This window comes from Thalassoroseus pseudoceratinae (assembly GCF_011634775.1).
Classification (GTDB): domain Bacteria; phylum Planctomycetota; class Planctomycetia; order Planctomycetales; family Planctomycetaceae; genus Thalassoroseus; species Thalassoroseus pseudoceratinae.
In genome coordinates this window covers 1-57,671 of record NZ_JAALXT010000002.1, presented here as the reverse complement: position 1 = coordinate 57,671, position 57,671 = coordinate 1, and the positions used below count along the sequence as shown (strand labels likewise).

At 55.2% G+C, this 57,671-nt stretch carries 46 protein-coding genes (1 of these 46 running past the window's edge); 29 read left to right on the top strand and 17 right to left on the bottom strand.

The window, feature by feature from the left end; genetic code table 11:
- The 4 genes from G6R38_RS05835 to G6R38_RS05820 form a co-directional block, all read left to right on the top strand.
- Positions 1-632: the 3' end of a vWA domain-containing protein gene (locus G6R38_RS05835; protein WP_166821335.1), read on the top strand. 2,119 nt of this gene lie to the left of the window's left edge; only the last 632 of its 2,751 coding nucleotides appear in the window; its start codon lies beyond the left edge, outside the window; the stop codon is at positions 630-632.
- Between the two features lie 86 nt (positions 633-718).
- The gene (locus G6R38_RS05830; RefSeq protein WP_166821332.1) at positions 719-2,017 is read left to right on the top strand and encodes a YfaP family protein; all 1,299 of its coding nucleotides are present in this window, start codon (positions 719-721) and stop codon (positions 2,015-2,017) included.
- A 228-nt stretch (positions 2,018-2,245) separates the two neighbouring features.
- Positions 2,246-2,428, top strand: coding sequence for a YqaE/Pmp3 family membrane protein (locus G6R38_RS05825; protein WP_166821329.1), 183 nt, complete (start codon positions 2,246-2,248; stop codon positions 2,426-2,428).
- 68 nt (positions 2,429-2,496) lie between these two features.
- The gene (locus G6R38_RS05820) at positions 2,497-3,345 is read left to right on the top strand and encodes a DUF2188 domain-containing protein (protein WP_206028485.1); all 849 of its coding nucleotides are present in this window, start codon (positions 2,497-2,499) and stop codon (positions 3,343-3,345) included.
- Positions 3,346-3,370: 25 nt separating this feature from the next.
- Here G6R38_RS05820 and G6R38_RS05815 read toward each other — a convergent pair whose 3' ends face one another.
- The 3 genes from G6R38_RS05815 to G6R38_RS05805 all read right to left on the bottom strand — a co-directional run bounded on the left by G6R38_RS05815 (position 3,371) and on the right by G6R38_RS05805 (position 6,664).
- Positions 3,371-4,423, bottom strand: coding sequence for an AAA family ATPase (locus G6R38_RS05815; protein ID WP_166823940.1), 1,053 nt, complete (start codon positions 4,421-4,423; stop codon positions 3,371-3,373).
- Between the two features lie 37 nt (positions 4,424-4,460).
- Positions 4,461-4,715, bottom strand: coding sequence for a SlyX family protein (locus G6R38_RS05810; RefSeq protein ID WP_166821327.1), 255 nt, complete (start codon positions 4,713-4,715; stop codon positions 4,461-4,463).
- Between the two features lie 68 nt (positions 4,716-4,783).
- The gene (locus G6R38_RS05805) at positions 4,784-6,664 is read right to left on the bottom strand and encodes a carbon starvation CstA family protein (RefSeq protein WP_166821324.1); all 1,881 of its coding nucleotides are present in this window, start codon (positions 6,662-6,664) and stop codon (positions 4,784-4,786) included.
- A 507-nt stretch (positions 6,665-7,171) separates the two neighbouring features.
- Here G6R38_RS05805 and csrA point away from each other — a divergent pair.
- The 6 genes from csrA (at position 7,172) to G6R38_RS05775 (ending at position 16,587) form a co-directional block, all read left to right on the top strand.
- Positions 7,172-7,396, top strand: a complete 225-nt coding sequence (gene csrA, locus G6R38_RS05800; RefSeq protein WP_240928087.1) for a carbon storage regulator CsrA — start codon at positions 7,172-7,174, stop codon at positions 7,394-7,396.
- A gap of 670 nt (positions 7,397-8,066) precedes the next feature.
- The gene (locus G6R38_RS05795) at positions 8,067-11,591 is read left to right on the top strand and encodes a flagellin N-terminal helical domain-containing protein (protein WP_166821321.1); all 3,525 of its coding nucleotides are present in this window, start codon (positions 8,067-8,069) and stop codon (positions 11,589-11,591) included.
- Between the two features lie 224 nt (positions 11,592-11,815).
- The gene (locus G6R38_RS05790; RefSeq protein ID WP_166821318.1) at positions 11,816-12,322 is read left to right on the top strand and encodes an FHA domain-containing protein; all 507 of its coding nucleotides are present in this window, start codon (positions 11,816-11,818) and stop codon (positions 12,320-12,322) included.
- Positions 12,323-12,412: 90 nt separating this feature from the next.
- On the top strand, positions 12,413-13,573 hold the full coding sequence (rsgA, locus tag G6R38_RS05785; protein ID WP_240928086.1) for a ribosome small subunit-dependent GTPase A: 1,161 nt from the start codon (positions 12,413-12,415) through the stop codon (positions 13,571-13,573).
- A gap of 31 nt (positions 13,574-13,604) precedes the next feature.
- A complete protein-coding gene (locus G6R38_RS05780; RefSeq protein ID WP_166821312.1) occupies positions 13,605-15,032 on the top strand; it encodes a sulfatase-like hydrolase/transferase in 1,428 nt (475 codons plus the stop codon).
- Positions 15,033-15,162: 130 nt separating this feature from the next.
- The gene (locus tag G6R38_RS05775; protein ID WP_166821309.1) at positions 15,163-16,587 is read left to right on the top strand and encodes a DUF1501 domain-containing protein; all 1,425 of its coding nucleotides are present in this window, start codon (positions 15,163-15,165) and stop codon (positions 16,585-16,587) included.
- Between the two features lie 15 nt (positions 16,588-16,602).
- Here G6R38_RS05775 and G6R38_RS05770 read toward each other — a convergent pair whose 3' ends face one another.
- The 5 genes from G6R38_RS05770 to G6R38_RS05750 form a co-directional block, all read right to left on the bottom strand.
- The gene (locus tag G6R38_RS05770) at positions 16,603-16,905 is read right to left on the bottom strand and encodes a hypothetical protein (protein WP_166821306.1); all 303 of its coding nucleotides are present in this window, start codon (positions 16,903-16,905) and stop codon (positions 16,603-16,605) included.
- Positions 16,906-16,940: 35 nt separating this feature from the next.
- Positions 16,941-17,477, bottom strand: coding sequence for a TlpA family protein disulfide reductase (locus G6R38_RS05765; protein WP_166821303.1), 537 nt, complete (start codon positions 17,475-17,477; stop codon positions 16,941-16,943).
- 35 nt (positions 17,478-17,512) lie between these two features.
- On the bottom strand, positions 17,513-18,121 hold the full coding sequence (locus G6R38_RS05760; protein WP_166821300.1) for a thioredoxin family protein: 609 nt from the start codon (positions 18,119-18,121) through the stop codon (positions 17,513-17,515).
- A gap of 57 nt (positions 18,122-18,178) precedes the next feature.
- On the bottom strand, positions 18,179-19,813 hold the full coding sequence (locus G6R38_RS05755) for a GDSL-type esterase/lipase family protein (protein ID WP_166821297.1): 1,635 nt from the start codon (positions 19,811-19,813) through the stop codon (positions 18,179-18,181).
- Positions 19,814-20,020: 207 nt separating this feature from the next.
- Positions 20,021-21,289, bottom strand: coding sequence for a SpoIIE family protein phosphatase (locus G6R38_RS05750; protein WP_166821294.1), 1,269 nt, complete (start codon positions 21,287-21,289; stop codon positions 20,021-20,023).
- A gap of 275 nt (positions 21,290-21,564) precedes the next feature.
- Between G6R38_RS05750 and G6R38_RS05745 the strand changes: the two genes are divergently transcribed.
- Entirely contained in the window at positions 21,565-22,389 is an 825-nt protein-coding gene (locus tag G6R38_RS05745; protein ID WP_166821291.1) for a 3'-5' exonuclease, read from the top strand.
- Between the two features lie 43 nt (positions 22,390-22,432).
- On the opposite strand, the gene G6R38_RS05740 is transcribed toward G6R38_RS05745, so the two are convergent.
- Positions 22,433-23,041, bottom strand: coding sequence for a heme-binding protein (locus G6R38_RS05740; protein ID WP_166821286.1), 609 nt, complete (start codon positions 23,039-23,041; stop codon positions 22,433-22,435).
- Positions 23,042-23,601: 560 nt separating this feature from the next.
- Between G6R38_RS05740 and G6R38_RS05735 the strand changes: the two genes are divergently transcribed.
- The 5 genes from G6R38_RS05735 to G6R38_RS05715 all read left to right on the top strand — a co-directional run bounded on the left by G6R38_RS05735 (position 23,602) and on the right by G6R38_RS05715 (position 28,970).
- Entirely contained in the window at positions 23,602-24,012 is a 411-nt protein-coding gene (locus G6R38_RS05735; RefSeq protein WP_166821279.1) for a DoxX family protein, read from the top strand.
- 136 nt (positions 24,013-24,148) lie between these two features.
- Positions 24,149-25,327 carry an enolase C-terminal domain-like protein gene (locus G6R38_RS05730; protein ID WP_166821272.1) on the top strand — a complete coding sequence of 393 codons (1,179 nt, stop codon included), beginning with the start codon at positions 24,149-24,151 and terminating at the stop codon, positions 25,325-25,327.
- A gap of 63 nt (positions 25,328-25,390) precedes the next feature.
- The gene (locus tag G6R38_RS05725; RefSeq protein ID WP_166821266.1) at positions 25,391-26,782 is read left to right on the top strand and encodes an alkaline ceramidase; all 1,392 of its coding nucleotides are present in this window, start codon (positions 25,391-25,393) and stop codon (positions 26,780-26,782) included.
- Entirely contained in the window at positions 26,766-27,683 is a 918-nt protein-coding gene (locus tag G6R38_RS05720) for a dihydrodipicolinate synthase family protein (RefSeq protein WP_166821261.1), read from the top strand. The genes G6R38_RS05725 and G6R38_RS05720 overlap by 17 nt, the downstream gene beginning before the upstream one ends.
- Entirely contained in the window at positions 27,684-28,970 is a 1,287-nt protein-coding gene (locus G6R38_RS05715) for an MFS transporter (protein ID WP_166821256.1), read from the top strand.
- Positions 28,971-29,019: 49 nt separating this feature from the next.
- Here the strand turns inward: G6R38_RS05715 and G6R38_RS05710 are convergent, their stop codons facing one another.
- Genes G6R38_RS05710 through G6R38_RS05695 form a run of 4 tightly spaced genes read right to left on the bottom strand, consistent with a single transcriptional unit; the run spans position 29,020 to position 36,960 of the window.
- Positions 29,020-31,032 (bottom strand): SulP family inorganic anion transporter, encoded by a 2,013-nt coding sequence (locus G6R38_RS05710; RefSeq protein WP_240928085.1) that lies wholly within the window; start codon positions 31,030-31,032, stop codon positions 29,020-29,022.
- Positions 31,029-32,504 (bottom strand): proton-conducting transporter transmembrane domain-containing protein, encoded by a 1,476-nt coding sequence (locus G6R38_RS05705; RefSeq protein ID WP_166821242.1) that lies wholly within the window; start codon positions 32,502-32,504, stop codon positions 31,029-31,031. Before G6R38_RS05705 ends, G6R38_RS05710 begins: the two co-directional genes overlap by 4 nt.
- Positions 32,504-33,892 (bottom strand): proton-conducting transporter transmembrane domain-containing protein, encoded by a 1,389-nt coding sequence (locus G6R38_RS05700; protein WP_166821233.1) that lies wholly within the window; start codon positions 33,890-33,892, stop codon positions 32,504-32,506. Before G6R38_RS05700 ends, G6R38_RS05705 begins: the two co-directional genes overlap by 1 nt.
- Positions 33,889-36,960, bottom strand: coding sequence for a DUF2309 domain-containing protein (locus G6R38_RS05695; RefSeq protein WP_166821230.1), 3,072 nt, complete (start codon positions 36,958-36,960; stop codon positions 33,889-33,891). The genes G6R38_RS05700 and G6R38_RS05695 overlap by 4 nt, the downstream gene beginning before the upstream one ends.
- A gap of 440 nt (positions 36,961-37,400) precedes the next feature.
- Here G6R38_RS05695 and G6R38_RS05690 point away from each other — a divergent pair, with 440 nt between their 5' ends.
- From G6R38_RS05690 to G6R38_RS05655, 8 genes are all read left to right on the top strand, one after another.
- The gene (locus G6R38_RS05690) at positions 37,401-38,063 is read left to right on the top strand and encodes a carbonic anhydrase (RefSeq protein ID WP_166821227.1); all 663 of its coding nucleotides are present in this window, start codon (positions 37,401-37,403) and stop codon (positions 38,061-38,063) included.
- 130 nt (positions 38,064-38,193) lie between these two features.
- Positions 38,194-39,564 carry a two-component system sensor histidine kinase NtrB gene (locus tag G6R38_RS05685; RefSeq protein ID WP_166821224.1) on the top strand — a complete coding sequence of 457 codons (1,371 nt, stop codon included), beginning with the start codon at positions 38,194-38,196 and terminating at the stop codon, positions 39,562-39,564.
- A gap of 6 nt (positions 39,565-39,570) precedes the next feature.
- On the top strand, positions 39,571-40,941 hold the full coding sequence (locus G6R38_RS05680) for a sigma-54-dependent transcriptional regulator (protein WP_166821221.1): 1,371 nt from the start codon (positions 39,571-39,573) through the stop codon (positions 40,939-40,941).
- 100 nt (positions 40,942-41,041) lie between these two features.
- Complete coding sequence (locus G6R38_RS05675) at positions 41,042-41,365, top strand: ArsR/SmtB family transcription factor (protein ID WP_166821218.1); 324 nt, start codon at positions 41,042-41,044, stop codon at positions 41,363-41,365.
- A 103-nt stretch (positions 41,366-41,468) separates the two neighbouring features.
- Entirely contained in the window at positions 41,469-42,026 is a 558-nt protein-coding gene (locus G6R38_RS05670) for a rhodanese-like domain-containing protein (protein ID WP_166821215.1), read from the top strand.
- Between the two features lie 267 nt (positions 42,027-42,293).
- On the top strand, positions 42,294-42,776 hold the full coding sequence (locus G6R38_RS05665; RefSeq protein ID WP_166821212.1) for a bacterioferritin: 483 nt from the start codon (positions 42,294-42,296) through the stop codon (positions 42,774-42,776).
- 91 nt (positions 42,777-42,867) lie between these two features.
- Entirely contained in the window at positions 42,868-43,458 is a 591-nt protein-coding gene (locus tag G6R38_RS05660) for a DsrE family protein (protein WP_240928084.1), read from the top strand.
- A gap of 667 nt (positions 43,459-44,125) precedes the next feature.
- On the top strand, positions 44,126-46,855 hold the full coding sequence (locus G6R38_RS05655; protein WP_166821207.1) for a bifunctional acetate--CoA ligase family protein/GNAT family N-acetyltransferase: 2,730 nt from the start codon (positions 44,126-44,128) through the stop codon (positions 46,853-46,855).
- A gap of 118 nt (positions 46,856-46,973) precedes the next feature.
- Here G6R38_RS05655 and G6R38_RS05650 read toward each other — a convergent pair whose 3' ends face one another.
- Together G6R38_RS05650 and zigA are read right to left on the bottom strand one after the other, a co-directional pair.
- Positions 46,974-47,561 carry a hypothetical protein gene (locus tag G6R38_RS05650; protein WP_166821204.1) on the bottom strand — a complete coding sequence of 196 codons (588 nt, stop codon included), beginning with the start codon at positions 47,559-47,561 and terminating at the stop codon, positions 46,974-46,976.
- A 28-nt stretch (positions 47,562-47,589) separates the two neighbouring features.
- Positions 47,590-48,834, bottom strand: coding sequence for a zinc metallochaperone GTPase ZigA (gene zigA / locus G6R38_RS05645; RefSeq protein WP_166821201.1), 1,245 nt, complete (start codon positions 48,832-48,834; stop codon positions 47,590-47,592).
- A 524-nt stretch (positions 48,835-49,358) separates the two neighbouring features.
- On the opposite strand from zigA, the gene G6R38_RS05640 reads away from it, so the two are divergent.
- From G6R38_RS05640 to G6R38_RS05630, 3 genes are all read left to right on the top strand, one after another.
- The gene (locus tag G6R38_RS05640) at positions 49,359-50,339 is read left to right on the top strand and encodes a BPSS1187 family protein (protein ID WP_390881378.1); all 981 of its coding nucleotides are present in this window, start codon (positions 49,359-49,361) and stop codon (positions 50,337-50,339) included.
- 46 nt (positions 50,340-50,385) lie between these two features.
- The gene (locus tag G6R38_RS05635; RefSeq protein ID WP_166821195.1) at positions 50,386-51,090 is read left to right on the top strand and encodes a hypothetical protein; all 705 of its coding nucleotides are present in this window, start codon (positions 50,386-50,388) and stop codon (positions 51,088-51,090) included.
- Positions 51,091-51,169: 79 nt separating this feature from the next.
- Positions 51,170-52,546 (top strand): sulfatase, encoded by a 1,377-nt coding sequence (locus G6R38_RS05630; protein ID WP_206028484.1) that lies wholly within the window; start codon positions 51,170-51,172, stop codon positions 52,544-52,546.
- A gap of 15 nt (positions 52,547-52,561) precedes the next feature.
- On the opposite strand, the gene G6R38_RS05625 is transcribed toward G6R38_RS05630, so the two are convergent.
- Entirely contained in the window at positions 52,562-54,223 is a 1,662-nt protein-coding gene (locus tag G6R38_RS05625; protein ID WP_166821191.1) for a HEAT repeat domain-containing protein, read from the bottom strand.
- 591 nt (positions 54,224-54,814) lie between these two features.
- Between G6R38_RS05625 and G6R38_RS05620 the strand changes: the two genes are divergently transcribed.
- Entirely contained in the window at positions 54,815-55,756 is a 942-nt protein-coding gene (locus tag G6R38_RS05620; RefSeq protein WP_166821186.1) for a histone deacetylase family protein, read from the top strand.
- Between the two features lie 84 nt (positions 55,757-55,840).
- Here G6R38_RS05620 and G6R38_RS05615 read toward each other — a convergent pair whose 3' ends face one another.
- Positions 55,841-56,668, bottom strand: a complete 828-nt coding sequence (locus G6R38_RS05615) for a ParA family protein (RefSeq protein ID WP_166821183.1) — start codon at positions 56,666-56,668, stop codon at positions 55,841-55,843.
- An 804-nt stretch (positions 56,669-57,472) separates the two neighbouring features.
- Between G6R38_RS05615 and G6R38_RS05610 the strand changes: the two genes are divergently transcribed.
- The coding region (locus tag G6R38_RS05610) for a hypothetical protein (protein ID WP_166821180.1) at positions 57,473-57,671 on the top strand (199 nt) is incomplete at its 3' end.

Here is a 57,671-nt window from a genome sequence, read left to right as displayed (position 1 = left end):
TCCGCGAAGCATTGCAGTACTTGGCCGATGCGTTGGACATCACGATTCTGCCGGACCAACGTTCGCTCGACGAAGAGAACATCAGCCTCGACGACGAACGAATCACGTTGGAACTTGGTCAAATCACGCTGCGAAGTGCTCTCAAGATCATGCTGGAACCGTATGACTTGACGTACATCGTGGAAGACGAAGTCATGAAGATCGTCCCGATCTCCGTGGCCGACACGAAACTCAGCACGCGGGTTTACCCGGTGGCCGACTTGGTCATTCCCATCACGAACCAACTCGCCGCTGGTTTGGGGCAAGGGTTCGGGGGTGTCGGTGGTCTTCAAGGTGCCGGTGGCTTCGGGCAGGGTGGTCAATTCGGTCAGGGTGCTGCACCGTTCGGTGGTCCTGGCGGTGGTGGCGGTGGAGCGGGTCTGTTCAATGTCCCCGCAACACCAGTGCCTTGGCGTCCGATCGAAGTCGATCAGCAAGTCGAAGAAACCAACGAATTAGATGAGAACCTGACCAGCCAAGTGGCCGGACCGTTCGGCTTTGGCTTCGCACAGGTCCAAGACAGTGGATTTCGGCTCGACAACGGGGCGATTGAGTCCCGCAAAGACGCCGATCGCAAAAAAAAACAACGGTAACATCGAAAGATAGAGAAGCTGCGCAAGACGCAAAAACTCAAAAGCCGTCGAATCGAAGTTCTGCTTCCGATTCGACGGCTTCTTCTTTGGCCGATAAGTCTACAGCCGATCCGTTACCGCTGAAGGCGACCGGCGACCCGGAAGACATTTGGTTCGACTACTTCGAATCGAACCGCCCCGATCCCGATGCCATCCGTCGGGGAATTCTCCGGCTTCACGAACAGAAGAAACCGGAGGCCGTCATCGCGGCCATCCGAGCGGCATTGGTGAACGATCAATCGCAACCTTGGATGTACGATGTGTTGGCTTTGTCGATGCAAATTGCGGGGCGTCCGCAGGAGGACATTGAGCGAGCGGTTTACTCCGGTATCGACTTCGCCGGGGCGGACTTCCAAACCATGATGATCTCGGCGGCGTACCTCACACGGTTTCATCAAGCCGAGACGGCGCTGCGAATGTATCGTCAAGGCTCGAAGATTGCACCGACTCGCCCAGAACCATACGTGATGGCTCTACGGTTGGCCCGAACCGAACGCGATGAAGCCACAATCCGCTGGGCGGCTCAAGGCGTATTGGCGTACTATTGGGCGAGCGATTTCACCCGTCTTCACAAAGAAGCGGAAGCGGCTTTGCTCGACTCGGCCGAACGTCTCCGGAAAGCCGGGCAAATGGAAGCGGCCAAAAAAGTCGAGCAAACGCGAATCGAAGCGTTGCAGCGGGATTTGGTTGTGCGACTCACCTGGAATGGTGTGGGCGATTTGGATCTGCTTATTGAAGAACCGTCTGGTTCGGTGTGTTCCTTCGACAATCGGGTGACGACCGGTGGCGGCGTACTCGTGCATGACGGATACGGTCCCGATCAGGAAAACTGTTACGAACAGTATGTCTGTGCTTTCGGGATGCCTGGACGGTACAAAGTCCGAATTCATCACGCTTGGGGCAACGTCGTTGGCAAACGGGCTCGGCTTGAAGTGATTCGCTATCAGGGAACAAAGAATGAATCCTCCCGAACCTTTACAATTCCGCTGCAAGAAGACGACACCGTGATTCGACTGCAATTGGGGAATGGTCGTCGCGAAAACCTTGCCGAAATTCCCGTAGAGACTTCCGCACTTCCATTGCGTCCGGTTCGGAATGTGCGATTGGCCCGCGGTGGTTCCGCGTCATCTCGGGAAGCCGTCCGACGCTTCCAAGACTCGCGATTGCAGCACGCCGGTTTCGGGAATATCGGATTCTCGCAGGTGATCACGAATGTCCGTGAAGGCAGTACGCTCAGCGGATCGGCCGTGGTCTCGGCGGATCGGCGTTATGTTCGTCTGAGCCTAGCCCCGGTGTTCTCGAACCTGACCGACGTCTTCACCTTCAGTTATCAGAATGGTCGGTGATGCGTCTTTGAGCCACGATTCCACTGGTCGGTCAGCCACCAAGTTGGATTCATTGGATTCTCTTACGGCTAACCGACTCAATTAAGAACATGAGCAAGGCCCCCGATTTTCCGGAAAATCGGGGGCCTTTTTGCGTTTTGTACGGAATCGTGAGGTTTTGGCTCAGCGTGTGCTTATGACATCTGAAAACCAAATCGACTTGACGATTTTCAAATGAAGGATTCCTCCATGACCACTCTCCAAGCCACCAGCGGAGACATCGTTCGCGTTCTGTTTGCCATCTTGTTACCGCCCGTCGGTGTATTTCTGCAGGTCGGGCTGGGTCTACATTTCTGGCTGAGTATTGTCCTCACGCTTCTCGGATTTATCCCCGGCATCATTCATGCCTTGTGGATCATCCTGACGCGATAGGCAGCATTGTCGAACGTCGATTGCACTCGAATATCACCAGTGAAAACTATCATAAGGGAGAAGATATCGTGTCCGCCAACCTACACATCGTGACTCATGAAGACGGATGGGCTGTCAAAGAGGAGGGCAAATCCGACGCCGTTTCGACGCACTCGACTCAGAAGGAAGCGGTTGAACAAGCGGTTTCGAGTGCAAACGGTGATGCCAACATTGTGATTCACGGCCGCGATGGCCGAATTCGAGACGTTAAGTCGCCCGACAACGGAAATGGAAACGTACGGTCTCAGTCTGCAGCACGAACGGTGGCCACGGGTGTGTCTTCGTTAGGAACACGAATCCGTTGGGGGGCGGTCCTTGCCGGATTCTTCGTCACCGTGGCAGCGAGTATTACCCTGACCGTTCTCGGGTTCGCGTTGTCGTTGTGTTTGGCCAACGTGTTCGGAGCGGATGGCTTGCGAACGTTCGTTGGGGCTTGGGTTTCGATCACCACGCTCGCCTCGCTGTTTGTCGGCGGGTTGACGATTTCTCAATTGACGGTGGGAGAATCGGACTATCTCGAACCCAGTATTTACGGTGTCATACTCTGGGCGTTGACCATTGTCATGCTGCCGCTATTGCCGATGTCGGCGGTCAATATGGGTTTCGGGTCAGTTGCGACCACAAACAACTCGCCTGGAATCGAATTGGATGACGCCGCCCTATCCGAAGCGGGATTGAACGACGAACAAGCGGAAACCGTGCAAAAAATGGTGAGCCAATCGGACTCGCCTAGCACTTGGATCACGGGCAATGCCACCGAAATCGCCTGGCTGACATTCGCGGCCTTGGTCCTGTCACTTGGTGCGGCCATCTTCGGTTCGATTACCGGAGCCGGACTTTCCGAAGACTTCCACGACCGCCGAGTCGCCGCTGCGTAACGACTCGTCTCCGACGAAAATTCGACTATCGTGAGCCCGCCGAATCGTTCGTACGAACGTCGGCGGGTAATTCCCGCGCCACTTCCGGTACGGCATCTAACAACAGTTCGACAACTCGCGACGGTGTCCAACCTTCGAGTCGAGCACTGTAATCCAAAATGAGTCGATGACTCAGCACGCTCTTGGCAACCCGGCGGACTTCATCGAATCCGACGTTCGGTTTGCCCGCCAGAAGTGCCGCCGCACGCGAAGTCCCTGCCAATGCAATCGCGGCCCGTGGCGACGCACCGAACCGCACAAACCGCCGGACTTCCTCCGGTGCGGTTTCGTTCGCCGGGTTCGTCGCCGACACCAATCGGGCAATAAAACTGGCAACGGCTCGCGGCAAATGAATCTGATCGACCTGATCGAACAAGTGCGTGAAATCTTCGTGAGCCAACACCACATCAACCTTCGGTGGCCGACCGTGTCGACGTGTGTTGATGATTTCTTCCAACGTATCGCTGGAGACACCGTGCACATCCAGCTTGAATGTGAAACGGTCGAGTTGAGCCTCTGGCAACGGATACGTGCCTTCCAACTCGATCGGGTTTTGCGTGGCGAGCACGAAGAACGGCACCGGCAAAGGATGCGATTCGCCCATCACTGTCACACGACGTTCCTGCATGGCTTCGAGCAGGGCGGCTTGCGTCTTGGGAGTGGCTCGGTTGATTTCGTCGGCCAACAGCAAATTGGCAAAAATCGGCCCACGATGAAAGACAAACCTTCTGTGTCCATCACCGTCTTCCAAAATCGGTGCACCGATAATATCACTGGGCAGCAAGTCCGGTGTGAACTGGACACGACGAAAATCTAAGCCAAGAAGTGCTGAAAGCGTTTTGATCAATTCCGTTTTGCCAAGTCCCGGCAAACCTTCCAAGAGCATATGCCCCTGGGCGAGCAAACAGATCACGACCAATTCAAGCAACTCGCGCTGCCCGAGAATCACCTGCTCCAATCCATCGACCAATCGGAGCAGCGTCTGCTGAGCCTGCTCGACCTCCTCGGGTGAGAGCAACGCAATCGAGGCTTCCAGCATTTCTTGAGGTCGTTCGTCCACCGCGTTTCCGTTTCTGTCAGTGTCTATGATTGGGAGGAATCTCAAGGATCAGCATCTGATCAACGGTTTCGTCCGTCGTTTCGTCGCCTTCTGGCATCGCTCGCTGCAATACCTGCTGCAACTCCGCAATCACCGTACGTTGCCGATCCAACTCCGCCCGTTGTGCAAGCACGACGGAATTCAACTCATCGAAGTCTCGCTGCACCAACATCAGTGCTGACTCCAACTCCATCAATCGTTCATTCACAGCAGGCGAATTGGACGAACTCATTCGGGACTCGTCAAGAAAACTCGATTAGCAATGTTATCGTAACGGCCTCATCGTAACCCGCAACGCTCTTACGCTTGTGGCTGGGCTTGTGTTGTCGACGCGGGTTGCGGAAGCGGTGGCAATGTTTTCTCCAACACGCCTTTGGTTTTCGGCCACATCAGGACGGCTTCGACGATCATCCAGGCTTCAAGAGCCAAAGTGACAATCGCAATGCCAGCAAGCAAGGGACGTTCCTGCCCCGGTGTGAGCCAAACCGTGATTCGGTCAATCATGGCCCAGGCGGGCATCACGAGCATGAAGATCGCCGGAAGAACCGCAAACCACAGCGATTTTCCACGACGCCAAAGCCAGAAGGAGATCACCAAGAACGCCAAACCGGCGAGCAGTTGGTTGGTGGCACCAAACAATGGCCAGAGAATCAAACCGCCAGTCCCCGCGACCGACCACGACCATGTTACCCCTGGTTTTGCAAGTAAAGCCAATGCAAACGCCGTGAGGACTGCGAACATTGTCGCCCCATGCGGATTCTGAAATGGTCGCACCGCCGGATTGAGCATCGGAGCAGCCTCGCCAACAGCTCCGGCAAGTTCTTGAACGACGTACCGTTGCAAACGAGTCGCGGTATCGAGCGTTGTTGCGGCGAACGATGCCACCAACACTCCCATGATCGCAACGCCCATCGAATGATTGATACCGATGCCACCCAGGAAGTTCGCACTGCCCACCACGAACGCGCCGATTTTTTCCTGAAGACCGACTTTCGCCCAGTCACCATAGACACTCGACCACAAAGCGGTCCCCGTTTGTCCGGCGAACTTCTCTTCACCGGGCCATCCAAGACCAATCCCCGCCGCGACCGCCAAGATCACGATGGTGGCCAAGAAACCTTCGGTGAGCATTGAACCATAACCGACGAACTGAGCGTCTTTCTCGTTGCGAACCTGTTTGCTCGATGTCCCACTGGAGACCAGGCAATGAAACCCGCTAATCGCTCCACAGGCAATAGTGATGAATAACACGGGCATGATTGGTGGAGCATTCGTCGGGCTGAGTTCCACCGCCGGAGCTACCATTGTGATGGCTTGACCATCGACACCAATCAGACCGGTCACGACGACAGCAATCACGACCAAACCCAAGCTCGAAATCAATTGCAAGCTGTTGATGTAATCGCGGGGTTGCAGCAGCATCCACACGGGAAGCACGCTGGCAATGTAACAATACGTGAGCAGAATTCCGGTCCACACGTACAATGGCCAAGAGGCGAGTGTGCTATTGATGCTTTGAATGGCCGCCCCGAGAGCACCACCGTCACCGGCGATTCCCGGGCATCCCGCTCCGAGCCAAACCGTCAAATACATCACTGCCAACGCCAACAGCGACGGAATCAGCAAGTTCGCACCTTTGCGATGCAACCAAACGCCAATGGCCACCGCCACCGGAATCTGCAAGAACACCGGCAGAATCGACGCGGGGAACATTCGGAAGACTGACGCAATCACCAAACCAAAAATCGCCAGCACGATCCACAGCGAGAACAGCAGAATCAGCAAGAACAGAATCCGCACTCGTGGATTGAGCAATCGCCCCGCGATATCACCCACGGTTTGCCCGCGGTTTCGCATGCTGATGATCAACGAACCGAAGTCGTGAACGGCTCCGAAGAAAATCGACCCGACCAAAACCCAGACCAACGCCGGCACCCATCCCCACATAATTGCAATCGCTGGTCCCACGATCGGTCCGGTTCCCGCGATGCTGGTGAAGTGGTGGCCGAACACGATTCCCTTGGACGTGGGCACGTAGTCGCAATCGTCGTTGAGGGCCACGCTGGGAACGTTGGCATCGGAATCAAGTTGAAAGATCTTCCGGGCCAACCAGCGACCGTAAGTGTGGTACGCGATCAGATAGGCGACAATGGCACCGAGCACGATCAACAATGTCGTCATGAATGAATACTCTTTGAGAAACTAAGGGTCGAGGATGGATGATTGAGGCTGGCAATCCTTGCGACTTCTCGAATCCGTTCAAATTACCGCACCGGAGCGGCCATCGCAACACGCAGCCTAGGGGCATGAATGGAAAAGCCGTATGGTCGGCGATTCGACATCACGCACAGAACCGGTAAGGTTTCGCATCCGTTTTGCCTTGTGTTCAAAAAACGAGCAAGCAATGGCAGAATTTTTTGATCCGCTTGCCGATTCTGTAGGCATGTCGATGCAAGAATACGACCCGTTCACGGTTGATACGGGTTGCTGAAGGAGTCACCGCCGCCCCCGCGATCGGTAAGCATCGGCAAGTTGACAAGAGTGTTTGAAAGAGCCGTCGTTCCGTCGGTTCGTCCGCACCCTCGTGGGCGTTTTCCCGCGCTGGTCGGAACGTCGAAATTTCAAATGTGCCAAATCAAACTGTCGGCTTGCCGGTCCTGGTCGCCCGATTGAAAAGGAGTTCATCCCATGTTGGTTCTATCGAGACAGCGCGACGAGAGTATCATCATCGGGGACAATATCGTCATCACGATTGTCGATATCCGCGGCGACAAAGTCCGACTGGGCATTCAAGCCCCGGTCGAAATCCCCGTGCACCGCCAAGAAGTTTATGACGCCATCCAGCGAGATGGCGGTGCCAAGCGACCTGGCCGAAAAAATTCGTCCACGTCCAGCGAAGATCATCCGGAGTAAGATCGCGGCGATTTTACCGGACTTGAAGCTGTATCCGTCCTGAGATCCTCGTCCGGTCGATCGCCTCGTTTGTTACGCGACCAAAACGGTTGCGTTCCGTAAATCTCTTGACGCAAAAACCTTGCGACACGCTCTCCCCTCCATGCGCGTTCGCCCCAACCACTTCCGTCAGGTTCCACCTGCACCGAAAAACCTGCAATCTCCAAATCTCGGGAATTCGCAGGTTTGATGTCATTGGGCGATACTGCCGGCGCAAAAACCTACCTAAACCCACATTTCTATCTAATTCGCCCAGTTTTCATGGCCTGTTGCCATTTTGCAACCGATATTTAAAGAGAGACTGAGTTCTTACCGTCTTGATTTTCCGGAATCATCGGTTTCGACCGACCAGTTCCACGAACATCCGACTGTTGGCACTCTGTCGTTTCGCACTCCAAGAGGTAGGCCCAATTCTCTTGGCTCAGTGCTTTCGAGACTGTGACAACATGGATGCATTTTCACAACCGGATCTCGAACCCGGACCATTTCGACTGTGTTCGCCTAACGGATTATGGCCCTATGAATTCAATTCCCCTCCCCGCGACCACTGAGAAGTAGTCCGGTCATTCTCACACGTTCGATTCCGCCCGAGTTCAATCGGGAAGAGTGATAGTCAGAAAGGCTCAGGTACATGTCACGAATTAATACAAACGTCGCTTCACTCCGCGGGCTGCGGAACTACAACAAAGCCAACAAAATGCTCGACACCTCGCTGACGCGGTTGTCGACCGGTTTGCAGATCAACTCGGGGAAAGACAACCCGTCCGGTTTGATCGCCAGTGAAACCCTGCGATTGCAGGTGACCTCGATCGAGCAATCGATCAAGAACAGCAACCGCGCCAACAACGTGATCGCCACCGCCGACGGGGCTTTGGGCGAAATCGGCGGATTGCTCAACCAGATTCGTGGGCTGGTTCAAGAAGGCTTGAACGACGGGGCGTTGTCCCAAGCCGAGAAAGAAGCGAACCAACTCCAGATCGATACGGCTTTGTCCGCGATCAACCGAATTTCATCGAACACATCATTCGCCGGCGACCGATTGCTCGACGGTAGTAAAGCATTCAACACGTCGATCTCCACCGCCGACTCAGCGAAACTCTCGGACTTCAAAATCAACGAAGCCGTTCTGGGAACGAACGAGTCCATCGAGATTGATGCCACCGTGACCAGCCAGGCCGAAAAAGCCCAGTTGGCATATTTTGGTGGCGGATTGACTGAACGGTCCACCATCGAAGTCGGTGGAGCGAACGGCAACGAACTGCTGTTCCTTGGTGACTCCGCTTCCGTCGATGACATTGCCGCCGCGATCAACGGCGTGAGCGATTCAACCGGTGTGAACGCCGCCGTCAAGAATGCGTTGCAACTCGGAAGCGAAGAAGGCGTAGCCGCGGAACTGTCCGCCGCGATCGGTTCCGCAACGGCTGCGAGCTTCAGCTTCAACGCGATCGAAGGTACGGCGAGTTCGTTGGACTTCGAAGCCGTCACGGAAGCTGCGGCTCAACAGACCGTCGTCATCGGTGCTGCAGCACAAGCGACCTCGAACTCCATCGCGACGGCTGGTACCGGCAATGGTGCCATTACGGTCGCCGCCGTGGCTGGTGAGGCAGCCGATGGAATCGCCGGTAACGACATCAGCATCGTCTTTACCGACGCAGGTGCCGGGAACCCGCTAAGCGCATCCTTCGACACCGACAGTCGCGAAATTCGGATTGCTCTCGATACCGATACCCCCGCGAACAATACGGCCGCAGCGATCGAAACCGCTATCGAAGCCATCAACATTGACGGCGGCGGAACCGATTTCGCGGTGACCGTCGATAACGCCGGGACGTTTTCGTTCGCCGACGACGGCGGAACCTCAGTTGAGTTGGACAGCCTCACCGCTGGTGCGGATAACATTTTGACAGTTGACGCCAACACCGATGGTGCTGCCGGCAACAATATCCAAGTCACGTTCACTGCCGGTGCAACGTCCGCTGTCAGCGTAAGCGGTGCTGGAACCGAAGACGACCCAACGGTCATCGCTTTCACGGTTGCGGCCGCCGATGACGTCGACGACTTGCAAGCTTTGTTGGCCGCTGGGGCGACTCAAGACGCTGTGGATGCCAATAACTTGATTACCCTCTCCGCCACCGACGAAACGATTGCCGGTTTCGATTTGCCGTCCGGTAACGTCGCGCTCGAAGGTGGCTTGGATACGTCAGAAGTGACCTTCACCGCCAACGACGTCGGAACGGCCGGCGACGATTTGACCGTCACCGTCACCAGCGGTGCGACTGAAAACTCGGTTTCGGTTTCCGGTTCGGACGTGACCTTCAACTTGCGAAGCGACGCCACTGTCGCTGACTTGGTCAGTCTACTCGACGATCCCCAAACTGCCGACGAAGTTGCCGCCGCGGAATTGCTCAGCATTTCCTACAGTGGTAGTGGTTTGATTCCAACAGACACCATCGCCAATACCCAAGCCCAAACGAACTTGGCAGGCGGCGTGGACACCGAAACGGTGACCTTCACCGCTGATACCGCTGGGGTAGACGGGAACGATCTCGCCCTGAATGTCAGCACCGGAGCGGCTTCCACAAGCGTCTCGGTTGATGGTGACACCATCAACATCAGTCTCGCGACGGGTGCAACGATCGACGACTTGGCGACTCTGCTCGACAGCCCTTCGACCACCGGTGAAACCGCAGCTGCCGCGTTGATCGATATCAGCTACTCGGGAAGCAATGCCAGTTCCGCAGTGGCCAACACCGCGACCAGCGAAGCCCTCACCGGCGGAGCGGAAGCGGCTTCGATCGACATCACCGCAAAAGCCAACGGCGATGCCGGCAACAATATCCAAGTGCAATTCCAAGCCGCCGCCTTGGCCGATGCCGACCCATCCGTCGCCATCACCGGTGCGGGCACGGAATCTGACCCGACGGTCATTACCTTCACCTTGGGAACGGACAGCGACGGTGCGGTCGACTCGACCATCGCCGACATCCAAGCCCTGTTGACCAACGGAGCGGACGGCAGTGCTGCTGCCACGGCTAACGACTTGATCGACATCGCACCGGCTGACGGCACCGCCACCAGCACCGTGATTTCGGCCACCACGTTGAACACGGCCGAGTCACTCGCAAACGGAACGGATTCGACCACCACGTTGACAGTGATCGACAACCGAGCCGACGGCTCGACGGGAACGATCAGCGTCGAATTCGCGGTTGGCACCGGTGACGAAATCAGCGCTACGGTGGGTGCAGCCGACGAGGATGGTAATCAAACCATCACTTTCAATCTCGTCGACGACACGACTGGTGCAGTCACGAGCACCGTGGACGACCTGAAAGCCTTGATCGCGGAAGACGAAACGCTCCGTGACCTTGTTTCGATCGACGGGACCGCCGGCGGAACATTGTTCTCGCAATCTGCGACGGAACTCCAAGGTGGCGAAAACGCCGCTGTGGTGCTCTCCAGTGAAAACTACGGTAGCAGCGAGAGCGTTTCGCTGAACGTGCTCGGTGGATCGTTCGACACGGTCGACACGACGGGTGCGGTTTCCAGTCGGGATACCGGTTTGGATATCGGCGTGACGATCAACGGTCAAAACGCATCTTCAAGCGGCTTGGATGCCACCATCCGAACCAGCACGCTCGACGCGACGATTTCCTTCGAAGCGGCTAGCAACCAGGTCGATGAAACGACCAGCATCAGCGTGACCGGCGGCGGAAGCTTGTTCCAAATCGGCCAGGAAGTGAACCCGTCTGGTCAAATCGGGATTGGCTTGGAAGCCGTCAACACCGCTCGACTCGGTGGTATCACCGGGAAGCTGTTCGAACTCGGTACTGGCAACGGCAAGAGCCTCCTCGATGTGGGCTCGGGCGGGATTTCCGGTCAAGACTTGGTCGACATCATCGACCAATCACTCGATCGTGTGACCACGCTTCGTGGTCGACTCGGGGCGTTGCAGAAGAACGTGATCGAGACCAACATCTCGACACTCGGTGTGGCTTTGGAGAACATTTCCGAAGCTCGTAGCCAAATCACCGATACCGACTTTGCCATCGAAACCGCCGCGATGACGAAAGCTCAGATTCTGCAACAATCGGGCATCTCGGTGTTGTCGATCGCCAACCAGGCACCGCAGCAAGTCCTCAGTTTGTTGGGATAATTCTTGCAGCGATTGCGAACTTTTAAACAGACGGCGTGTCCATTTCGGTGGGCACGCTGTTTTTTGTGTTGCGAACGGGAGGCGTTTTGCGTTTGGGAAACTCCGGAATCTCTCCATTTGACGGACCGTCGCGGGAGTAGTAGAGTGACGTACAGTCGCTCGTAGGCAGTGGCAGCAAGCCGGGCCAACCTCATTTCCCAGGCTTTTCTCAATTTCGAAGCAAAATGACACAAAAACTTGGCGAACTCATCCCGTGCGGCGGGGGAAATCCGATACCGCTGTTGAAAACAACACTCCTCATCGGGCGGCGGAATCATTGCGACATCACGCTGCAATTTCCGAATGTCTCCTCGCAACACTGCGAACTGACGTTCGAAAATGGGTACTGGAAAATCCGCGATCTTGGAAGTGCAAACGGTATCAAAGTCAACAACAACCGTTGCGAATCCAAATGGTTGCAACCAGGTGATATTGTCACCGTTGCGAAACATCGCTATGAGATTCAATACGAGGCCAGCGGGCCAGCACCGGTTGAGGCCTCCGGCGAAGTCATGTCGATGAGTCTGCTGGAAAAAGCCGGCATCGAGAAACCGCTTCGACGCCCCAAACAGCGGAAATCCGATCGGGAGATCGACAGCAAGAAGACTCTCGAATCGCGAGAAAAGAAGCCCGTCGAATACGATTACGATTCCGGCGAAGACGAAGCCCTAAAATGGTTAATGGATGATTGAAAACGGAGTCAGGATGAGTCGAATCTCCACACGCGAACACCGTTGGGTCGGTCAAGACTCCCCGTCACGATTGCGATGGACGCATTTATCGTGAGCAAACGCAAGGACCGCAAGGGGGAAAAGCGGCGGGTTCAGTTTCGCAAGAATCGTGAAAAGAAAACCCGCCGAAACGATCTGACACGCGATGCGCTAAAAGCCGCCGACAACGAAGCGGGAGTTGACGACCTCGCTGCCGAGGAACGCCTAAGCGGCAAAGGTGACCTCACCAGACATCGCACGGTCATTGGGGTGGTCGAGGATGAAAACGGCCACCTGATTCGCGAAATCGACGAGTCCCAATGTCTTGATGGACGGGTCATCACCGCCGTTGGTCTGAACTCCATCGTCCAGTCGGATGATGGCACGCAGTATGAATGTACCGTGCGGCGTGTCGTACGAACCATCTCCCGCGATGCTCGCAACGCCGTCACGACTGGCGACCGTGTGAAATTCCAACCGACCGGGCAAACTCTGCCGAGCGGCATGGAACAAGGCGTGATTGAGCGGGTGGAACCGCGACACGGCGTACTCTCCCGCGAAAGCGGCAATCGTGAACACGTCATCATCGCCAACATCGACACCGCTGTCATCGTCGCCTCTGCCGCCGATCCGCCACTGAAACCGAATTTGATCGATCGGTTTCTCGTCTCGGCAGAGAAGGGGGGAGTCTCGGCGATTATTTGCATCAACAAAGCCGACCTCGCCGATCCGGTCGAGTTGCAACCGACAGTCGGGCTTTACGCCAGTTTGGGGTATGATGTCGTCCTCACGAGTGCGGAAACCGGCATGGGCGTTTCGCGACTGCAAGGGTTGCTCGCGGGCAAACAAAGTGTGTTTACCGGGCAAAGTGGTGTCGGCAAGAGTTCGCTGCTTAATCGTGTTGAGCCCAGTTGGGAACTGCAAACGGGAGCCGTCAGCGGTTGGTCGCAAAAAGGCACTCACACGACGCGACGGGCCACTCTTCTGGAGTTGAAATCCGGCGGTTGGGTCGCAGACACTCCCGGCATTCGTCAGTTCGATTTGTGGGATGTCGCGAAGGAAGAGGTGGAAGCCTACTTCATCGAATTCCGCCCATTCGTGACCCGGTGCCATTTCCCCGATTGCACACACACGCACGAAAACCGTTGCGGAATCAAACTCGGGGTGCAAGAACAATTGATCTCGTCTAGCCGCTACGAAAGCTATCTCCGCATTTTCCAAGGCGACGATTGAAAGACCCCGCCAGCCGATCGGAACCGAAACGATGAATCGATTCATGCGATACACCTTCATCGTTCTTGGCCTGTGTCTGGTGACGAATTCGCTCCCGGCAGCGGATCGTCCCAACATCGTGCTGATCATTTCCGATGACCAAACGTATTCCGATTTTGGTTTCATGGGTCATTCGCAAATCCGTACGCCGCATCTCGACGGGTTGGCAGTGCGTTCGGCGCGTTTCCCCAACGGATACGTACCCAGTAGCGTGTGTCGGCCTTCGTTGGTGACGATGCTCACGGGACTGTATCCCCACCAACACGGCGTGCATTTCAACCATCCGCCGCCGGGGTTCTCTCGGTTAACACGATCGAAAAACATCGGCAAATCGGAGTATGACCGACTCCGAAACCAAGCCACCCAGCTGATTCAGGCCGTTCCCACGTTGCCACGAATTCTTGCCCGGAACGGCTATCGTTGTTTTCAGACCGGCAAGTATTGGGAAGGCCATTGGCGAAACGCAGGGTTCACGGAGGGCATGACGATTGCCGAACCGTCGAAGCCAGCGAACGCACTCGGTAACAAGCGTCTGGCGAGTGGCGATCTTGTCGCCCATGGTAATGGCGATCACGGTCTGGCCATCGGTCGGGAAACCATGCAGCCGATCTACAACTTCGTCGATGATTGCCAACTGAACGGAGATCCGTTTTTCCTTTGGTACGCTCCTTTTCTCCCCCATTTGCCGCACAATGCCCCTCAGAAGTTCCGCACTCCGTACGAAGACAATCCCGATGTGCCGCAACACGCCATTCCCTACTACGCGGCATGTTCCTGGTTCGATGACACCGTTGGCAAGTTGATCGGACAGCTCGAAGACAAGAAACTCGCAAACGAGACGCTGTTCATCTTTGTTGTCGACAACGGTTTCACGCCCGATCCGAAGCGGCCCATGAACGACGGTGATTTCAACTACACCAAAACCAGCAAACGGTCTCCCTTCGAGGACGGGCTGCGAACACCGATTCTCATCCGTTGGGACGGTCACACGAAACCCGGTGCACATTCGGAATTGTGCAGCAGTGTGGACCTGCTGCCAACGGTCCTTGATGCCCTCGATTTGGAATCGGCTGTCACCGAATTGCCCGGCCGAAGTCTTTGGCCAGCGAGCACCGGAGCGGCGAAGCTGACACCACGTCCGGCGTTCGGAGCGATTTTTCCTGGTGATGCGTCAGTTCTGAACAAACCGTCACGCGATGTTGCCTACCGATGGATTCGCGACGGGCGGTTCAAAATGATCGTGCCTCATTCCCGCAACAATCAAAAACCATGGGGCGGATATACAAATTCCGTTCGCATGTTCGATGTCGTTGCCGATCCCGGTGAACAACACGATCTGGCGAACGACGCCAACTATTCCGACCTCGTCGAACAGATGAAGCAACAACTCGATGCCTGGTGGACACCGACCGAACAGTGATTCTTGACCACTCCGCGGGAGTCAAAACAGCAATCCCACTACCATCCGCGGATGGAATGATTTATCTTGATGTGTTGATCGAACACGGAAACGCGCTGGCGAAATCGCAGGTTATTCTCCATTCAGATTCATGTTGCAACTCACCGAAAACACACCGACGCGAAACAAACCCTGGAACCGTCGTGAATGGTTGCGAATCGGGGCGGCTGGTCTGGGCGCGAGTCTGGCCAACGTGAGCCGAGCAAGCGAACCCGCCACGCGTGGCCCCGGATTCGGCAAAGCCAAATCGGTGGTGTTGATCTTCGCCAGTGGCGGACAAAGCCATATCGATATGTGGGATCCGAAACCCAATGCTCCGGCCGAAGTACGTGGTGTGTTCGGTACAATTCCCACCAGCGTGCCAGGTTTGTTCTTCGGCGAACACATGCCGCGATTGGCCCGACTCGCCGACCGCATGACGGTCGTTCGGAGCATGTCGCACGAGGACTTAGACCACGGATCGGCGGCGTATCTCAGCTTGACAGGCCATTACCACACACGGCGATCTTCCAACCCGCCACCACAACCGACGGACTATCCGTGTCACAGTGCGATTTTGAAGCGGGTCCGTCCGCAGTCGGCTTTTGTAGAACCGGCGGTGCATGTGAACGGCCCGGCAATTATCGCCCCGAACAACATCGCGCCGGGTCAATTCGGTGGTTTCCTGGGACGCGAATTCAATGCACTCACGGTTGGCGATGTCACGCACGACACTGCCGTCGTGCCGGGTTTGCAACCGCAGATGGACCTACCGTTGTCCCGGTTGGAACGCCGACAATCGTTGGTCAAAACACTCGATGGCACACGCCGTCAATGGGAACGCAACACGACGGCAGCCGACCTGTCGGGCATGTACGATCAGGCTCAACGAATGCTCGCGGAACCGAAAACTCGTTTGGCGTTTGATCTCTCCCGCGAGCCAATCGAGTTACGCGAACGCTACGGCCGAGACCGATCGGGACAGGCGTGTTTGTTGGCTCGGCGATTGGTCGAGGCGGAGGTGCCGTTGGTAACGGTGGTTTGGAATCACCATAGTCGTGGCCAGGACTTGCACCCTGACACCACCGAATTCTACGGCTGGGACACCCACAACGACATTTTCGATGCGTTGGAAAACCGTCTGTTACCGCGATTCGATCAAAGCGTCTCCACGCTGCTCGAAGACCTCGAAACTCGCGGATTATTGGAGGAAACACTGGTATTGTGTTTTGGTGAATTCGGTCGCGCTCCACTGGTCGCGTTGGAACCGCGTTTCAAAGGTGCTTCGCCGGGGCGAAAACACTGGGCGGCGTGTTACTCGGTGATGGCCGCCGGTGCGGGGGTCGCACGTGGTGGGGTGTTGGGAGCGTCGGACAAAATGGGAGCGTATCCGAAATCGCAATCGTACGGCCCGTGGGATCTCACCGCGACCGTGTTCGCTGCCCTGGGAATCGATCCCGCTGGTCATTACACCGATCCGACCGGTCGCCCCTTCAAAATCGCTGAGGGCACACCGATTCACGGTTTGTACGCTTGAGGCAATCGGCAATGGCTACAGATGCACGGGAATCCAGCGTTCTTGTTCGTCGGGACCGGGTTTGGCATCGGTTTCAATGAATGGAATCGGTTCGCCGCGGGAGTGGTAATCTTGTGCGATGGATTTGAACGCATCGACGATCTTCCGCAAGACATCACGTTCACTCGGACCAGACGCTTTCACTTCCGGCAAGTTCACGCATCGGGCGACGACCGGACCGTTTGCCCCCTCATGCGAGACGAACACACGGCAATCAAACACCGGAACGGACCCGCCGCTGGTTATCGGTAATGATTTCGATTCAGACGAGTCGGTCACCGGTGTTTCCTTCTGCGTTGACGGAGTGGGGTAAATTAGCGTTTCTGAAGTTCTTTGCGAATTGCCGATTCGACGGCTTCGTGAGAGATGCCGTTTCCATCTTCATCGCTGAATTGAGCCACCACTTGGAGTTTGCGATTCAAAATCTTGTAGTGTGGCAAGGCACCATCCGGCACACCGAATTGCTTCATGCCATCTTCGTCACTGCCAAGACTGCTCATTAAATTTGTGAAGGTGGCTTTCCGAGACTTCAGGAACTTCAGGGCTTGCTCTTGGGTTTCCTGATCGGGTTCGTCCATGCTCACCGAGAACACGACCAAGTCGTGGGCTTTGTATTTCTCATGCCATTCCACGGTCTTGGGAAAACCCTTCAGGCAGGGAATGCACCACGTGGCCCAATAGTCGATGAGAATCACTTTGCCCTTGTGCTTCACGAGTTCCATCTTGAACTCTTTGGGCGTCACGACTTTGACAGTGACCGTCTCGTTGTCGGCACTGAAGGCCGATGACGACAAACTCGCGAGCAGAATCCAACCGGCGAGTAGGGAACAAATTGTGCGGCGTCCGTGCATGGGTTTCCTCCTGAAAACAAAAACTGGGTGACGAATCATTCCGCCGAGTCTGCAGCGTAATCAATTTCACAGCCGAACGGCAATGTCTCCGTGACTTCGGGATCACGTTTCCGCAAAACCGCTTCGATAGCGGCCCGGAGATACTGATACTGCACCTGTTCGATGTTTTGATTGTCGTCGAGGGCTCCCATGTATCGGACTCGCCGTTTGTGATCCAGCACGAAGAACGTGGGGGTCCGGAACACGCCGTAAGCACGGCCGATCTCTTGGGAACCATCGTAGAGATAATCGAAGGTGAAATCGTGTTTCTTCGCGTGTGATTTCATGTGGTCGAGCGAGTCCGCCGGAAATCGACTGCTACTGATGGCGACGAATGCCACGTCCGGGTCCTCGAACTTCGCGATCAATTGTTTCCAACGCGGCAGATAGGCGGTTGCCATCGGACAATGATTGGCAATAAACGCAACGACCACGATGCTCGATTTCTCATAGTCTTTGAGGGAATGCGGATCGCCGTCGGTGCCAGGAAGTCCGACCCAACTCGGTGCTTTATCACCAACATCGAGTTGACGATTGAACTTCCCAGCATGTGCAGACGATGCAAACGCAAAGACAGTGACAATTGTGAGAAGAATGCTTCGCATCGCAATGATCACTTCTGGGCCCGCCAGTCGTGAGGACTGGCGGTTCGGAACGGACGGTTACTTCTGCAATTCAAATTGGGCCTTGTTCTTGCCCGATTGGACTTCGAACCGCAACGGTGTGGTTTGGGCGTTGCCGAACTTCGCAGGCGTGACGCCATCGGTTTTGATCACAACCCGATACATTCCCGGCAGCACACCGGGCAGCCCACCACCGACCGCCACAAAATTTCCAGCAGCATTGGTCTTTCCCCGTGCAACGCTGCCTGCGGAACCATCCGGAATAAACTGCACGATGGCACCAGCAAGCGGTTCGCCATTCAGAACGACAAGACCGGAAACCTTTGCGGCCTCGACCTTTTCCAAACGGTAGGTGCGTGGCTTCGGTTGGGCAACTTCCCGAATCTCGGCGGCGAGTTTTTCGATCTCTTCGTTGAGCGTCTTCACCCGCTCATCCATGCCTTCGATCTGCTTGGTGAGAGCGTCGAGTTGTTGTTTCAATGCGTCAGTCGGGGCATCGGCGACTTGCTGTTTCGTGCGAGCGTAGCGTTGGAACCGCGACCATTCGCCTCGCATGTTGCGGACCGGACCGGCGTTCCGTTGCTTGTTGAGTTCCGCGACTTGCATCGCTTGTTGATACTGCGGAGTCTTGGCATTCCCTTGGAGTTCCACATGCCGAGCCAACTGCTGAGCCGAATACACACCAACAACTTGCCCATCAATCGTCAACTGATATGAACCGGCCGGCAGGTCATGAATTTCCAGAGCTTCGCGACTGGCTTTGTGACCAAGCCGCAACATTTTCGCTCCGGTTTGAGCCTCAGCGGGCACAACCCATGGCAGAGCATCGGCGGTCCAGGTGAAGGAAAGTCCGTCGTCTTCCATCTGAAGATCCGTGAGCTTCCCACCCGAGACACGACTGACCGGTTTGCCTTTCGCCCCTTTGGTGATGCGAATACTGGAAAGCGGTTTCCGCAGGCCCATGTCGTTGATGATTGCGTACGCCATCACGAGTTGCCCGTCGGGACCGGGGTGAACGGCGTCGGCAATCATGGTGAAGTTGGCGTCGGATTTGCGAGCTTCAATCGTCAAATTGTTGAGCAAACCGTGCATGTCGACGAAGCCGAAACCGTTCATCATCGCCTGACGTTGCAACCACTGACCGTAGTACGCGAGCACGGCATTGTATTCCTCGGCCGGTTTCTGATCCCGCAACAGCTTGGCACGGGCATCGTACATGGTGGGTGTCATCAAGACCGGCTTCGCCCCGGTTTCTTTGATCTGCTCGACGACTTCCGTCATATCGGCTTTGTAGGTATCGAAAATTTCCTGATTGAACGCCTGGTACCGCCCGTCATTCATGCCGAGCAAAACCGTGACGTATTTCGGTTTGAAGTCGGCGACATCGCGATCAAAGCGTTGCAACGCATCCCAGGCTTTCGCACCACCGACACCGGCATTGTGGAAGCGAATGTTCTTCTGCGGGAATCTCGTGAAGAAGAAGTCTTCGACATACTGCGTGTACAGACATTGATGCGTGATGCTGTCACCGAGAAACACGAGCGTGTCCCCATCAGACAACTCGATCTTCGCCAGCGGTTCCGGAAGTTCCTCCGCCGATGCCCCCATGGTCGTGCAGCACACAAGCAGACACGCGAGGAGCCGTGTCATCCGAGATGAAGAAACAAGCAACATGAACCGATTCCTTTGGCAAGAGAATTGTCAACGCAAGATGAGTGGCAACGTCACAAACTTCCGACACGTACCGAATGCGATCTGCCGACACTCAGGAAGGGGTCCATGCTACCGTGAGCCGATCGAAAACCGCAAACGCAAGGCGAGTTGATTTGATCGGCCGTTGACCGATCGGACGGGGTGGCTAGTTGCCACCGTCTCGCGTTGTCAATCCGTCGTCCGCTTCAACAACAGAATGGTGACATCGTCGGGCGGTAACGTATTCGGGTTGTGGGCAAGAATGTGTTCGCGGAGAACGGCCAGCAGTTCTGTTGCGGAACGGTCGCTGTGTTCACGAATAAGTTGTTCGATTCGCTCGGCCCCGAACGGCTGGTTCTCTTCGTCGGCAAGTTCCCACGCACCGTCGGTCATCAAAACGAGAATATCTCCCGCAGTGAATTGGCGAGCTTCACCCGAATCGTATTCCAGGTCGGCAATCACGCCGAGCGGCAAACCGGTCGCGTCGAGTGTCTCGAACGTGGACGACTCACGACGAAACAGCAGCACCGGTCCGTGACCGGCGTTCGCAAAACTAAGCTCGTGAGTTCGCGGATCGAGAGCAAGAAACAATCCGGTAATGAAGCGACTGTCGCCAAGATCCGGATAAATGAGCGGCCCAAGCTGATTGAGAATCTCGGCAGGGTCCGATTGAGTTTTGGTTAACACTCGCAACATCGCCCGGACGCTGGCCATAATCAAACTCGGACCAACACCATGACCGCTGACGTCCGCCATCACGAAACCGGTGCGTCCATCCGGCAGGGTGAGCACATCGTAATAGTCCCCACTGACCGACTCCGCCGGTTCCCACCACGCCGCCACTTCATATCCGGCGATTTCCGGCAAACGGTCCGGGAGAAAACTCGACTGAATCCGCCGGCCGACTTCAATCGCTAATTGCAACTCCTGCGAAATCTTCGCCTGAGCCAACAACTGATGTCGTTCAAGCGCGGACGCGGCATGCGCGGCGAATGCGGTGAGAAGTTGCTCGTCCGAAGCCCCAAACTCGACCGTGTCGCGGTTGAGCAATTGCAACACACCCACCAAATGACCATCGACCCGTGAAAACAACGGAGCCGCCAACACGTTCTTGGTTCGGTAACCGGTCTTGCGATCGAAATCGGGATTGAATCGCTCGTCGGTGTACGGGTCATCGACTCGCACGATCTTCCGCTGCTGAGCCGCCCACCCCGCAATTCCTTTTCCCAACGGCACGCGAATCTCGGCGATTTCCAATTCCGTAACGATCCGCGTGTAGATTTCTTCGTTTTGATTATCGTAGAGAAACAAGCTGGCCCGATCGCAATTTAGAGCCGCACATGCTCCGGTGGTCACCGTTCGCAGGATGACATCGAGATGGTGCAACGCGGCCAGATCGCACGTCAATTCGACGAGCTTCATCAAGCCGGCTTCGCGAGTTGTCGAAGAAGTATCCATGCGAAGAAATTGGATCTCAGGTGAGGACTCAGTTGCAGATGAGAATTTGGAAGCCTGATTCCTACTCCCTGTTTCCGGGCTCCTAGATTCCAATTGACCAGTCTGCAACAATGTATCACTGGAAGCAACCCCGTTGTCGGCTTCGGGTCCTCTCGTTAGAGTCTTATTTTTGTGTGGTGTGTCTAAGACACATCTTGAGAGTGACCCGCGGGAACATTTCCGAGCGGTCGCTCGATTTGGGTTGCGGCCGTCGCTGCATTTGGGAACCGCCCATCATGGATACCGATTCTTCCCGCGTGGCTTATCTTGTCTTCGATGTCGAAGCGGTCGCCGACGGGGGACTCATTAGCAAAGTTCGTTACCCCGACGAGGAACTTTCCGACGAGGAAGCCGTTGCTCGGTATCGCACGGAATTGATGGAGCAATACGGCAAAGACGTGATGGCTCCCACGTACATGCTGCCGTGCGCCGTGGCGGTCGCAAAAATCGACGAGTCCTTCCGGTTGATCGATCTCACCGCCCTCGACGCACCGGACTACCGACCGAGTGAGATCACGCGGAAGTTTTGGCAGGGTTGGAGACATTACCGTCAGCCCGTGTTTGTCACGTTCAACGGTCGCGGGTACGACATGCCGGTGATGGAACTCGCGGCGTATCGCTACGGGATGTCACTGCCGGAGTGGTTCAACGTCCATGCGAAATCGTTCGAGCAGTCCCGAAATCGATACAACGTCGGGGCACATATCGACCTGATGGATCTCATGTCCAACTTCAACGCCTTCCGCATGACCGGCGGGTTGAACTTATTGGCGAACATCATCGGGAAGCCGGGCAAAACGGGTATCGACGGGTCCAAGATTCAGGACATGTTCAACCTCGGTGAACTGACAGCCATCAACGATTACTGTCGATGCGATGTGCTCGACACATACTTCGTGTTTTTGCGGAGTCGCGTGCTGACCGGTCAACTCACGCTGGACGAAGAACAAGACATCGTCCGCGAAACGAAAACGTGGATCGAAAAGCAAGCCACCAACAACCGTGCCTATGCCCATTACCTCACGAACTGGGGTGATTGGCAGCGTCCGTCGGAATTGTAAGTCCTCCGCCAGACGCCGAACCATTGAGCATTGCTCGTCTGATCTACTTGGCTTCCGATTTCAGTGGCTTGATCGGAATTTGGACTTCCCAGAGCCGCTGAGCTTTAGGCGTCATCGGGCCATGATATCCAAGTCGGCGGGGCGTTCCCGTAGCTTCCCATTGCGGATGGTCTTTCAGCCAGGCCCGCAGTTTTGCGATACCGTCTTCGTAGATGTTCTGTTCCACGCCACCTTGGATTCCCAACGTGACAACAGTTTCGGCTGGATGGTCTTCAACCCGCACCGCACCCACACCATCCCCAGCTTCTCCTTGAGAAAGCCGACGATAAAGAAACTCCATTCGGGCCGGTCGATCCGCTTCCTCGTCCGTCGGATAGGTACTAATCACGGGAGCCGTCATCGCAATTTGATTGACTTTGATATGAGTAAAAAGCTGCCAAAAGAGTTTGGAGTCGGCTCGGTTCGCGTCTCCCTCGGTGGTGGCGATTGCACTGCGATAGGCAGGAATTTCTTTGACTTCGATCACACCGGGCTGCGTCGGTTCCGGCCACCCCTCGGGTAGTGGAGCATCGACCTCCGCAGGCTTCTGGTCAGCAGCCACAACGACGTTCGTCGCAAGAGCAAGACAGGCAGTCAGCAAAAGATATTTCATCGGCTTATCCTTTGTTTTTTATGGGACCGTACAATCGTCTATGCAAAATCATAGACGGGTGGGCAAGTTTGGCCGCCAATAAACACCGATTGAAGAATCAAGCCGTATCGTCATTCCATTGGGTTTGTGTTCATTGTCTACTCGCTAGGATATAGAACATCATCAACACAAAGCAGAACGTCGCGATAAGATGCCAACGATAATCATGCTGATGCTTCTCAGCACACGTGATGCAAACCGTCCGCTTTCGGGGCACGTACTCTCCCCACTTCACCACGAACATCATGCATTCGGTGGTATGGCGATCACAGATGGGTTTCGAGCAATTGTTGCACGTGCGAACCGACTCGTGACCACAAATAAAGCATGACATTGCAACCTCGGTGGTGATTGCCGAACGTTCGGAATTCAAAGAATGTGGGATCGTCCTAGGGAAGTCAAGAGGATTCACACCGTCTGATCCTTCGTGCTTTGAGTTGACGTTGCTATGCTGCACAAGAATCGTCGCGGCATTGCGTCATAAGTTCGACAACGGTGAACTCATTCTGATGGATCAAACGATGACAGTTCTCAAACCGGTTTCGAAATGGACACTCGCCGCTTTCATGATCACGGCCGGAGTAATGCACTTCGTGGCCGACGATTTTTTCCTCAAAGTCGTGCCGACATATTTGCCATGGCCGGAAGTGATTGTCTCTGTCAGTGGCGTCATTGAGATTGTCTTGGGACTCTTACTGGTACTCCCGAAGACAACACGATTCGCCGCCTGGGCTTTGATTGTGTTTTTCGTCGCCGTCTTCCCGGCGAATATTCATGTCTTCTACAACCAACACTTGTTTTCGCTACCCCACTGGCTGCACATCGTCCGGCTACCACTTCAAGCCGTCCTGATATTCTGGGCGTATTGGCATACCATCCCCGCTGATGAACCGAAAACGCCTCCGGGCAATCCCAGTTCTTCCGCCCTCTGACGCTGCCGCGGGTTCCCCATTGTTGCGACCCGCTTGTCTTCGAAACGAAAACGGGTAAGTTGTTACCAAGAACCAGCGCAACCAATACCACCTGTTAGCAGCATGCCATTCGTAAGTGGGCAACAACTGAGTATTTATGAAAATCACAGCAGTGGAAACATTCGTGTGTCATGCACGGATGCGGAATTGGATTTTTGTGAAGGTTCTCACGGATCAGCCGGGATTGTTCGGCTGGGGAGAAGCGACACTCGAATGGCATACTCGCGGTGTCGTCGCCACGATCGAAGATCTCGCACAGCTTGTGGTCGGCGAAGACCCCACGCGTGTCGAACATCTCTGGCAGATGATGTGGCGTCAACACTTCTGGCATGGACAGGGAGTCACGCGTTCGACCGCAATCGCCGGAATTGATCTCGCCCTCTGGGACATTGTTGGCAAAGTCCATGGTGTTCCTTGTCATCGACTTTGGGGCGGCCCCGTCCGGGACTTCATCCGGTTGTATTGTCATCTCGGCGGTGGAAATCTCGAGAGTTTTTACGAGACGCCTGTCGACAACGCAAAGCAGTTTGGGGAGTTGGCGGAGCAAGCCGTTGCGGAGGGGTTTACGGCTTTCAAGTCGATGGCGGTGCCGCCGACCATGCCGATCGAGGGCCTGCAACCGATTAAGTCGGCCGAGGCTTGTGTGGCGGCGATGCGAGAATCGGTGGGCGATAACATCGACATTATGGTGGACTGCCACGCTCGCCCGTCGCCCTCCATGGGACTGCAATTCGCCAAAGCATTGGAACCGTATGGCCTCTACTTCTTCGAGGAACCCTGTTGGCCGGAGAACCTGGACAGCCTCGCGACCATCAATGCCGCTGTGTCCACACCGATCGCAACTGGCGAACGTCTGACGCATCTGGGAGCATTCCGCGATCTATTCGCCGTCCGTGGCTGTGAAATCTGCCAACTCGATCTCACGCATTGCGGCGGTTTTTCGGAAGCCCGCCGGATCGCAGCGTTAGCCGATGCCTACCGCATCGCTCTCGCACCGCACAATCCGCAGGGTCCGGTCAGCACGGCGGCTTCGATCGAATTCGGATTCTCGCAACCGAGTTACATCATCTGCGAATCCGTCCACAACGATGTGCCTTGGCGTGCGGATATCATTCAAGAGGGATTCACCCTGGACAAATCGACGCGAACCGTCACGCCGAACACCAAGCCGGGACTCGGAGTCACGATCAACGAGGATGAGATCAAGAAACACCCGTTCCAACAAGAGATTGCCCAACGCGTCTTTTACCGCGACGGTGCGGTTGGTGATTGGTAGGTCCGGTCCCGGTCAAAGAAACACGCTCCCTCCAATCTCAAACTGTTGACAAGTTCAACTGCTATGTCACCAAACTCTCCTGCTGCATTTTCACATGCTTCGTTCCACGGGCACCTTGGTATTGCTCGAGCGGATATCACGCCTCCGGTCGGAATTTATTCCCGGAATTGGGGAGCGGCGGAGCATGACACCGCCAGTACGATTCATCGCCCGCTCACGCTCACAGCTCTCACGTTAGCGGCAACCGCGAATGGCGAACCGTTGGTGCTTCTCGATGCCGATCTCGGTTGGTGGAAAACGCCCCATACATTCCAACAGTTTTTTACGCGGCTATTGGATGCCCTGGAACTGAAACCGCATCAGTTGCTCTTTGCACTCAGTCATACGCACGCCGGTCCTCCCTTGATGGAACCGGACGAAACACTGCCCGGCAGCGAACTGTTGAAGACGTGGATGGAGCAGCTCTTCGAGGCGAGTGTGCACGTTGTCCGCGAGGCGTTGCGAACGGCATTTCCGGGCACTCTTGATTGGCAGACCGGCCGATGCGGACTGGCAACGATGCGAGATTTTCCCGAGCCAAACACAGACTCGGATCGCATGGTCTGCGGATTCAATCCCGATGCCAAAGCTGATGATACGCTGCACGTGGGACGCATCACCGACACCGATGCCAACCTGCGGGCCACGCTCGTGAATTACGCCTGTCATCCGACGACTCTGGCTTGGGACAACACAGCCATTTCGCCGGATTACATCGGGGCGATGCGGGACACGATGCAACAAACCACACACGTGCCCGCGTTGTTTCTGTTGGGGGCGTGCGGTGATTTGGCTCCTCGGTATCAGTATGTCGGTGATACCGAGGTCGCGGATCGACACGGTCGCCAACTTGCATTCGCCGCGTTGGCAACATTGGAGGATATGGAGCCACCAGGCACAGAACTCACATACACGGGAACCGTGGAATCCGGCGCACCGCTCGCCGTCTGGCAGCATACGAAACGGGTCGGTTCCGATGCATTGAAAGCGGTGACCCACGAAGTTTCCGTGCCGATCAAAAATTGGCCGACAGCCGATGAACTCGAACGAGAACGCTTGGCCTGCACCGATCGAGCCTTGGAAGAACGACTCCGCCGCAAACGCGACATCCGCCAAGGCATCGGCGACGGTTCGACATTCGCGTTGCCAATCTATGCTTGGAGAGTTGGCGATGCGGTCATTGTCGGATGCTGTGGGGAGGCGTACTCATATTTGCAACAAGAGTTGCGGACACGGTTTCCGCAACACACCGTTATCTGCATGAATTTGCTGAACGGCTCCATCGGGTATTTACCGCCGGCGGATTTGTACGATGTCGATGTCTACCCGGTTTGGCAAACGCCTTTCGATCGGGGTAGCCTCGAACTGACACTCGAAACCATGACGCAGGCGATCCAACATGTCCTCTCAGACTGAAACCACAATTCACGGCGTGCTGCCGGTCTTGCAAACTCCATTCGACGCCCAAGGCAGAATTGACCGCGACGTTTTGACGCGGGAAATTGACTGGGCGTTCGAAGTCGGCGCGGATGGTGTCGTGGTCGCGATGGTCAGCGAATTGCTCCGATTGTCGCACTCCGAACGCATCGAACTTGTCGAACAGGTTTGCGAAATCGCGGGTGGACGTGGGTTTGTCGTCATCAGTGTGGGAGCGGAAAGCACAGCATCCGCGGTGGAGTTCGCCCAGCACGCCGAGTCGTGTGGTGCAACCGCCGTTATGGCCATTCCACCAGTCGCCACGTCACTGGGAAGCGACGCCACACACAACTACTTCGCCGCGATCGCCGATGCGATTTCGATTCCACTCGTTGTGCAAGATGCATCGAGTTATGTCGGGGCGGCGATTGATCTGGGCGTCTACACGAAACTGCTCAACCAGTTTGGTGCCGAGCGGATTTTCTTCAAACCGGAGGCGAGTCCACTCGGGCCGAATCTTTCGAAACTCCGCGATGCAACCGCCGGGCAAGCTCGAATCTTTGAAGGCTCTGGCGGCATCAATTTGGTCGATTGCTATCGTCGAGGAATCGTCGGCACGATGCCTGGAACCGATTTGCTCGATGGTGTGATCGAACTTTGGCGTGCCCTGAACGCAGGTCATGAGAACCGAATCTACGAGCTCTCGTTGCCAATCAGTGCCATCGTCGCGCTCCAACTTCAGGCGGGGTTGGACGGGTTCCTCGCGATCGAAAAGTATCTGCTGCACAAACGCGGCATCTTTGCCAGCACCGCTCAAAAGCCCCCCGTAAGTTGGGAGATGGATGTGGAGACGCAAGCTGAGGTCGATCGTTTGTTTGACCGACTTCAGGCGGTGATCTAAATGAAAAACCGTCCGACTCGGATCCGATATCGCGTCCTCGCGTGGCTGACACTCGCGGCGGCATTGGCTTACCTCTGTCGCAACGTGGTTGGAGTGGTGGAAAGCTCCATCCGTAATGATCTTGGGTTGACGTTGCAGCAGTCCGGCTGGTTCATGGGGGCGTTTTTCTGGACGTACGCCGTCTTTCAAGTTCCGGCGGGTTGGTTTGCCGAACGCAACGGGACTCGCATTGCCATCAGCATTTTTGTGATTGGCTCATCCCTCGCCATGATCGGCATGAGCGTCGCGGAAAGTTTCTGGTTGCTCGTTTTGGCTCAACTCGTGATGGGAGTCGCCCAGGCCGGTTTATTTCCGGCGTCATGCCAAGCGGTCGGCCATTGGATGCCGTTAGCGCAGCGATCACTCGCCTGTGGAATCCTCGCAGCCGGCATGCAAGTCGGGGCGATTCTGGCCAGTTGGCTAAGTGGTCGCATGCTGCTTTCGATGAGCTGGCGATGGGTATTCGTGTTGTTCGCGGTCCCGGGAATCCTGTGGACGATCACATTTCTCCGCCGCTATCGAAACTTTCCCGATGAAACGCCGAGCGTCAATGAAGCAGAACTCCAACTGATTCGTGCCAACAGTAGACCATCGGAAAACCAAGAGGACGGCGACACAAACGAACTGCAAGAACTCGAGGAGATTTCTCGCAATCCGGTGATGTGGTGGTTGTGCGGTCAACAGATTTGTCGGGCGGCGGGATATATGTTCTTCGCAAGTTGGTTTCCAACATTCCTTCAAAAAACCCGCGGCGTATCCGTCGAAGAGTCGGGATATTTGCAAGGGGTGGTGTTGGCGGGAACGTTGTTGGGAAGCGTTTTCGGCGGCGTGATTATTGATTGGATTTGGCGAAAAACCGGCAGTCTTCGACTCAGCCGAAGCGGAATGGGGGCGGCTTCGTTGGGAACCTGTGCACTCCTCATTCTCGCGGCTTGGTTCATTCGCGATGTGAACACTGCGATTGCATTGTTAGCGATGGGAGCCTTGTTCGCCGCAATCGCGGGACCATGTGCTTTTGCGACAACGATTGATATTGGAGGAGAACGCGTGCCGCAAGTTTTCGGCATTATGAATATGTCTGGCAACTTTGCAGCGGCCGCGTGTCCGGTTCTCGTGGCCACACTATTCGAGTGGACCGAGAACTGGAATTTGGTCCTCGTCATGTTCGCTGGCGTGTACTTCGTCGGTGCCATTTGCTGGCTCTTCGCAAATCCTGAAAAGCGAATCGCGAGTGAAACCGCTGCGTGATCAGCGGCTTTCGCGAGTCCACCACGAACACGATTGATCACAATACGAATCAGTCATTCATCGTAGCAAGTTTGTTGTGCTCGCTGACTTGGAGAGCCCCCGCGTCGAAATGATCTTGTCTGATTACCTCGACGGTCTCCACGCAGACGGTGACTTGATGTTCTGGAAGAACCGTGCTTCTTAAGAATTCCAATATCGCATTGCAGGTTTGATTCGTTGTGACGACCTCGATGCGAACTTTGGAATTCATGGAAACCACACCGTTGGCCAGTTCGCGACGTCCGGCTCCACGACACGGTTGTGATGTAAAACCAGTTGCCCCGAGTGCCACACACTCTTCTTCCAACCATTGCTCGATCGACTCGTCGGCAACGACAGTGAGGCGTCGCATTGTTGCCAGTCCGCCTTTTCGGGCTGCATGCGGGCTATTGGCGAGCGGTCGCAATGCTTCGAGACCACGGACTTCGAAACTCAGCCCCTCTTGCTCGAAGTCGCTTTTCATTCCTTCGAGTTTTTCCATCACGCTGTGGTCAACAAGCCGTGTATTGGAGATATCGAAGATCAGGTTTCGTCGCTGAATGAGCCCGATGTCCTCAATCTGCCGTTTGAACGGAATCCAGTTACTGAAGACGGCGGATTCCCGTGCCAGAATCAGGCTCGTGTGATCATCGACTTCCTGAATCTCGATGTACGGTCGAAACAGCGACCGGATGGGGACACCGTTCGCAACGTGAATGACCATCTTCAAGAAGATGCCCGCTGCAACGCCGATCAACAAGTCGGTCGCGAGCACCATCATCAATGTCGTCACGAAAATGGCGAGCTGCTCTTTGCCGATCCGCCAAACGTGGATGAATTCGGTCGGGTGTGCCAACCGGTATCCGGTGTAGACCAACATACCGGCGAGCGCAGCCAGCGGAATCTCATGGAGGACCATGGGGATCATCGCCACACATGCGAGTAGAAAGACACCATGCCACATGTCGGCAAAGCGTGTGCGGGCGCCGTTGTCGATGTTGGCCTTCGATCGCACGATTTCAGAAATCATGGGCAACCCACCGACCATCGACGCACACAGATTTCCCACACCGACCGCGACGACATCGCGATCCATGTTGGCTTTTCGTTTCCAGGGGTCGAGGAGATCAACCGCTTTCGCGCTCAACAACGATTCGAGACTGCCGATAATGAAGAACATCATTGCCCACTTCCACGCTTTCATGTAAGCCAACGCGGAAAAATCAGGGAACGTCACATCGTTGAACATCCCGAACACTCGGTCTGGCATTTTGACCAGATACTGTTCGCCGAGTTGATATTGGTGTCCCTGCAAGGTGTAAGAGTGCTCGTGCAGCAGGTCGAATCCAAAGCCCATCGGCACCGTGACCAGCAACACGATCATGGGGGACGGAATTTTCTTGAGGAGGTCGACCCGTTTCCCGGCGAGCGGCCATAAGAACATGATGAGAATGCTCACCATGCCGATTGCCGCAATCGCCGGGTTAGCCTCCATCACGTAATGCGGCATTTCTTTGAGCATCTCCAAGGGTTCGCCACCAGCGGAGACACCAAGAGCCACAGGGAATTGCTTGATGATGATAATCACGCCGATCGCCGCCAGCATCCCGTGCACCGCGGAGATCGGAAAGAACTCACCGAGAATGCCGCCCCGAAAGAAGCCAAAGAGAATCTGAATCACCGCTGCCGCAACTCCCACAGCGAGAGCAGCCTTGTACGCTGCCAGATCGGTATCGGTCCATCCGCCGGTCATACCGTCGCCGCCGAAGTCTTCGATGCAACCAATCGCAATGACAATCAATCCGGCCGCCGGGCCCTTGATGGTCAGTTCACTGTTGCTGATGAACGTCGTCAGAATCGATCCGATGATGGCCGTAAAGATACCCGCAATCGGCGGATACCCGCAGGCCAACGAGATACCAAGACACAACGGCAACGCGATCAAAAAGACCAGAAAGCCAGAGGTGAGATCGTGTTTGAAGTACTTGACGAAACCGGCAGCATCGCCACGCGGAATTTCATTGTCCGTTTGGGGTTCGGTCATCGTTTCCATTTGCGGTTGGATTTGTCAGAGGTACGAGCGGTTTGGGGGGAAAGCGTTCTGTCGGTTTGGTCAGAAGAATTGGGTTGCTCGACGCTTCGATGCTCAAGCAACGCACGGGCCGCATGATAGCGTGATTGCACACCCGGCTGAGGATTCAGTCCGCCACCGACAATCAGAACCACCATGACCAGGATCGTGATGCGTTCCGCGGGACGGCAATCCATCTTTACAGTCGAAGAGTGTCGTGTGCCGGTAAACACATGAAAGTAGGCTTTGACAACTGCCACGCCATTCATCGCGGCGGCAACAACCACCGCCAGTCCGACCAGCGGATAAATCTCAACGGCTCCCTCCACGAGAAGTTCCGTGCCGATAAATCCCACTGTGCCAGGAAAGCCAATCGACGCCAATCCGGTGAGAAGGAACATCGCCGCGAGAAACGGCGTGTGCTCGTAGAGACCATGAAAAGTATCGAGCGTGATCCGTCCTGTGCGAGCTTCGACACTCCGCAAAGCGAGCCCGAAACCCAGCAAAGAAATCCCAACGCTCAACCACACGCAGAGTGCTCCGGCCAGCCCGATCGGTGTTGCCATTTCCAACCCGACGAGCACCAGCGAGGAATGGCTAAGAAATAGATAGCAAAAGAAGCGTCGGGAATCTCGTTGAACCAACGCCATGCCGGCCGCGTAAACGGCTGTCACTAGAGACAAGATTGCGATGCTTTGCAAAGCCCAAGACGGAGCAATGGGAAACACTAATCGCATCACTGCGTAGACTCCCGTCATGGGAGTCACGAACAGCAACGCTGTTCCAAACGTGGCTTTCTCGAATAAGTCAGTCATCCAACAATGAAGCGGGCAAACTCCACTGCGAAGCAATGCTCCCGCAGTCAAGAGGCCACCGGCGATGATCGAGAAAAGGGCTGAGGTCGTCGCCCAATCGGCCAGGGCTTGCCCGACAACGAGCAACGCGACGAACAACGTCATGTGTATGACATAGACCCGCGTGCATTGCTTGCGTTGCCGAAGTTCCCACCATGGCGGAATTGTTGCGATGGCGAGCAAAGCGATAATCAACCACGGATGACGACACGCGAGCGTGGCCAGCAAGATCGACTCCGAAACGAGCGTCCAATGGAACGAAAAGCGATGGCTCTTGGTTCGCAAGGTTGTCATCACGGTCGCCAAATAGAGCAACGCTCCCAAAGGCAACAGCGGTGCACTCAGTTCATCGACGACGAACACGTCACGATGAAAAATTGTCTGAAACAGATCCCAGTGATCGTGGGCTTCAAACGAACCCAGCATCGCGAAATCGAACCATTCACCGATCGTCAACGCGAGTGTGATCGCACACAAAATCGTGCACACCATTCTCGCTCGATCACGGTTCTTCAGCAACGAAACACAGACGGCACCGACCAACGGCAACAGCACGGAAAGTTCGAGCCAAGGCAGATGAAGTTCCGACATCAGGCCACGTCCTCCAAGGAGTCGCTGTAAGGCGAAACCCGATCGGACTCACGCGATGGTCCACCGGAAAGCAGGTTTGTCCAACGTCGTTCCATGCCATCACACCACCGAAACACCGCGGTAAATGGTCGCACAATCCAGTCGTCCAAGAACGCGTCGAGAAAACCTCGATGCAGAGCAAATCGATAGAGCCAGAGTTGAAAGCCGGTGGCCGTTCGAGCCGTGTTGACGGCATCCCCCGCGAGATGTTCGCCGACCGCATCTTCCAACATTTGATAATCTTTCAGGACGGAAGGCGCCCGCAAAAGCTGTAGGGTTCGCAAGCAGGCATGACCGATCATGTGAATCAACGCGATGTACCGTAGGCCAAGACCGATCTCAACCGTGATGATTCCGACTTGAATCAGCGAGGCGAATGCCAAGGCGTTTTTCACATCGCTTTGCACACGCGAAGCCAGTGTCCCCATGACAGCCGAAACCAAGCCAAGCACGATCACTATGATTCGCAGCGGCAGCGATACGTCGAGCAATGGACTCACACGCAGTAGGAGATAGGTCCCCAAATGGACAGACAAGGCACCGTAGAAGACGGCACTCGAAGGCGTTGGCCCTTCCATCGCTCGTGGCAACCAACCTGAGAATGGAACCATGCCGGATTTCCCAGCCGCCGCGAGGAGCAATAGCACGCCCACAGCCAACGCCGACCAAGAATTGATCTCCGCAACCCCGTCCGGCCACGCCCCGGACCCCACGAGTTTTTCAAAATCTCCGGCCCCAGTGAGATGGTGCATCGTCAGTGCAGCCACAAGAAACGCGGCATCCGCCAGACGGTAGGTTGTCCAAACACGTTGACCGTTCCGCACCGGTCCAGGGCGTTCGTGGAAATAGGCTACAAGAAGCGCAGAGGATAGCCCGACCAATTCCCAACCGAAGAACAGTGTTTCAATGGTCCCCGCTAGCGATGACACAATCATCCCAAGCAAAAACAACGCGTACAGCAGGAAGAATCTTGCGTAGCCTTGTTCGCGGTGGAGGTATACCGAGGCGAACGCTCCCACCGTGCCGCACAGCACAAACGACAATATCGCGAATGGAACCGATAGACGATCGAATACAAACTTCAAATGAAAATGGAAGTGTTCCGGTTCAATGGCAACCCAGTTGCCCAGCTCAATGGGAACGTGACGCACGCCAGTCACTAGCATCGAAGTAAGAATGGCTACAGATGCCAAAAGGCCGATGCCGACCGATGCCTTCGTCAAGCGGGCTTGCACACCTTCGCTCAACTTGCAACCACACAGGAGCGGCAACCCCAATGCAGCCAGAAGCAAAGCCGGGCTCAAGACGACGATGATCCCTAGAACCCCCATCACGGAATCGAGAGTCATGGCGACACCTCCGTTTCGGCAATCGAATAGAACGGCAAGTGATCGCGTTGGCCCTGGTAGCAGTCCAGTGAAGAAGAAACCTGTGCCAGTTGGCTGTCGTCGGGGTTGAATGGCTCGAAAATTCCGTCACGAAAAACTTGAATCTGCGATGTTTCCGTGTCGATGACCGCCAGATGCGACCAACCACCGCGGCACAACTTCGCGATTCCCTCGTTCCGCTCGATGATCGAAAGCATTGCGTCGGGTGTCGTTTCGATCAGGAACAATATCCGCAACGGTTCGTGAATCTCCACCATCTGTTGATAGAGTCCCGTTCGCAAATCGCTGGAGGTGCCTTCCATGACTCCGAGTAACGACACGATGTTATGCGGAAGTTTGGAGCCCGACCCGTAATTCGTGTAGTCGACGCAAGAGAAGTAATATTCAAGATTGATCCCCGCACAAACCGGGATCGCAGCCGACAGAATGCGAAGCAAGATCGTGTGATCTTCGTCGTCCTGGTTCGGGTCGTAAGATGTGAGGAACGCTCGTCGGTCGAGAAACAACCCGCGAGACCAATCACGACGCCCAACAACGCACATGGCATTGGTCGCATGGTTGTACTCCGGTCGGGCTTGAGAAATGTCTTGTGCGCGGCTCTCGACGTGACGCAAGGCTTCCTTCGGCGAAAGATCCAAGGGTGCGGAAACAAAGCGGCGACAACGTTCGTGAGCATTCCGCCGACGAGCTTCTTCGATTGACGATCGAGCGGCCTCGAACTCTTGGCGGTGGGATGATGGCAGTTGGTCCAGATCGTAGAACACAACAGAATCGTCGCAGGTGTTGTGATAGGCACCGATGAACGTCGTGTCTTCGGGAATCACCACACCCCGCTCGGCAACGAGTGCTCGAACACGCCAGTCATTCGCCATTTCGGCGAAGGCGCGAGCGTTCGGTCCTCCGCGTTTTCCCGCACACGCACCACAGCAGTACGCGGACTCATGCGGGTTGTTCAAGCTGGATGAGCCATGCCCGCAGACGATGAACAAACGCGAAAAATCCTGGGAGTTCGTCAACCCAATGTCTTGCAACAACCGCAGAACAACGCCCGCCATCTCATCAATCGAATACCCGATGTGGCCGTTGTCGGGGCCTGGTTCGTCCGCGTAGCGTTCGAGTTGTAAATGGGTCACGGGCGGTGGCTGCAACAGTGAACCGAACCGGCGGCGGATGCGTGCCGTCAAGTGGGGAAACAAGACTCTGGCGACAAGCGGTGCCGTCGCCAGCGAACCCACGATGCCTGCGAACATTCCACCAAGAAACGTTCGGCTGCGTGTGTGAAACAAATGGCTGACGCGACCAAGTCGACGACGCAACTCCGCACGCTCTCGGTGAATCCCTTCAAACGTGTAGCCCACATCTTCCTGTACGTAATGATCCGGTGTGATCACCCCCGGACACAGTGGCTTATAGAAACCATCCGCCGCGCCACGATAGTACATCGCCACGGCAAAAAATCCGGCCGCGCCGAAGGTTTCGCATCGTGGTTGGACCTCCTCGAGATGCCGACGAAACGATTCCTCACGGTCGTCGATGCAAGTAACAATTTGAAAAGCCGGGCGGTCTCCCCAAGGTTCCGCGGTCTTTCTCCGCGACTTCGCATGCTTCGAGAACGCATTCAAAGCCGCGTGATGATACTTGCGTTCGTACGCTTCGTGGAAAATGCGACGACGTTCAAGACCACCGAAACCCTCAACTTCCTCGGCAAGTTGCCGCCAGTCTGTCTCGCTGAGTTGCCGAAGTTCCAGCGGCGTCCATCCCAGCATTTGCGCAACCTGGAACAACAAGACCGCGGCTCGCTCGCGACTCAGCGGAACAGGATTATCGAGCCTTCGTTGCGCGGACTCGATGATCCGCTGAATCGAATCCGATTCGCCAAACGCATCCGCACCCAGGTTCCGGATCGCATGTTTTTCCAAGAGCAATTGGACGGCCAGCATGCCGATCAATGAGCCCTGCGGAATCGGATGCACCACCCAATCTACCCCCGATTCCAACTGCCGAATGATCCCAGCCCAACCACCCAACGCCAGCAGCGATTGGGTGATGAACTCTTCTCGATCGAACTCAGCGACTCCCAGCTCGCGAAGTGACGCCTCGATCACGTCCTCTGCTGTCGCATGGCTTTCGCGGAGAGACGACAACTCCGCCGGCAACCGTTTCAACCAGCGATCGAGCCCCCGGCTCTTGCCGGAATACAACGTGACAAACGCTTCGAAGAATCCTTGATCACGGTTGGGCAAATGCCAGTCCGAATATCCCTGATCCACATAGGCGGCACAGAAACGAATCAGCAGGTCATGGACGTTGCGGTCGATGTCTTGTCCGGTGACATGAAGCAGCAAATCTCGCGGCCGAACGTACGAAGTCGGCGGACTTGTCGACGTCGATGAACATACACCGCCCAAACAAATCCGCCAAAGCAGATGCAACGAGAAGGACTCCCATGTCGCTTGGGACCAACTGTCGGAGTGAGTACCGAACTTTTGGGCCAGTCCATTGATGAATTCCGATGTGCGGTCGGTTTCTTCCATCAACTTTTTGGCAGCAGACACGATACGGGAGCGATTGATTTCAGTGGTCTGATCTCGAAATCGTTGGAGGGCGTCTGTCTCTGCGACAACCCACCGCAATTCCGCATCGGGTCCGACATGCATGGGATGCCGAAGCATGGCATAACGGATTTCGCACCGCGTTCCGAGTTGATTGATCTGCTCGCTCGCCCACTCACCGAGATCTTCCTGGAGGACTGCTTCTAAGTCTTCGTCGGTGATCCGACCGGTGGAACACAAATCACGATACTTCTGCTCGGAAAAATACGGTTCCGCTCCGTATCGCGCCAAACCCGCTTTTACCGCGGAATGGAACGGTTTCTCTTCAATGGCATGCAGCGTGTTGTGATGAACAAAAACCTCAATCGGCCCTTGAGCCGGCAGAAAATGGGCTGCATGTTCGACGGTCTCTCGCAGGGACATCGTGGTGGGGTGGCATGAGGAGAGCGAATCGTCTTCGATTTCTAAGGTCGGCACGGTGGGGACCTGTCGCTGTTCGAGGTATTGGGAATTGGCGATTCATGCCGAGCCTTGGCCGTGCCGGTGTACGTATCGGAAGGGCTTTCACGGACCAGTCGCAAGCCGCATGCCAAACGCCATGAGCGGTTCATCCGACCGTCGCACGTACAAGAATGTTTCCCGGGGATTCCCCGATGTTCGCTGGGAATCTTGGACATTTTCGTCCTGTGTGGACGAGGGCGCAGCGAAGATGATTCTGAAAAGTTACAATCGGGCCGTCATTGACGTGCAATTTCTTGCAGACCAAGTGCAACAAACTGCACCCGCTCACGCGGTTGACTTTCGATCGTAGCGGGCCATGTCCCGTGGAGGCCAAGAGACAAAGGCTAATTCGTATTCACCGCAGGCACAAAAGACCGTCATACGGTCTAGACGCACTGACTACAGGAATTAATCCCATGCAGAAACTTGTCGACGGAATCCACAAATTCAAATCGGAATCATTTAGCCAGGACCAAAAACTGTTCGAGACGCTAGCGGAGGGCCAAAACCCGCTGGCATTGTTTATCACCTGTTCGGATTCCCGAATCGACCCCAACCTTCTGACGCAGACGAAACCAGGGGAACTTTTCATTCAACGAACCGCCGGAAACATCGTGCCACCCTACGGCAGTGTTTTTGCAGGCGAGGCGTGCACAATCGAATACGCCGTCGTAGCTCTCGGGATCAAGGATATTATCATCTGTGGCCATTCCCACTGTGGAGCAATGGGTGGCCTTCTCGACCTTGATTCCCTCGACAAAATGCCGGCCGTCAAAGCTTACCTAAAGCACGCCGAAGCGACACGTCGGATCGTCGATGAGAACTACACACACCTGACGGACCCCGCCGAGCGACTCACCCTGACCATTGAGGAGAATGTGCTCGTTCAACTCGAAAACCTCAGGACTCACCCTTCGGTTGCCGCCGCGATCAGTCGAGGGGATCTCAAATTGCACGGCTGGGTCTACAAATTCGAGACCGGCGACGTCTTCGGTTACAATCCGGAAGAGAATGCGTTTCTACCAATTGAAGACTTTGAGCCAGTGGCGCCGAGTAGCCGTTCGCTCCCACCGATTTAACGCCAATTCGGTCGCAAGGAGTGAGCTTCTGACGATGACCGCCCATGGGCGACACGTCGATGAGTGACGAGTCGCCGCGGGCGGAGCAATCGCGTCCCGTGGGCTTTCATCGCGTTGTCGGACCAGGGGCATGTTTCGAGTTCATTCTAAAGAGACGGGAAAGTACTATCGGCTAGCCATCATCGGCCTGCTGCTGATGAGTGCCGCTGCCTTAGGCGTTACCATTTGGGTGATGATCGATTTCCTCCGCGAGCAGGAAATCGTGGACGAACTCATCCGTCAATTGCCCGAAGATGCCACTGAGTCAGCAGAGGTCCTTGCTGGCGAACTTCGTTGGCAGTTTCGGCTCTCCATGCTCGTGGTGCTGAATTTGGTCGTCACTGGAATTGCTGTCGTTCTGCTGTGGCGAGCATACCGCTCATCACAGGAATCGCTGCGAGACCTCAAAAATCTCGCCGGCGATATCATCAGCAGCATGGATCAGGCAGTCATCACCACCGACGCCAACGGCAACGTGACCAGCATCAACCGACGCGGACTGGAACTGCTGAATCCACCGGAAGAGTGTGTCGGTCGTCCACTCACAAACCTATCAGACAAGGTCCCACTCGAAGATTTCCGCCGGGAATGGCGAATCGAGCAGAACGTCGCCATGACACGTGACTTCATCGTCAACGCGAACGGTTCGACGCGGACGCTTCGTGCTTTTTGCCAATCGCTAACGGATCACGAAGACCAAGCGATCGGCAATGTTTTGCAGCTTCGCGATGTTACCGAACGTCTGCTCATCGAAGATCGCATGAGTCGGATGGAGCGTTTTATCGAACTCCGGCCACTGGCAGCTGGTCTCCACCATGAGATCAAGAATCCGCTTGCGGCACTCTCGCTGCACGTGCAATTGCTTGAGGAAGAAATCGAAAATGACGACACACCCGACGAATCCCTACACATGCTTAGCGTGATCAAAACCGAGGTTTCGCGAATCGGAAATGTACTGGAAGGCTTCCGTGATTTTGCCTCAATCGACCGACTGAATCTCGGACCGGTCGATTTGCCGGAACTCGTCCAAAGACAGGTCGAGTTGGTTCGCCCGACAGCCCAACAGCAACACGTTTCACTTGATGTCCAAATCGCGACCCCGGAATTACAGGAAATCGTCGCCGACCGAACTCGATTGGAACAGGTCTTGCTGAACTTGCTGCTCAACGCACTGGAAGCGATGCCCCATGGCGGTCTCGTCTCAATCAACGTTGCTCGATCTGGCGAAACGGCACGAGTCGAAGTGACGGACTCCGGCAACGGTATTCCTGACGAACTCCATGACAAAGTGTTCGACGCCTACTTTACCACCAAAGGTTCCGGAACCGGGTTAGGGCTCGCCATGTGTGACAAAATCATGCGGCAACACGAGGGCAACCTGACATTTCGGTCTTCGCGCAACGGGACAACGTTTGAAATGGTTCTCCCCATTCAACCCGCGAAGACCGAGCAATCTGGATAGCACGGTATGGATGACGAATTCCACATTCTCGTTGTCGACGACGAACCCAACATCCGCTCCGGCTTGGCCAAAGGTCTCAAGCGGGAAGCGAACCGTATCGAAACGGCTGGGACGGTCAACGAAGCTCTCGACAAGTTCGACAGCGGAAACTTCCAACTTGTCATCGCAGATGTCCGACTCCCCGGTGATCGCGATGGACTGGAACTCGTCTCGCTCGTCCAGCAACGCCAACCCGGCACAACGGCCATTGTGATTACAGCTCACGGCACCGTCGAAACAGCCGTCGACGCGATGCGTCGGGGAGCTTTCGACTTCATCACAAAACCTGTTGACCTAAATCTCATCCGGCAACAGGTCGCCAAAGCCCGAGAACATCACCAACTTCAGGCCGAGAACCGACAGCTGAAAGGCAAGCTCGCGGAAGTCGGCGAAGTCTCCGGTATTGTTGGCAACTGCCGGGCACTCAAGGACGTGCTGACTCAAGTTCGACAAGTGGCGGACACCGATGCCACCGTGCTCATCCAAGGCGAAAGCGGCACCGGGAAGGAGTTGATCGCTCGGGCCATCCACGACCTTAGCACCCGATCCGCAGGCCCGTTCGTTGCGGTGAATCTCGGAGCACTTCCGGAATCTCTGCTGGAAAGCGAGTTGTTTGGTCACGAAAAAGGTTCGTTCACAGGTGCCTCGCGTCAAAAACCCGGCTGCTTTGAAGTCGCCAAGAACGGCACGCTCTTTCTCGATGAGATCACCGAGATTCCGTCCAAGAGTCAGGTCGATCTATTGCGGGTTCTCGAAACAGGTCAGTTCGCTCGTGTGGGTGGCGAGCAAACACTCGAATCCGACGCTCGAATCGTTTCAGCGACCAATCGCAGCATTCAAAAACTTGTGGAAGACGGAACCTTTCGCGAGGACCTTTTTTATCGGCTCAACATCGTGCCGATTGACGTGCCACCGCTTCGACAACGACAGGACGACATCCCATTGTTGGCACAACACTTCCTCAGCCATTTCTGTACTCGCCATCGTCGACAAGAAAAGACGATTGCCCCGAACGCGATGGAAATTTTCGTCTCCGCGAACTGGCCAGGCAATATCCGTCAACTTCGCAATGTCATCGAGCGATTGGTCGTCACCGTTGCCGATGATGTCATTTCGCCGGCTGACCTTCCCACCGACTTGATACCCGTCTCGAATGCCCCCTCGGCCAAACCACGCTCTCTGGCGGAAGTCACCGAGTTGGCCGAAAAAGAGGCCATCCAGTCCGCCCTTGTCGAAAATGATTGCCACCGCGAACAAACCGCGAAGGCTCTCGGCATCAGCGTGAGAACTCTGCACTACAAAATCAACCGGTACGACCTGCAGAGCATGTGCCGCTAAAAACACTTCTGCAATCGCAAGAAAGGTTTTCCGCGAGCAATTGCCGACAATCCTATTGAAATATCGTGAGATAACGATACAATAGGACGAGGAGATATCAATGACTACGAAAACGACAGACTCACAAAACGACAAGCCTCCTGGCAACATGGAAGCTCTAGCGGAAGCCGCAGAGTGCTTGAAAACGCTCGCGCATCCCGTGCGGCTGCGAATGGTGCAACTCTTATTGCAAGGTCGCTATACCGTCGGTGAGTTGGCGGAAGATTGCGGGGTGCCCAACAACGTTGCCTCGGAACACTTAAGGTTGATGCAACGGTGCGGTTTTTTCACCAGTGAGCGTGAGGGGCGGCGGGTTTACTACCAAGTCGCAGAACCGCATCTACAAAACATCATGAACTGCGTTGAAAGCCGTTTTTTGGCGTGAGGGCGAAGTCGGCCGACCGCAAGAATGTTCGCCTTTTTTTCAACCAAACAGTCGTAACTTCCCGATATCACGAATATTAATAGATAATTTCGAGGAAAGTGAAATGTCCCACACACAAATGATTTCAGTCACTCAACTTGCGGAACGGTACCACCAAGGTACGATCGATCTCCTTGACGTTCGGACGGCAATTGAGTTCCGCGAAGTTCACGCGGCATCGGCTCGCAACATCCCCCTGGATTCTTTGAACCCAGCCGCAGTGATGAATCAGAGAAATGGTTCGGCTGATGAAACACTATACGTAATCTGCAAAAGCGGCGCACGGGGAGCAAAAGCACAACAGAAGTTCCACGAAGCCGGATTCCCGAACGTCGTCAACGTCGAAGGCGGAACCGAAGCCTGGGTTGCAGCCGACTTACCGGTTGTCCGAGGCAAGAAAGCCATGTCGTTAGAACGCCAGGTCAGAATTGCTGCCGGATTCATCGTATTCATTGGCGCGATTCTTGGAATCTTCATTCACCCCTACTATGCCGGTATCTCTGCGTTCGTCGGTGCAGGACTCATGTTCGCAGGTATCACCGACACCTGTGCAATGGGCCTACTCATCGCAAAAATGCCTTGGAACCGGGTTCAGGATGAGTCATGTTGTCGCATCCAATAACAACTCCAACCATGCAGATAGCCCCTGCAGAATGCAAAGCGTTACAGACTCCGCATGTGCCTAGACACTGCTGCATCAAACAAACTCTTCCCGACCATCCGATCAATGTCACTCACGGATCGTCTTTGGTATAATGCCAGTGATGGGAAGAATTGTGACGCTGTCGATTCCATGTCAACAATACCAACGGCATTTGATCGACACTAAGATCTTCGACATCAATGATGTTCCGATCAACAAACAACTTCAAACTAAAGGAGATTGAGAATGAAAAGGGAACGGTCGATAAAAAACTTGCAAACCGCACTGTCAATGGAACTGACAGCCACTCACCAATACCAACTGCATGCAGGCGTATTGGACGACTGGGGCCTAAGTTTGCTGGCCACGCAAATGCGTGAAGAAATGCGAGAAGAATTAGGTCACTCGGAAGAGTTCATGAATCGAATCATGCTGCTCAAAGGTGATCCTCAAATGACACTTGAAAAGCCACCTGTCCGGGCATCAACCCTTAAAGAAATGTTTGAGACAGATTTGGCCGACGAACAAGAAGCCATCGAGTTTTACACTCGATCTTCATTGCAAGCAGTTGAAGATGGCGATCTTGGTTCTCGGGCGATCTTCGAGCGAATTGCACTAGACGAAGAAGAACACATGAGCTGGCTCGAGTTGCAACTTGACTTGCTCGAACGAATGGGAGAACCCGCTTTCATCTCCAAATATATTCCGTCACGCGATTCGGCAACATAGGTCTAGTCTCGCAGATTAACAGGACATGAGTTACAGAGCCAAGTCGCTAGTCGGCTTGGCTTCTTACTGCAACTTCAAAGGTCAACGAGCTATGAGAATCTATCTTCGGCTTGCTGCATTAGTCATGATCGCTGGACTACTCTGTTACGGCGTCGTTACCAAGAGTGTGGCTTCGTCGAAGCCTCAAGACAATCAGACCACAGAACCCCACTATATTCATCCAGCCATCCAAGGTTTCGGCAAGGTTGTGCAACTTCCGAATGCCGTTCATCAACCTCGCAGTGGCAGCAAGATTGTTGTCGACATCACAAAGGGCAGTGACCCAAGCAAACTGAACTCCGCCATCGAAAAGGTTTGCCGATTCGTCAACATCTATGCTGGCGCCGGTCGCACACCTGTCAAGGTGGACATTGCAGTGGTTTTGCATGGCGATGCAACACTCGCCATTTTGAATAACAATGCCTATTCAGCCCGCTTCAAAACAGACGGCAATCCTAACCTTGCCTGTCTCCGAGAATTGAATAACGCAGGAGTCAAAGTTTCGGTCTGCGGCCAATCACTCACAGCAAAAGACGCAAGACCGGAAGAGGTCAGCAAGTCCGCCCAAGTCGCCGTCTCAGCACTCACCGCACTCGTCAACCTACAAGCCGACGGATATGCGTATTTGCCGATGTTGAAATAGCGGTCTGTACATACCAGATTAGCGACGTAAATGATTCACAAGATGTTTTGCTAACAGCAAACAGCACCATGAACCGACTCATGCAGTGACTATACTCCTGCGGTTCCAGGACCGAACTGTTTTATACTAAGATTGAGTGGAAAGCCCCCCGCAAATAATCGCGAGGTGTCTGTTATAGTTCGCTAGAACATTCCTGTTTCACGATCGGTATCCTTTGCTACTGACTAGGACATAGCATTCGCGACACGTTTTCGTATCACAATCGATCGCAACCTCAATGTGACTTTCGCAAATGCTTGTAGCAGTCCTACAACTCTCATAACGATGCTGTGTCGTCACAGTGACCGGCATGCTTCGCATACTTAGCCATACTGTCATTATCTCCTAGACGTGAATAACGACTAGCCCTCGTTCACGGTCAATGCCGGTATGCATACACAATTCTTGGTTGTAGAATGCCTGAGACGGTTATAGTTGTTGCGACGTCGATCGATTTGGGATTCGATGGCGGCGTGTTTGGTTACAGTCATTTTTTCGCCGATTGCCTGGAAACTCCGATCGGCGACGAACCTTCGATTCCGGAGTGTGGTGGCAATTGCCCGCGTGATCGGTAACGCTGATGAAGCATTCCAAGACTGACTAATCCGGTGCGAAATTGAGGGACGGCATGTCGATTCACAATCTAAATAGCATCTTCCGACCGAAACGTGTGGCGGTTATCGGTGCCAGCATGAAAGCTGGGAGTGTGGGCCGGACGGTGCTCGAGAACCTGCTGTCCGGTGGCCTGGTCGACAACGAAGGGGAACCCGCAAGCCAGCTTGTGTACCCGGTCAATCCAAAGTACGACGAAATTTTCGGCATTCCCGCGTTTGCCGATATGAGTGAACTGCCAGAACCCGCCGATCTGGCAATCGTCTGCACCCCGGCGGCGACAGTGCCCGATGTGGTTCGGCAGTGCGGAGCCATGGGAACGATGGGGGTGATTGTTATTTCAGCCGGTTTCCGCGAAATCGGTTCGACAGGTCGACGACTCGAAGAGGATCTGAAAAAGGCCGTCAGCGAGTATCCCGGCATGCGGATGATTGGCCCGAATTGCCTGGGCATTATCTCCCCGAAGCGGAATCTCAACGCGAGTTTTGCCGAAACGATGCCGTCCTCAGGGAGCGTGGCGTTTATCTCGCAATCAGGGGCACTTTGCACGTCCGTGCTGGATTGGTCGCTGAACGAAAATGTGGGGTTCTCCCATTTCGTTTCAGTTGGAAACGCCTTGGATGTCGGCTTTGCGGAACTGATCGACTACTTCGCGGCCGATGGACAAACCGAAGCGATTGTCCTTTACATCGAGTCCATGAGTGAGGCACGACGGTTCATGTCGGCCGCCCGCGCATTCACTTTGACCAAGCCAATCGTCGTGTACAAAGCCGGTCGTTTTGCGGAATCGGCTCAGGCCGCCGCGTCGCATACGGGGGCGCTGGCGGGTGTGGACGCCGTTTACGAATCTGCCTTCACACGTGCTGGCTTGGTTCGTGTTTTAGACATGGAAAGCCTGTTCGATTGCGCGGAATTGCTGTCCCGATATCGGGTTCCGGACGGTCCACGGTTGGCCATCGTGACCAACGCCGGCGGACCGGGAGTGATGGCGACCGATGCGTTGTTGGCGGCACACGGAAAACTGGCGGAGCTATCGGATTCGACAATGCGACGGCTCGACGAGGTATTGCCGCCCACGTGGTCGCACGGGAACCCGGTCGATGTCATTGGCGATGCACCACCGGAACGTTTTGAAGACGCTGTCAAAGCGGTTCATCAGGATCCGGGTGTCGATGCGGTCTTGGTTGTGCTGACTCCCCAGGCCATGACCAATCCCACATCCACAGCGCGACGGCTGGCGGCACTGGCTCGGCAATCGGGTCGTCCGGTGTTGGCCGCATGGATGGGTGGTCCCGCGGTCCGTGAGGGCATTGCGATTTTGAACGCTGCGGGCGTGCCAACATACCCCACTCCAGAGCAAGGCGTGCGGGCGTTTATGCAGATGTCACGTTATGCCCGAAACCGAGACCTGCTGTATGAGACCCCTCGCAGATTGACGATCAATTTCCCGCAGCCGCGTCCGCAAACACGACAGGAGTTCCGCGACCGACTCCCTGAGGGAGACAACATACTCAGCGAGGGCGATTCGAAATCCCTTTTGGCGGCGTATGGAATTCCCACGGCTCGACCGCAGCTCGCAACGTCTGCCGAAGACGCGGTCAGTGTTGCTAAAGCAATTGGTTTTCCCGTGGTGCTTAAAATCCAATCGCCGGACATCTCTCATAAAACCGATGTTGGTGGCGTGGAATTGAACCTCTCCGACGAACACGCCGTCCGAGACGCCTTCGCACGGGTGACCAAGGCGGCTCGCGAGCATCAGCGGGAAGCTCGAATCGACGGCGTCACAATTCAGCCGATGGTGTTGGCTCCCTACAAAACCGAGATCATCGTGGGAGCGAAGAAGGATCCGGTTTTTGGTCCAGTCTTGATGGTGGGTGCCGGTGGAACTGCTGCGGAAGTCTTTCGCGATATGGCATTCGAGTTGCCACCGTTGACCGAGCGATTGGCCCGCCGGATGGTCGAGTCGCTACGGACGTGGCCATTGCTCGCTGGTTTCCGCGGGCGTCCGCCGTTCGATGTCGATGGCCTAATCGATGTGCTGCTTCGGCTCTCCGCGTTGGTCGCGGACAACCCGGAGGTTCAGGAACTCGACATCAATCCGCTGTTGCTTACTCCCGATCAAGTGCATGCGGTTGACGCTCGTATTCGCACGGTATCAACTCGTGATACTCGCGGCGAACGCCAGTTTTCCCATTTGGCAATCCGACCGTACCCGGAAGAATTTGTCGCCGAACGGACGCTCCGCGATGGCACCCGTGTCCGATTGCGACCAGTGCGACCGGAAGACGTGCCCCGCTGGCGTGACCTCATCACGCGGTGTTCGCCGGAATCGATTCGACGCCGATTTCGATATCTCTTCAGTGAACCCACACGTGAGGTCACCGCTCGTTTTTGCTTCTGCGACTACGACCGTGAACTCTCAATCGTCGCAGAGTTGACGGACGAACCGAATTGTCCGATGGCCGGTGTGGTGCAACTTCTCGCCGATGCCGATCACGAATCCGCCGAGTTCGGCATCCTTATCCCCGACGCCTGGCAGAACAACGGACTTGGCTCGTTGCTGACGGATTACTGCTTGGACATCGCTCGCACCTGGGGACTCAAACGTGTGTTTGCGGAAGCCGATCCAGCAAACCGCCGCGTCCTCCGGTTGTTCGAGAATCGTGGTTTTACTGCAAAGCCGATTGATATCGACTCCACGATGTACCACAAAGAATTGCTATCCGATGCCACGGCGACCAACTAACGCGATCACTCGACACCGTCGACGGCAACGACAATTCCAGGATTCACTTTCAGCAGGACTAAACTGACGAGAGTTCTCCCGGAGATTGTTGCCCGACAAAGCGGCATACAAAACTCATTCACAGGACGAAACGGTTCGCATCTCCGGCACACAAGGCGTCCCAGAGTTCTGTCATCCTTTCCGTAGGCACGCAGTCGCTTCGCTTTTCAGACCAGTCGTCAACAGCACGGTTTCGATAAGCCATGCCATACCGTGCCCGAACCCAACGCTCATAGTCAGCCATCCAGTTTGCCAATGATGAGAGCAACCGCCCCAAAGTTTGACGCTCGTCAGCGGTTTTCGGGTGACGAAAACCAGTGAGTTCCGTCGCTGCCCAGACATTCGTTGATAACTGAGAACCCGCCGAGAATCTGGGAACAAACGGGCCGCGTTTCAGCAACAAACTTCCCCAAGACGGTTGCGCGAACCAGACACCAAATCCCCACAGTCCCACGCGGCCGACATCGCCCTCCCAGCGATAGTGCGATGGTGCAGTCGAACCTGACGGTGGTTCGTGCCGTTCAAACCCCCACTCCAAGAGAGCATGCGGTTTCGCCAGCCGGACATCACAACCGAAACACCACATCTGCTGGTCGAACAAAGACTTCGCCAGTCGTCGCGCAGGCTCCGTTGCAAACACGGCTTCTATCGCCGAGACAGCTTCCATTCGACGTTCCATCCCAATACCTCACCGTCTAGGACTCCACCGGATCGGGCTCGTATGCGGCTGCATCGTCCAAGTTGTCAGCGATCTCCCATTGCGGGAATGGATCATCAAGACGGCTCCATTCAGTCGGACCTTGAATCAACTCCAAATCCGCCAACAAACATTGATCCAATGCCGCCTCGATCTCAGGCACATTCAGTTTCTGACCAATCAAGACGACTTCTTGTCGTCGATCGCCGTGCTGCCCGTCGAACTGCGATTGAATCTCGGCAACGATCTCGGCGTCATCCGGCCAATCATCGCGGGGCACGTCGGCCCACCACCGCCCCATCGGATCGAGACTGTAAACGCCACCTGCTTGCGACCAGAAACCCGCCCACTCCGGTCGCGTCGCGAGCCAGCACAAACCTTTCGACCGAATCACTTCATCGAAGACATCCGACTCAATCAGCTTGGCAAGCCGACCGGGATGAAAGGGACGCCGTGCACGGTACACAAACGAAACCATGCCATACTCTTCGACTTCAGACGCTTCCTCACCCCGAGGAACCTGCAACCATTCGGGAGTCGACTCCGCCCAAGATTCCGCGAAACGTCCAGTACTCAAAATGGTGTCGAGTGGAACCTGGCCGTAGCTGGTTTCGACAATCTCAGCGGTCGGATTCAAATGCCGCAGCATTGCTTTCAACGCGACACGCTGATCTGCATCGACCAAGTCGATCTTGTTCAGCAAAATTACATTCGCGAACTCAACCTGATCAGTGAGCAGCTTGACGATATCACGATCATCCTCTTCGTTGAGGCCGACCCCGCGTTCGTTCAATTCGTCGAGCGACATATAGTCGTCTAAGAATCGCCCGGCATCGACAACGGTGACCATCGTGTCGAGTTGAGCCACGTCACCAAGTCGCCGACCATCGTCATCCGTAAATGTGAATGTTTCAGCGACTGGCAGCGGTTCGGAAATGCCGGTAGACTCGATCAGCAGATAGTCGAACCGACCTGCTGCCGCCAACTTGCTAACTTCCACGAGCAAGTCCTCTCGCAGAGTACAGCAGATACAACCGTTGGACATCTCCACGAGTTGCTCTTCGGCCCGACTGAGTTGGGCGTCGGCATTCCGCACAGAGAGCGCATCGATATTGATTTCGCTCATGTCATTGACGATCACCGCCACTCGCAATCCCTCGCGGTTCGCGAGCACATGGTTGAGCAGAGTCGTCTTGCCCGCTCCCAGAAAACCCGAGAGCACCGTTACCGGCAATGGTTGCATGTTGAACGTCCAAATTTGAAGTGCTGGAACCCGTTTCGTGCTACCGATCGATCTCACATCGCTCAGCAGCAGAACACAGCATATCACACCACGGCCACACATGCAACAGTTATGCAAAAGCACCTTCAATGACGATTGCAAGAATTTTGGAAGAACAGGTCATCCCTTTCATCCCCGTCGAATTGACCGCCGACGAGTAGCGTGAAGTCGTCGCCGGATAACCGAGGCCGATCGCGTTACCGATGGGAATTTCAACCCGTGCAATTTGCCATCGCGTGCCGGTTGCTTATGATGACGAATCGCGAACAGCGGCACGAAAACCGTGTCGCATGGTGATAATCAAGACCTGCATTTGGTGCTGCGCGTCGGAATTGCCTTTGACGAAGACGCACTCACCGTCAGAACAAAACCACTGTTGAAACCCCAGGAGTCTTCACTTGTCTCGAACACATCAATCCCTTGCGGTTCTCGCCGCAATCCTGTTTGTTCCACTGTTAGCCGCGAAGGCGGGTGCTCAATCGAATCTGACGTTCAACGATCCCAAACCGCAGCAATACAAATTGACGGCCCGTGCCAGCAAGATTGACCCGCGTGCGAAAGCTCATCCTGAGATTGACTTTCTGATCGAAGGAAAGAATGGCAAGCCGGCAGACATTGAGAACGCTTCGGTCGACACCCGTGTGAAACCTCGCGGAAAGTTGGTGATCTGGTTGATGGGGCACAATCAGCAATTGTTCGACCGCATCAACTCGTACGGATTGCACGCCATCCAAGTGCATTACGCCAATCGCTGGTTTTCGATTTGTTGCCGCGAGAACCCCGTTGGCGAACATTGCCGGGGAAATATCCGATTGGAAGCCGCAACCGGGCAGGATTTCAGCGATGAAGTCGACATCCCCAAACCAGACGGCATGATGGAACGGGCCTACCAATTCGTGAAATGGCTGGCCAAAGAAAATCCGGAAGGCAAGTGGGAGTACTTTCTCACCGAGGACGGCCAAGGACTTCGCTGGGATGATGTGATCATGGCCGGGAGTTCGCATGGCTCCACGACAGCCGCACGATTCGCCAAATTTCAGAAGGTCAGCCGGGTTGTGGCGTTCTGCGGACCACGAGACCAGTTGCAGTCTTGGCAATCACTGCCATCCGCGACCCCCGAAAACCGCTACTTCGGCTTTTCGCATGTGCTCGATGGCGGTTGGACCGGCGACCACTACTGCCGCAGTTGGGAACTCATTGGGATGCACAAATTCGGCCCCATCGTGAACGTCGATGAAACGAAGCCGCCCTACAAAAACACGCGGCGACTGATCACCGATTTCGATGTCGATGGCAACGCCCGGCGAGCGCACAGTTCCGTTGTGCCGGGGCGGAGTGCCCAGAAAGACCAGAAGACTGGCAAGTACTCACACGAGGATGTCTGGCGGTACCTATTCACGCACCCCGTCGACAAAGTCGGGCAGGGCGTCCCTCAGGATCCCGCGTGTAAAAAGAATCACCGGTGAATCGTGATCGAAGTTCCGTCTGCGGCACATCAATCGAGTGGAAGCCATGTCACGCCGATCAAGTTTTCTCGAACGTCTGATGGCAGTCGACATGACAATTCCACTCGCCGCCGGCGTGTTGGCTTGCTGTCTCGCCGGTTTCTATGGTGGACCGCGATTGGCATTTCAAGTGCTGATTTATGGTGTTCTTGTGGTCTTTGTTGTGGGCATGCCGTTGCTGATCGTCTTCGGATCGCACGCCAACAAACAGCACCTCAGGCGTCTTCAAAAAACGTATGGTGGTGAGTTCCCTTGGAGTCGCTTTCTCTTCGGCCCGATCTTCAAATTCACCTACCGTGATCGCCCGGTCTCACTGCGGAAATTCTCGGGTGGGAAGCACGGACCGACGCTTCTGCAAGTTTCGATCGAATGGAACGACGCCCCTCAGCCCTTCACCATCCGCCCGCAAGGAATGTTCGATTCCATCTTCAAACTCGTCGGAAAACATGACGTGCAAATCGGGCGAGCCGGTTTCGACAATGCGTATTGCATCCATGCAGAGGACCCATCGGAAATTCGACAATTGCTCGATAAAAACGTGCAGCGCCGGATTCTGGATATCCCCGAACAAAAACGATTAGTCATTCGACTTCATCGCGGGGAATTTCTCGTCCGGGCCCAGCACTACAGTTTGACGAGCGACTTGGAAGAATTCACCGAAGCGGCGTTGCGATTGTTCGATGCCTTCGAACGATCCGCCCTCCACCTCTGATCCGTCGCCCTTTCACTTCCTTCAGAAAATCCATACGTTGGATGCGTTCTGAATCGTTCAACACGAGGAGTGAAGCGCTATGCCCCGAGGACTGTGGAGTCTTGTTTTCGTCAGTATGTTCGCAGGGACTTGCCTTGCGGACGAGGCGAAACCGAATGTGCTGTTTATCGCTGTAGACGACTTGCGACCGGAACTCGGTTGTTTCGGCAAGTCAAAGATTCATTCACCAAACATCGACCGTTTAGCGGCGGATGGAACGGTCTTTGAGCGGGCCTACTGCATGGTGCCGACGTGCGGTGCGTCACGAGCGAGTTTGATGACCGGCATCCGACCGACTCGCCAGCGATTTGTAAGTTACCAGACGTGGGCCGAGAAGGATGCCCCTGGCATCACCACCCTCAACACGCATTTTCGTGAACACGGTTATGTGACACTTTCCAACGGCAAGGTATTTCATCACGCAAAGGATAATGGGCAGGGGTGGTCGAAACCGGCTTGGCGACCGAGGAACGTGCAACAGTATCAGTTGCCCGAAAGTCGCAAAGCAATGCGACAGAACCCCAAAGGTCGTGGACCGGCCTACGAAGCCGCCGATGTTTCCGATAACGCCTACGCTGACGGTCACATCGCGGAGAAAACCATCAAAGATTTGGGGCGATTGGCGAAGCAAGATGAACCGTTCTTCCTGGCGGTCGGCTTTATGAAACCTCATTTGCCATTCGTCGCGCCGCAAAAGTATTGGGACCTTTACGATGCGGAGTCGATTCAACTTCCGAAGACGTATCACCGCCCGAAGAACGCTCCGGACCAGGCGATCCACAATTGGGGAGAACTCCGGCAGTACGCGAACATCCCGGCAACGGGCAAGCTATCCGATGAAATGGCCCGTCGGCTCATTCACGGCTACTACGCCTGTGTGAGTTACACGGACGCCCAAATCGGCAAGCTACTTGATGAATTGGAGCGGTTGAAACTCGCCGAGAACACAATCGTCGTGCTTTGGGGTGATCACGGTTGGAATTTGGGCGAGCACACTTTGTGGTGTAAACACTGCTGCTTTGAAACGTCGATGCACGCCCCGCTCATCGTCAAAGCTCCCGGGATGACAGGCGGTCAGAAAACACCCGGCTTGACCGAGTTCATCGACATCTATCCGTCGCTCTGTGAACTCGCCCAATTGCCTCGGCCGGAGCATCTTGAGGGTCGAAGCTTTGTCCCGCTGATGAAAGAACCGAATCGCGAATGGAAAACGGCTGCGATCGGTCGGTTCCGGAACGGCGACACCATCCGAACCGACCAATTTCGATTCACCGCATACACCACACCGAAGAACCAACTCCAAGCTCGGATGTTATACGATCACAACACCGACCCCGAAGAGGATAACAACGTGGCCGATGAGCCGGCTTTTCAAGATGCTGCGAAGAACCTGCTCAAGGAACTTCGCTCAAAATGAGCGAGGAAACGGCTTTCACTCACCGCCGGATGAACCTGGTTCAGCGGCGGTTTTGAGTGGGCCGATCGGATTCAAATCGGAAATGTTCGGAGCGAGCTTGTTGTTCGCAGGCGTTTTGTTCTGCAACCATTGGGTCAAGGTCGCGATTTGCTCCGCCGGAATCTGAGCGGCTTGACCTTGCACCGGTTGATTGATCGCATGTGACGCCAACGGGACAACCTGCTGATACGCTTCATTGATGACAGCGGGCACGGTATTGGACAGGAAGCCCGCTTTTTGCTTCCGGCCGGAATATCGTTGGATTTCGAGATGTGTCTCTGGCTTGAATGCCAAATAGATGCACCACAACGCTTCCCGCAAATCGGCCCGTCCGGGAGACTTCTGATAGGTCTCGGCAACTTCCTTTGCCAACTGAACGATTCGGTGAGCCAATGTCGGCCATTCGACGGTTCCGGGCAAAGGAATTCGTCCGAGTGCCTTTGCTGCATAGGCTCGCACGATGAGTTCTTGGTTCTGGTCCGTTAGGACATCGCCCAGGGCTTCCAAGATAATCGGTTTCGCATTCTTGGCATCTTGGACCAAGTCAACGGCGGACAATGCCTGGATTAAACTCTGCTTGTACCACCAGTGATTGTTCGGCTGCTTCAATTCACTGATCAATGCTCGGGCGATTTCGTCCTTATCAAGCACCCCGAGATCCGCGAGCGAAGCCGTCAACGCAATGTTCTTTAGACCTAACGCGGCTCGAATTTTGACGGATTCGTGCTGCTGATCCAGTTGACCACCGGTCGGGGTCAGAAGAACTTTGACGAGGGGCTTGTAGGCCGGTGCGTAGGCTTGTCGAGTTGTTCCACGACGACCATCGTCTTCGAGCACATTCAGATTGCCCAACAAGATGACCGCATTGAGCCGAACCCAGTAGTTGTTGTCGAGGACCTCTTCCGCGCGAGCAGCCACTTCCTTACAGACGACTGTTCGGATCATTTTGACTTGATCGGTTCGTGAGGCCAAACTCCCGGTGGATCGCAATTCCCGTTCGAGTTTCTCCCGCACATCTGCGACGGAATCGAATCGAGGGATCTTCTTTTTCTCTGGTTCCGGTCGGGGTTGCGTTCCCGGCCCCGGAAAACCTCCGCCATCCGGCAGGAAGCCTTCGGCACCGCCCGCATTCATTTCGCCGGGCTTGGGACGGTCGGTCGTGTATTTGACCACCGGAGGCGTGAAGTGCTCCGGCATGGTCATTTCGTACACTCGTAACTTGGCCCAATCCTGAATTTTCTTTTTGTCTTGCGGGCTCAGGCCGTTCCCTTGACCACGCAGGGTGGTCGTAATGCCGATTGCGCTCCGCTTGAGAGACTTCTGCGTGTCTTCATCAAGGAGTGCTTTTTGAAAGGTAAACACCGGGGGTGCGGCACTCGGTGGGGCGTAACCCGGTGGCAAAGCTGGGGCATTCGGTTTCTGACCAGCAGGCCGAACCGGTGCATTCTGTGCAAACGCCAAGTCCGTCAGTCCGACAAGACTGATGGCGAGAAGCCCAATCGTGGTTCGCAAGAGCGGGGGCATAAGTTGATTTTTCACCTTCTCGATACCGACGAACGAACGTGACGCCTTGAAAACGCGACGGCGAAGACCCAATTGTCGGTTGACGAAAACAGACGGAGTATGGTGCTGATTCATGACGTCTCTCCGTGTTCGTGACTTTCGCATCTGAAAATCCAACGTTTCGTCAACAGGAACTGACCATCCCATCTCACAACAAACTCGGTCTTCGTTCACAACGTCAAGTTGATTCGGCCACGTTTTGGACTTCAGAAAACTCCCTTTCTCCACCCCTTCAAACTACCGTAGGTGAAGAAGGTTTTCCAGTGGGAGTTCCTTCCATCCGAGAGTGAAGGGACAACACAAACGGATTGAATCAGTTTTAGAGGTTGGTTGACTGTTTCCGTCGACGTTCTCAACACTCGTCGTTGACGTGAACACACAAATGATCACGTGCTGCATTAAGTTCCGAGTACGGCTTATCAATTTTCCGACGAGTGTCGAACCGACACCCCCTATTGAAGGGGAGTGTGGCAGATGATGGGTACTGTCTAATAGGTTATCACTCTCAAAATTTGAAAGTCAAGTTGATTTCGGTACCAGGAACACGGGAGCGTGGCGAATTGCACTGACTCCGTTGCTCTGTCAGAATGCGCGAATATCGAACGATTGCGCTTTTTTGCGTGGTGACACTGACCCTTCGTGTTCAATCAATCAAGTTTGCCGATTATGACCGTGCGACTCTTCACCGATGACTTCTTCCTGGAACACGAAACCGGTGAACACCCCGAGCGACCAGCCCGATTGAGTTCCATCACGAAGAAACTCACAAACGAAGGGCTAATCGAGCGATGTGAACGCGGGAAAATTCGGTTCGCCACGGATGAGGAGTTGCTACGAAACCACACCGAATCGCATTTGAAAACCATCGCCGATACCGCCAGACGAACGAAAGGCTACCTGGAGGCCGACACCCCGTTCTCCGCGAAATCCGCCGATGTCGCTCGACAAGCCGCCGGAACCGCGATTGAAGCGGTCGATGCCGTCTTCAGCGATGATTGCAACCGAGCACTGGCGTTGATTCGCCCCCCGGGACACCACGCCCGACCGTCCCATGTGATGGGGTTTTGTCTGTACAACAACGTCGCGGTTGCCGCTCGGCATGCCATTGCGAAGCAGGAAGTGGAACGCATTCTGATCGTCGATTGGGATGTTCATCATGGGAACGGCACGCAGGATTCGTTCTACCACAAGGAGCAAGTTACGTTCTTTTCCGCTCATCGATCGCCATTCTACCCAGGCACAGGAGCGGCCGACGAAACTGGCAGCGGGCCCGGTCTGGGTCACACACTGAATTTGCCATTGCGATTTGGCATTTCGCGGAAAGAATACTGCGAAGCCTTCGCAAACAGCTTGGCTGATGCCGTCCGGAAGAGTCGCCCGCAATTGATTTTACTCAGTGCCGGTTTCGATGCTCACGCCGCCGATCCGATTGGCTCGCTCAGTCTGGAAGCCGAAGACTTCGGAACCTTGACCCAGATGCTCACGGATGTCGCCGACAGCGAGTGTGAAGGTCGATTGGTCAGCCTGCTCGAAGGCGGTTACAACCTCGACGCGCTCGCGGAATCCGTCGCGTGTCACCTGGGAACGCTGCTCGACGAACCGAAGTAAACGCCAATGAACCACGCCGCTCCCGCAACGTGGTTCATTGATTTTGTGTCACAATACTTGCAATCGCCGCCAAGACAAAACTGATCAGGCGGCGTTCGCCAACGGCATTGATGTGCCAGCGGTTTCGGCGGCGATCACCTCTTCCGCGAGAGCACCGTAGTCCTGGGCACCGGGACAACTTGGAGCGTACTCGAAGACGGATTGCCCGAAACTTGGTGCCTCAGCCAGCTTAATGTTTCGACGAATCTTCGTGCTAAAGATGCGAGCACTCGCCCACGGAGCATCCGGAGCACTGCCGTCGAGGAAGGTTTTCAGGTCGTCCGTCACGTCGGCCGCCAACCGTGTGCCAGTCTCGTAGAGACAGAGCATCACGCCCGTGACACGCAGATCCCGATTCAATCGGCTGCGAACCAGAGCCGTCGTTTCGAACAACTTTGACAACCCCTGCAACGCGAAAAAGTGCGGTTGCAGCGGAATGAACACCTCTTTGGTCGCGGTGAGTGAGTTGATCGTCAGCACGCCCAGCGACGGTGGGCAATCCATGATCACATAATCAAATTGATCGGCGACCTCGGGTGTGTTCAAGACCGCATCCAGAATACGTTCCCGATTCGGAGCATCGGCCAACTCGACTTCGGCCGCCGCCAGATCGATGTTCGCTGGCACGACCCACAAGTTGGAAGCCACCATTTGCCGAGCCGTCGTAATCGTCCGTGCTCCCGCGAAGACGTCGTAGATCGTCGGCGTCTCGTCAAAGGCTTCGATCCCCAAGTGAATCGACGCATGACCCTGCGGATCGAGATCGATCACACACACACGCCGATCCATTTTCGCCAACGCCGCCGCCAAGTTGACACTGGAGGTCGTTTTGCCAACTCCGCCCTTCTGGTTCATCACCGTAATCGATCGCATTGGGCATCCTTTCCCAGCTCATTCCACTACATCGGCCACATCACCCGGTCTCGTCGGGCCGGAAGTATAACCACCATCGCCAAACGCGCGAAGACGATTCCCATCAACTTCCTCGCTCCGACATAAGTATTGATACTGATTGTCATTAGAACGCCAACCATTCAGAGAACCACTTTCAAAGAAAAACTGTCAAACAGGTCTTCACCACACCAGTACGGCACGTCAATTGCCAGACGAGTTCCCATCGGGAATTGTCGTAGCAAAGGTTGCAAACGTGACTGCGATTGGTAGTGTTACACAAAGGCCATTTTATCGGTGTCAACGACACGGACCGACACCGCACCAAACCTTGAAGAGCGCAACCCGTCGGAAACACTGGCAGAACTCTCTGCTAACACTCGGCAACAACCTACACCCGTTTGCACGGCGACACGAAGCCCAACCACGGAGGATTCGTTTGGACGCTCAAGCCCGATCAATCACACCGCGTGCGCTCCAACGGCACTCATCGAACCAAGTGCAGACTTACCGTTTCGGCCCCCATGACCATCTGCATGGTTCTGTTCGAAACTGGCGATCCGTCTGCCAATGTCGTCCACCAACAATTTTTCAGATAACCAGCCTTGTTCGATTCACAAGTTGCGTGTGAATCGAACAAGCCGCCGATCCGCCCAGGCACATTGCCTGTACAGTCAAAATGGAACTCAATCGTCTCTCTCACCCGATATTGCGACCCCTTGCGACCGATGCCGATGCGAACGAATTGATTGCACGGCGTGGTGGCTCTCTCGAAGGAAGACTCTCATGCTGCTCACAAACTGGTTGACCGAACTCTTCCACAACCGTACCCAGCCCCGATCCGGTCGCCGTCAAACCGCCCGGCGTGCGTCAAGTCAACACATCCGGCAAGCCGAGGTGCTTGAAGACCGCACACTGCTAGTGAACAGCTTGCAGGCATTCTTTGACGGGAACAACAATCCGACAGTAGGTTCGGACCCGGGTT

What these genes read in the sequence shown, in the direction of transcription:
- G6R38_RS05825 (WP_166821329.1), top strand. Translation starts at nt 2,246, where the DNA reads ATGACCACTCTCCAAGCCACCAGCGGAGACATCGTTCGCGTTCTGTTT.
- G6R38_RS05815 (WP_166823940.1), bottom strand. Translation starts at nt 4,423, where the DNA reads ATGCTGGAAGCCTCGATTGCGTTGCTCTCACCCGAGGAGGTCGAGCAG.
- G6R38_RS05810 (WP_166821327.1), bottom strand. Translation starts at nt 4,715, where the DNA reads ATGAGTTCGTCCAATTCGCCTGCTGTGAATGAACGATTGATGGAGTTG.
- G6R38_RS05805 (WP_166821324.1), bottom strand. Translation starts at nt 6,664, where the DNA reads ATGACGACATTGTTGATCGTGCTCGGTGCCATTGTCGCCTATCTGATC.
- csrA (WP_240928087.1), top strand. Translation starts at nt 7,172, where the DNA reads ATGTTGGTTCTATCGAGACAGCGCGACGAGAGTATCATCATCGGGGAC.
- G6R38_RS05795 (WP_166821321.1), top strand. Translation starts at nt 8,067, where the DNA reads ATGTCACGAATTAATACAAACGTCGCTTCACTCCGCGGGCTGCGGAAC.
- G6R38_RS05790 (WP_166821318.1), top strand. Translation starts at nt 11,816, where the DNA reads ATGACACAAAAACTTGGCGAACTCATCCCGTGCGGCGGGGGAAATCCG.
- G6R38_RS05780 (WP_166821312.1), top strand. Translation starts at nt 13,605, where the DNA reads ATGAATCGATTCATGCGATACACCTTCATCGTTCTTGGCCTGTGTCTG.
- G6R38_RS05775 (WP_166821309.1), top strand. Translation starts at nt 15,163, where the DNA reads ATGTTGCAACTCACCGAAAACACACCGACGCGAAACAAACCCTGGAAC.
- G6R38_RS05765 (WP_166821303.1), bottom strand. Translation starts at nt 17,477, where the DNA reads ATGCACGGACGCCGCACAATTTGTTCCCTACTCGCCGGTTGGATTCTG.
- G6R38_RS05760 (WP_166821300.1), bottom strand. Translation starts at nt 18,121, where the DNA reads ATGCGAAGCATTCTTCTCACAATTGTCACTGTCTTTGCGTTTGCATCG.
- G6R38_RS05755 (WP_166821297.1), bottom strand. Translation starts at nt 19,813, where the DNA reads ATGTTGCTTGTTTCTTCATCTCGGATGACACGGCTCCTCGCGTGTCTG.
- G6R38_RS05750 (WP_166821294.1), bottom strand. Translation starts at nt 21,289, where the DNA reads ATGGATACTTCTTCGACAACTCGCGAAGCCGGCTTGATGAAGCTCGTC.
- G6R38_RS05745 (WP_166821291.1), top strand. Translation starts at nt 21,565, where the DNA reads ATGGATACCGATTCTTCCCGCGTGGCTTATCTTGTCTTCGATGTCGAA.
- G6R38_RS05740 (WP_166821286.1), bottom strand. Translation starts at nt 23,041, where the DNA reads ATGAAATATCTTTTGCTGACTGCCTGTCTTGCTCTTGCGACGAACGTC.
- G6R38_RS05735 (WP_166821279.1), top strand. Translation starts at nt 23,602, where the DNA reads ATGACAGTTCTCAAACCGGTTTCGAAATGGACACTCGCCGCTTTCATG.
- G6R38_RS05730 (WP_166821272.1), top strand. Translation starts at nt 24,149, where the DNA reads ATGAAAATCACAGCAGTGGAAACATTCGTGTGTCATGCACGGATGCGG.
- G6R38_RS05725 (WP_166821266.1), top strand. Translation starts at nt 25,391, where the DNA reads ATGTCACCAAACTCTCCTGCTGCATTTTCACATGCTTCGTTCCACGGG.
- G6R38_RS05720 (WP_166821261.1), top strand. Translation starts at nt 26,766, where the DNA reads ATGTCCTCTCAGACTGAAACCACAATTCACGGCGTGCTGCCGGTCTTG.
- G6R38_RS05715 (WP_166821256.1), top strand. Translation starts at nt 27,684, where the DNA reads ATGAAAAACCGTCCGACTCGGATCCGATATCGCGTCCTCGCGTGGCTG.
- G6R38_RS05710 (WP_240928085.1), bottom strand. Translation starts at nt 31,032, where the DNA reads ATGACCGAACCCCAAACGGACAATGAAATTCCGCGTGGCGATGCTGCC.
- G6R38_RS05705 (WP_166821242.1), bottom strand. Translation starts at nt 32,504, where the DNA reads ATGTCGGAACTTCATCTGCCTTGGCTCGAACTTTCCGTGCTGTTGCCG.
- G6R38_RS05700 (WP_166821233.1), bottom strand. Translation starts at nt 33,892, where the DNA reads ATGACTCTCGATTCCGTGATGGGGGTTCTAGGGATCATCGTCGTCTTG.
- G6R38_RS05690 (WP_166821227.1), top strand. Translation starts at nt 37,401, where the DNA reads ATGCAGAAACTTGTCGACGGAATCCACAAATTCAAATCGGAATCATTT.
- G6R38_RS05685 (WP_166821224.1), top strand. Translation starts at nt 38,194, where the DNA reads ATGTTTCGAGTTCATTCTAAAGAGACGGGAAAGTACTATCGGCTAGCC.
- G6R38_RS05680 (WP_166821221.1), top strand. Translation starts at nt 39,571, where the DNA reads ATGGATGACGAATTCCACATTCTCGTTGTCGACGACGAACCCAACATC.
- G6R38_RS05675 (WP_166821218.1), top strand. Translation starts at nt 41,042, where the DNA reads ATGACTACGAAAACGACAGACTCACAAAACGACAAGCCTCCTGGCAAC.
- G6R38_RS05670 (WP_166821215.1), top strand. Translation starts at nt 41,469, where the DNA reads ATGTCCCACACACAAATGATTTCAGTCACTCAACTTGCGGAACGGTAC.
- G6R38_RS05665 (WP_166821212.1), top strand. Translation starts at nt 42,294, where the DNA reads ATGAAAAGGGAACGGTCGATAAAAAACTTGCAAACCGCACTGTCAATG.
- G6R38_RS05660 (WP_240928084.1), top strand. Translation starts at nt 42,868, where the DNA reads ATGAGAATCTATCTTCGGCTTGCTGCATTAGTCATGATCGCTGGACTA.
- G6R38_RS05655 (WP_166821207.1), top strand. Translation starts at nt 44,126, where the DNA reads ATGTCGATTCACAATCTAAATAGCATCTTCCGACCGAAACGTGTGGCG.
- G6R38_RS05650 (WP_166821204.1), bottom strand. Translation starts at nt 47,561, where the DNA reads ATGGAAGCTGTCTCGGCGATAGAAGCCGTGTTTGCAACGGAGCCTGCG.
- zigA (WP_166821201.1), bottom strand. Translation starts at nt 48,834, where the DNA reads ATGCAACCATTGCCGGTAACGGTGCTCTCGGGTTTTCTGGGAGCGGGC.
- G6R38_RS05635 (WP_166821195.1), top strand. Translation starts at nt 50,386, where the DNA reads ATGTCACGCCGATCAAGTTTTCTCGAACGTCTGATGGCAGTCGACATG.
- G6R38_RS05630 (WP_206028484.1), top strand. Translation starts at nt 51,170, where the DNA reads ATGCCCCGAGGACTGTGGAGTCTTGTTTTCGTCAGTATGTTCGCAGGG.
- G6R38_RS05625 (WP_166821191.1), bottom strand. Translation starts at nt 54,223, where the DNA reads ATGAATCAGCACCATACTCCGTCTGTTTTCGTCAACCGACAATTGGGT.
- G6R38_RS05620 (WP_166821186.1), top strand. Translation starts at nt 54,815, where the DNA reads ATGACCGTGCGACTCTTCACCGATGACTTCTTCCTGGAACACGAAACC.
- G6R38_RS05615 (WP_166821183.1), bottom strand. Translation starts at nt 56,668, where the DNA reads ATGCGATCGATTACGGTGATGAACCAGAAGGGCGGAGTTGGCAAAACG.